The organism is Rhodococcus sp. PML026 (genome assembly GCF_000963615.1).
In the GTDB taxonomy this organism is placed as follows: domain Bacteria; phylum Actinomycetota; class Actinomycetes; order Mycobacteriales; family Mycobacteriaceae; genus Rhodococcoides; species Rhodococcoides fascians.
The window spans coordinates 757,952-815,622 of sequence record NZ_KQ031375.1; the positions used below are offsets into that span (position 1 = coordinate 757,952).

At 65.2% G+C, this 57,671-nt stretch carries 53 protein-coding genes, 2 tRNA genes and 1 other RNA gene (1 of these 56 cut by a window edge); 20 read left to right on the forward strand and 36 right to left on the reverse strand.

Annotated features, from left to right (window positions below):
* The first annotated feature begins 373 nt into the window (after positions 1-373).
* A complete protein-coding gene (locus tag VF34_RS19020) occupies positions 374-718 on the forward strand; it encodes a histone-like nucleoid-structuring protein Lsr2 (protein ID WP_027496587.1) in 345 nt (114 codons plus the stop codon).
* Between the two features lie 114 nt (positions 719-832).
* Here the strand turns inward: VF34_RS19020 and VF34_RS19025 are convergent.
* The 19 genes from VF34_RS19025 to prfB all read right to left on the reverse strand — a co-directional run bounded on the left by VF34_RS19025 (position 833) and on the right by prfB (position 18,577).
* Positions 833-905, reverse strand: a tRNA-Ala gene (locus VF34_RS19025).
* Between the two features lie 126 nt (positions 906-1,031).
* Positions 1,032-1,778 carry a DsbA family protein gene (locus VF34_RS19030; protein ID WP_032372668.1) on the reverse strand — a complete coding sequence of 249 codons (747 nt, stop codon included), beginning with the start codon at positions 1,776-1,778 and terminating at the stop codon, positions 1,032-1,034.
* 25 nt (positions 1,779-1,803) lie between these two features.
* Entirely contained in the window at positions 1,804-2,961 is a 1,158-nt protein-coding gene (locus tag VF34_RS19035) for an MFS transporter (RefSeq protein WP_045841964.1), read from the reverse strand.
* 77 nt (positions 2,962-3,038) lie between these two features.
* A complete protein-coding gene (pgm, locus tag VF34_RS19040; protein ID WP_027496584.1) occupies positions 3,039-4,679 on the reverse strand; it encodes a phosphoglucomutase (alpha-D-glucose-1,6-bisphosphate-dependent) in 1,641 nt (546 codons plus the stop codon).
* A gap of 89 nt (positions 4,680-4,768) precedes the next feature.
* Positions 4,769-5,500 carry a DUF1295 domain-containing protein gene (locus VF34_RS19045; protein ID WP_371828222.1) on the reverse strand — a complete coding sequence of 244 codons (732 nt, stop codon included), beginning with the start codon at positions 5,498-5,500 and terminating at the stop codon, positions 4,769-4,771.
* A 56-nt stretch (positions 5,501-5,556) separates the two neighbouring features.
* Positions 5,557-6,882, reverse strand: coding sequence for an SAM-dependent methyltransferase (locus tag VF34_RS19050; RefSeq protein WP_045841883.1), 1,326 nt, complete (start codon positions 6,880-6,882; stop codon positions 5,557-5,559).
* Entirely contained in the window at positions 6,879-8,180 is a 1,302-nt protein-coding gene (locus VF34_RS19055) for an SAM-dependent methyltransferase (protein ID WP_032372672.1), read from the reverse strand. Before VF34_RS19055 ends, VF34_RS19050 begins: the two co-directional genes overlap by 4 nt.
* Positions 8,177-8,956, reverse strand: a complete 780-nt coding sequence (locus VF34_RS19060) for a DUF1365 domain-containing protein (protein ID WP_045841884.1) — start codon at positions 8,954-8,956, stop codon at positions 8,177-8,179. Before VF34_RS19060 ends, VF34_RS19055 begins: the two co-directional genes overlap by 4 nt.
* Positions 8,947-10,233, reverse strand: coding sequence for an NAD(P)/FAD-dependent oxidoreductase (locus VF34_RS19065; protein ID WP_197077492.1), 1,287 nt, complete (start codon positions 10,231-10,233; stop codon positions 8,947-8,949). Before VF34_RS19065 ends, VF34_RS19060 begins: the two co-directional genes overlap by 10 nt.
* Positions 10,212-10,904 (reverse strand): alpha/beta hydrolase, encoded by a 693-nt coding sequence (locus VF34_RS19070; protein ID WP_045841885.1) that lies wholly within the window; start codon positions 10,902-10,904, stop codon positions 10,212-10,214. The genes VF34_RS19065 and VF34_RS19070 overlap by 22 nt, the downstream gene beginning before the upstream one ends.
* Before the next feature lie 115 nt (positions 10,905-11,019).
* Positions 11,020-11,390: a transfer-messenger RNA gene (gene ssrA, locus VF34_RS24760) on the reverse strand.
* A gap of 65 nt (positions 11,391-11,455) precedes the next feature.
* On the reverse strand, positions 11,456-12,916 hold the full coding sequence (locus VF34_RS19075; protein WP_045841886.1) for an SDR family NAD(P)-dependent oxidoreductase: 1,461 nt from the start codon (positions 12,914-12,916) through the stop codon (positions 11,456-11,458).
* Between the two features lie 31 nt (positions 12,917-12,947).
* Positions 12,948-13,802, reverse strand: a complete 855-nt coding sequence (locus VF34_RS19080) for a DMT family transporter (RefSeq protein ID WP_072692108.1) — start codon at positions 13,800-13,802, stop codon at positions 12,948-12,950.
* An 8-nt stretch (positions 13,803-13,810) separates the two neighbouring features.
* Positions 13,811-14,284 (reverse strand): SsrA-binding protein SmpB, encoded by a 474-nt coding sequence (gene smpB, locus VF34_RS19085; protein WP_027496576.1) that lies wholly within the window; start codon positions 14,282-14,284, stop codon positions 13,811-13,813.
* Between the two features lie 83 nt (positions 14,285-14,367).
* Entirely contained in the window at positions 14,368-15,273 is a 906-nt protein-coding gene (gene ftsX, locus VF34_RS19090; protein WP_032366335.1) for a permease-like cell division protein FtsX, read from the reverse strand.
* A gap of 66 nt (positions 15,274-15,339) precedes the next feature.
* Positions 15,340-16,029: a cell division ATP-binding protein FtsE gene (ftsE, locus tag VF34_RS19095; RefSeq protein WP_027496574.1), complete on the reverse strand. Its 690-nt coding sequence runs from the start codon at positions 16,027-16,029 to the stop codon at positions 15,340-15,342.
* A gap of 86 nt (positions 16,030-16,115) precedes the next feature.
* Positions 16,116-16,565 carry an Rv3103c transmembrane domain-containing protein gene (locus VF34_RS19100; protein ID WP_027496573.1) on the reverse strand — a complete coding sequence of 150 codons (450 nt, stop codon included), beginning with the start codon at positions 16,563-16,565 and terminating at the stop codon, positions 16,116-16,118.
* Positions 16,562-17,461, reverse strand: a complete 900-nt coding sequence (locus tag VF34_RS19105) for a mechanosensitive ion channel family protein (RefSeq protein WP_027496572.1) — start codon at positions 17,459-17,461, stop codon at positions 16,562-16,564. The genes VF34_RS19100 and VF34_RS19105 overlap by 4 nt, the downstream gene beginning before the upstream one ends.
* A 3-nt stretch (positions 17,462-17,464) precedes the next feature.
* A complete protein-coding gene (prfB, locus tag VF34_RS19110; protein ID WP_032372674.1) occupies positions 17,465-18,577 on the reverse strand; it encodes a peptide chain release factor 2 in 1,113 nt (370 codons plus the stop codon).
* Positions 18,578-18,779: 202 nt separating this feature from the next.
* On the opposite strand from prfB, the gene VF34_RS19115 reads away from it, so the two are divergent.
* Complete coding sequence (locus VF34_RS19115; RefSeq protein ID WP_027496570.1) at positions 18,780-19,271, forward strand: beta-class carbonic anhydrase; 492 nt, start codon at positions 18,780-18,782, stop codon at positions 19,269-19,271.
* 59 nt (positions 19,272-19,330) lie between these two features.
* Positions 19,331-20,122 (forward strand): histidinol-phosphatase, encoded by a 792-nt coding sequence (hisN, locus tag VF34_RS19120; RefSeq protein WP_032372675.1) that lies wholly within the window; start codon positions 19,331-19,333, stop codon positions 20,120-20,122.
* 45 nt (positions 20,123-20,167) lie between these two features.
* Here the strand turns inward: hisN and VF34_RS19125 are convergent, their stop codons facing one another.
* Positions 20,168-20,536, reverse strand: a complete 369-nt coding sequence (locus tag VF34_RS19125) for a DUF1304 domain-containing protein (RefSeq protein WP_027496568.1) — start codon at positions 20,534-20,536, stop codon at positions 20,168-20,170.
* 144 nt (positions 20,537-20,680) lie between these two features.
* Between VF34_RS19125 and VF34_RS19130 the strand changes: the two genes are divergently transcribed.
* From VF34_RS19130 to VF34_RS19145, 4 genes are all read left to right on the forward strand, one after another.
* Entirely contained in the window at positions 20,681-22,090 is a 1,410-nt protein-coding gene (locus VF34_RS19130) for an acyl-CoA dehydrogenase family protein (RefSeq protein ID WP_032366564.1), read from the forward strand.
* 44 nt (positions 22,091-22,134) lie between these two features.
* Entirely contained in the window at positions 22,135-23,355 is a 1,221-nt protein-coding gene (locus VF34_RS19135; RefSeq protein WP_032366333.1) for an acyl-CoA dehydrogenase family protein, read from the forward strand.
* Between the two features lie 192 nt (positions 23,356-23,547).
* Positions 23,548-23,892: a YciI family protein gene (locus VF34_RS19140; RefSeq protein ID WP_027496565.1), complete on the forward strand. Its 345-nt coding sequence runs from the start codon at positions 23,548-23,550 to the stop codon at positions 23,890-23,892.
* A gap of 16 nt (positions 23,893-23,908) precedes the next feature.
* Positions 23,909-25,189, forward strand: coding sequence for an RNA polymerase sigma factor (locus VF34_RS19145; protein ID WP_032372676.1), 1,281 nt, complete (start codon positions 23,909-23,911; stop codon positions 25,187-25,189).
* On the opposite strand, the gene VF34_RS19150 is transcribed toward VF34_RS19145, so the two are convergent.
* On the reverse strand, positions 25,162-25,701 hold the full coding sequence (locus VF34_RS19150) for a GNAT family N-acetyltransferase (RefSeq protein ID WP_032372869.1): 540 nt from the start codon (positions 25,699-25,701) through the stop codon (positions 25,162-25,164). The genes VF34_RS19145 and VF34_RS19150 overlap by 28 nt on opposite strands.
* 73 nt (positions 25,702-25,774) lie before the next feature.
* Between VF34_RS19150 and VF34_RS19155 the strand changes: the two genes are divergently transcribed.
* Together VF34_RS19155 and VF34_RS19160 are read left to right on the forward strand one after the other, a co-directional pair.
* A complete protein-coding gene (locus VF34_RS19155; protein WP_032366331.1) occupies positions 25,775-25,963 on the forward strand; it encodes a hypothetical protein in 189 nt (62 codons plus the stop codon).
* A 5-nt stretch (positions 25,964-25,968) separates the two neighbouring features.
* A complete protein-coding gene (locus VF34_RS19160; RefSeq protein ID WP_197077488.1) occupies positions 25,969-26,589 on the forward strand; it encodes a DNA topoisomerase subunit B in 621 nt (206 codons plus the stop codon).
* A gap of 2 nt (positions 26,590-26,591) precedes the next feature.
* Here the strand turns inward: VF34_RS19160 and VF34_RS19165 are convergent, their stop codons facing one another.
* A complete protein-coding gene (locus VF34_RS19165; protein ID WP_027496562.1) occupies positions 26,592-27,104 on the reverse strand; it encodes a putative immunity protein in 513 nt (170 codons plus the stop codon).
* A 105-nt stretch (positions 27,105-27,209) separates the two neighbouring features.
* A tRNA-Met gene (locus tag VF34_RS19170) sits at positions 27,210-27,286 on the reverse strand.
* Positions 27,287-27,787: 501 nt separating this feature from the next.
* On the opposite strand from VF34_RS19170, the gene VF34_RS19175 reads away from it, so the two are divergent.
* Entirely contained in the window at positions 27,788-28,357 is a 570-nt protein-coding gene (locus tag VF34_RS19175) for a transglycosylase family protein (RefSeq protein WP_032366329.1), read from the forward strand.
* Between the two features lie 142 nt (positions 28,358-28,499).
* Here the strand turns inward: VF34_RS19175 and VF34_RS19180 are convergent, their stop codons facing one another.
* On the reverse strand, positions 28,500-31,460 hold the full coding sequence (locus VF34_RS19180; protein ID WP_176457866.1) for a UPF0182 family protein: 2,961 nt from the start codon (positions 31,458-31,460) through the stop codon (positions 28,500-28,502).
* Between the two features lie 288 nt (positions 31,461-31,748).
* Here VF34_RS19180 and VF34_RS19185 point away from each other — a divergent pair, with 288 nt between their 5' ends.
* On the forward strand, positions 31,749-32,315 hold the full coding sequence (locus VF34_RS19185; protein WP_155289464.1) for a PPA1309 family protein: 567 nt from the start codon (positions 31,749-31,751) through the stop codon (positions 32,313-32,315).
* A 15-nt stretch (positions 32,316-32,330) separates the two neighbouring features.
* Here VF34_RS19185 and VF34_RS19190 read toward each other — a convergent pair whose 3' ends face one another.
* Positions 32,331-33,356, reverse strand: a complete 1,026-nt coding sequence (locus VF34_RS19190) for a YlbL family protein (RefSeq protein WP_032366559.1) — start codon at positions 33,354-33,356, stop codon at positions 32,331-32,333.
* A gap of 144 nt (positions 33,357-33,500) precedes the next feature.
* On the opposite strand from VF34_RS19190, the gene VF34_RS19195 reads away from it, so the two are divergent.
* The 3 genes from VF34_RS19195 to VF34_RS19205 all read left to right on the forward strand — a co-directional run bounded on the left by VF34_RS19195 (position 33,501) and on the right by VF34_RS19205 (position 37,321).
* Positions 33,501-34,904, forward strand: a complete 1,404-nt coding sequence (locus VF34_RS19195; protein WP_032372678.1) for a zinc-dependent metalloprotease — start codon at positions 33,501-33,503, stop codon at positions 34,902-34,904.
* A 123-nt stretch (positions 34,905-35,027) separates the two neighbouring features.
* Positions 35,028-35,915, forward strand: coding sequence for a hypothetical protein (locus VF34_RS19200; protein WP_032372873.1), 888 nt, complete (start codon positions 35,028-35,030; stop codon positions 35,913-35,915).
* A 95-nt stretch (positions 35,916-36,010) separates the two neighbouring features.
* Positions 36,011-37,321 (forward strand): ABC1 kinase family protein, encoded by a 1,311-nt coding sequence (locus tag VF34_RS19205; RefSeq protein WP_032372679.1) that lies wholly within the window; start codon positions 36,011-36,013, stop codon positions 37,319-37,321.
* A gap of 34 nt (positions 37,322-37,355) precedes the next feature.
* Here the strand turns inward: VF34_RS19205 and VF34_RS25360 are convergent, their stop codons facing one another.
* The 3 genes from VF34_RS25360 to VF34_RS19220 all read right to left on the reverse strand — a co-directional run bounded on the left by VF34_RS25360 (position 37,356) and on the right by VF34_RS19220 (position 40,399).
* Positions 37,356-37,676: a WhiB family transcriptional regulator gene (locus VF34_RS25360; RefSeq protein ID WP_027496555.1), complete on the reverse strand. Its 321-nt coding sequence runs from the start codon at positions 37,674-37,676 to the stop codon at positions 37,356-37,358.
* Between the two features lie 153 nt (positions 37,677-37,829).
* The gene (locus tag VF34_RS19215) at positions 37,830-38,141 is read right to left on the reverse strand and encodes a hypothetical protein (RefSeq protein ID WP_032366326.1); all 312 of its coding nucleotides are present in this window, start codon (positions 38,139-38,141) and stop codon (positions 37,830-37,832) included.
* Between the two features lie 143 nt (positions 38,142-38,284).
* Entirely contained in the window at positions 38,285-40,399 is a 2,115-nt protein-coding gene (locus VF34_RS19220) for an ATP-dependent DNA helicase UvrD2 (protein ID WP_032372680.1), read from the reverse strand.
* Between the two features lie 122 nt (positions 40,400-40,521).
* On the opposite strand from VF34_RS19220, the gene VF34_RS19225 reads away from it, so the two are divergent.
* The gene (locus tag VF34_RS19225) at positions 40,522-40,791 is read left to right on the forward strand and encodes a mycoredoxin (protein WP_032372681.1); all 270 of its coding nucleotides are present in this window, start codon (positions 40,522-40,524) and stop codon (positions 40,789-40,791) included.
* Between the two features lie 7 nt (positions 40,792-40,798).
* Here the strand turns inward: VF34_RS19225 and nudC are convergent, their stop codons facing one another.
* Together nudC and VF34_RS19235 are read right to left on the reverse strand one after the other, a co-directional pair.
* Positions 40,799-41,701 (reverse strand): NAD(+) diphosphatase, encoded by a 903-nt coding sequence (gene nudC / locus VF34_RS19230; protein WP_032372874.1) that lies wholly within the window; start codon positions 41,699-41,701, stop codon positions 40,799-40,801.
* A 23-nt stretch (positions 41,702-41,724) separates the two neighbouring features.
* Positions 41,725-42,792 carry a potassium channel family protein gene (locus tag VF34_RS19235; protein ID WP_027496550.1) on the reverse strand — a complete coding sequence of 356 codons (1,068 nt, stop codon included), beginning with the start codon at positions 42,790-42,792 and terminating at the stop codon, positions 41,725-41,727.
* A 139-nt stretch (positions 42,793-42,931) separates the two neighbouring features.
* On the opposite strand from VF34_RS19235, the gene VF34_RS19240 reads away from it, so the two are divergent.
* Positions 42,932-43,318 carry a DoxX family protein gene (locus VF34_RS19240; protein ID WP_032370928.1) on the forward strand — a complete coding sequence of 129 codons (387 nt, stop codon included), beginning with the start codon at positions 42,932-42,934 and terminating at the stop codon, positions 43,316-43,318.
* Here the strand turns inward: VF34_RS19240 and VF34_RS19245 are convergent.
* Together VF34_RS19245 and VF34_RS19250 are read right to left on the reverse strand one after the other, a co-directional pair.
* Positions 43,281-46,688 carry an ATP-dependent helicase gene (locus VF34_RS19245; protein ID WP_032372682.1) on the reverse strand — a complete coding sequence of 1,136 codons (3,408 nt, stop codon included), beginning with the start codon at positions 46,686-46,688 and terminating at the stop codon, positions 43,281-43,283. The two genes, VF34_RS19240 and VF34_RS19245, sit on opposite strands and share 38 nt — an antisense overlap.
* Complete coding sequence (locus VF34_RS19250) at positions 46,685-50,002, reverse strand: ATP-dependent helicase (RefSeq protein ID WP_045841888.1); 3,318 nt, start codon at positions 50,000-50,002, stop codon at positions 46,685-46,687. The genes VF34_RS19245 and VF34_RS19250 overlap by 4 nt, the downstream gene beginning before the upstream one ends.
* 120 nt (positions 50,003-50,122) lie before the next feature.
* On the opposite strand from VF34_RS19250, the gene VF34_RS19255 reads away from it, so the two are divergent.
* From VF34_RS19255 to VF34_RS19270, 4 genes are read left to right on the forward strand one after another with little or no spacing between them, the layout of a single operon-like run.
* Positions 50,123-50,899 carry an alpha/beta hydrolase gene (locus VF34_RS19255; protein WP_032372875.1) on the forward strand — a complete coding sequence of 259 codons (777 nt, stop codon included), beginning with the start codon at positions 50,123-50,125 and terminating at the stop codon, positions 50,897-50,899.
* A complete protein-coding gene (locus VF34_RS19260) occupies positions 50,900-51,241 on the forward strand; it encodes an MGMT family protein (RefSeq protein ID WP_027496546.1) in 342 nt (113 codons plus the stop codon). It begins immediately after the preceding gene.
* Complete coding sequence (locus VF34_RS19265; RefSeq protein ID WP_230595126.1) at positions 51,238-51,684, forward strand: PaaI family thioesterase; 447 nt, start codon at positions 51,238-51,240, stop codon at positions 51,682-51,684. Before VF34_RS19260 ends, VF34_RS19265 begins: the two co-directional genes overlap by 4 nt.
* Before the next feature lie 13 nt (positions 51,685-51,697).
* A complete protein-coding gene (locus tag VF34_RS19270; RefSeq protein WP_268987790.1) occupies positions 51,698-53,479 on the forward strand; it encodes an NTP transferase domain-containing protein in 1,782 nt (593 codons plus the stop codon).
* On the opposite strand, the gene VF34_RS19275 is transcribed toward VF34_RS19270, so the two are convergent.
* From VF34_RS19275 to nirB, 4 genes are all read right to left on the reverse strand, one after another.
* Positions 53,436-54,170, reverse strand: a complete 735-nt coding sequence (locus tag VF34_RS19275; RefSeq protein ID WP_080733166.1) for a sirohydrochlorin chelatase — start codon at positions 54,168-54,170, stop codon at positions 53,436-53,438. The genes VF34_RS19270 and VF34_RS19275 overlap by 44 nt on opposite strands.
* On the reverse strand, positions 54,167-55,348 hold the full coding sequence (locus VF34_RS19280) for a uroporphyrinogen-III synthase (RefSeq protein WP_045841967.1): 1,182 nt from the start codon (positions 55,346-55,348) through the stop codon (positions 54,167-54,169). Before VF34_RS19280 ends, VF34_RS19275 begins: the two co-directional genes overlap by 4 nt.
* Positions 55,349-55,368: 20 nt before the next feature.
* Positions 55,369-55,746 carry a nitrite reductase small subunit NirD gene (nirD, locus tag VF34_RS19285; RefSeq protein WP_027496542.1) on the reverse strand — a complete coding sequence of 126 codons (378 nt, stop codon included), beginning with the start codon at positions 55,744-55,746 and terminating at the stop codon, positions 55,369-55,371.
* Positions 55,747-55,874: 128 nt separating this feature from the next.
* On the reverse strand, positions 55,875-57,671 hold the 3' portion of the coding sequence (gene nirB / locus VF34_RS19290; protein WP_032366317.1) for a nitrite reductase large subunit NirB. It continues 699 nt past the right edge of the window; 1,797 of the gene's 2,496 nt are visible here — the last part of the coding sequence; the start codon falls outside the window, past its right edge — the gene reads right to left on this strand; it ends in the stop codon at positions 55,875-55,877.

Genomic DNA, 57,671 nt, shown 5'->3' on the forward strand with positions numbered 1-57,671 from the left:
CCAAAGGAGTGCATTTCGTGATCGATCCGTTGCGATCTGCCAGCCTTCTCATGTTTCCCACGACGGCGACACACGTCCCGCAAAACTCCGAAATCGGCCGCCGGCTCGAACCGACCCCGAGAACGAATTTCCTATCAATACCGGACAGTTTGTCTTTGTTCACCGCAACAGCGATCCCTCGCACTGCGCACACACTTAATGCCTGCGCCACGTCGGTTTCGACGAATACATCTGCAGATTCTGTGGCAATGCTGCGAAACCGGTAACAATCGATCGGCCAGCATGGATATACACATTGTTCGGCCGTATAGTCGACACAGTTCGATCTGGACATCCCCCCGCATCATTCCCTGCACCATTGGAGAGCTTCAGCATGGCCAGAAAAGTCTATGTGCAACTAGTCGATGACATCGACGAAAAACCGATCGAATCCGGTGGCGAACACATAACCTATTCGGTCAACGGAGTCAGCTACGAAATCGATCTGAGCGACAAGAACGCCAAAGAATTCCACCGCAAGCTCGACTATTACATCGAGCACTCGACGAAGGTGGGCGGAAAGCGACAGAAGAAGTCGACTTCCCCGGCCACCGGGGCGAAGCGCGACGCCAATCAGACGAAAGCCATCAGAGAATGGGCGAAGGCGAACGGCCACAACATTTCTGCGCGCGGAAGAATACCAGCCGAAGTGGAGCAGGCGTTCGACGCAGCTCACTGACTCCCGCCTTCCGAATCGGCGTCTCAGGACTCACGCTGCAGACGCCGATTCGGTGGCCGAAGCCATAGACACAACAAAAGCGCCGCCCGATGGGCGGCGCTTTTGCTTTCTCGGTGGAGCTAAGGGGACTCGAACCCCTGACCCCCACACTGCCAGTGTGGTGCGCTACCAGCTGCGCCATAGCCCCGAGTACTGCGTGCTCCCGCTCATGCGGTTGCTCGAACGAAGTTACACCATCGCTCGCGGCAGCAACAAATCAGCTGGTGCGGCCCGTACTCGATGCTCCGGTACGGGCCCCCGCGCTCGACCCCGATCAGCCGACCGTAGCCAGCCATTCCGAGTCGCCCAGCGCGTCGACCACCTGTCCGTCCACCAGAACACCCGGAGTTCCGCGTGCGCCCGATGCGGCCAAGGCGTCCCGACCGGTCGTCGCGTCCGCCACCGCTGCGTCACGCTGAGCGCCCGTGGTGATGCACTCCACCGCAAGATCGCTCGCTCCGTTCGACGTTGCCAGCTCCGCCAGCTCGGCATCGGTTCGGTCGGAGTCGCTTCCTTCCTCCGGCTGGAATTCCGGGTCGAACAGCGCGGCGTGGAAAGCCGAGTAGACCCGCGCATTCTCGGTGGCGGCCACGCAGTGCGACGCCGCAACGGCCCGCGTCGAATAGTCACCCGAGGCCGAGCTCGCATCGAGGAAATTGATCAGGTGGTAGTTGACCGAGACAATGCCGTCGTCGATCTTCTGAGCCAATTCCTGGCCGTGCTTCACCTCGAGATCACTGCAGAATGGGCACATCGGGTCCTCGTAGATATCGAGGACGCGCTGCGCGCCCGGACGAGCCAATACGACGACACCGTCTCCCGGCAACGACAATTCGACCTCGGGATTCTTGACCGATCCGTACCCGTCGTTCCGGGGCGCGTCGCTGCCTCGCTGCCACAGGATCGCTACCACGACGACCGCGACCACCACGAGGAATGCAATACCGCCCAGAACGTACGTCACGGTATTCGACGAGGCCTGCGGAGTGTGTTTCGTGCTGGATGTCTTCTTCTCGCTCACAGAGCGAATACTACGGACGTATCCGTCAGCTGCGCTCGCGCTCGAGGGTGTCCGGAACGCGCGACCACCACAATCCCGCCAGTAGAAGCAGTGCGCCCGTCACGGCGAAAGCCGGACCGAACGAGACCCGTTCCACGATCATTCCGGCCACGATCGGGCCGATCACAGCGCCTACGTCGGACGCCATCTGGAAGGCAGCCAGCACGGGTCCTCCACGCGCCTTGGAGCCGATCACGTCGGCGACCGAGGCCTGCTGGGCAGGACTCATCAGGCCCGATCCGATTCCGGCGATCAACGACACCGCGAGGAACAACACCGGATCGTGGACATAGCCCATCACGACCGTTCCCAGGCCGCACACCGCCAAACCGCCCAGCATGAACGGTTTGCGTCCGCGTACGTCGGACAGGCGACCGGCAGTGGTGAGAACCAGTGCGTTACCCACTGCGAACACCGTGAGAGCAATCCCGACGAACACCTCGGACCGCTGCATTGCCTCGACGACGAACAACGGCACCAGCGCCACCCGGACACCGAACACGGCCCATCCGTTTGCGAAATTCGACGCCAGGGCGGCCCGATAGGACGGGATTCGCAGAGCAGCGAGCAACGACATCGTCGGCGGCGCAGTTCCCTTCTCCGGCTTGACCAGATCGGAATTGCCGAGGGTGAAGTACACGACGGCAGCGGCGATCACCAGAGCCACGGCATAGATGACGAACGGCACCCGCAGACCGAAACCGACGAGCGCGCCGCCGACGAGCGGACCACCGATGGTTCCCAGCAAGAAAGCGGTCGCGTACAGCCCGGAGATGCGGCCTCTACTGGTAGGTGGACTGATTCTGATCAGCAGTCCGAGAGCAGACACCGAGAACATCGTCGACCCGATCCCGCCGAGTCCGCGAAACACCAGCAGCTGCCAGTACGTCTGAGCCAGAGCGCACGCACCGGTGGAGACCGCCACGATCAACAGTCCGATCAGGTAGACGGGTCGTTCGCCGAGCCGCTGAACCAGAGCGCCGCTCGCAGGCGCGAACAGCAACCGCATGAGAGCGAAGGCACTGATCACTGCCGACGCGGCCGTGTATCCGACGCCGAATTCTCGAGCGAACTGCGGCAGGGCAGGCGCGACGATGCCGAATCCGAGGGCGATGACGAACGCTGCCGAGACCAGTACCCAGATCTCCGGTGGGAGTTTGCCTCCGGGTTGGAATGCCGGCTCGGGGGCCGGGCTGTCGTGGTCGGGTGTCGGTGAGTCGGTCACGAGCTCTCGAGAGCGGACGAGACCAATTCACGTGCTGCAGCCTGGACCTCGGCGAGGTGTTCCTTGCCCTGGAACGACTCCGCGTAGATCTTGTAGACGTCCTCGGTTCCCGACGGACGAGCTGCGAACCAGGCGCTCTCCGTTGTCACCTTCAGCCCTCCCAGTGCGGCCCCGTTTCCGGGAGCCTCGGTCAGCGTCGCGGTGATCGGCTCCCCCGCCAATTCGGTGGCTGTGATCTGGTCGGGCGACAACTTGGCGAGCACAGCCTTCTGCTCCCTGGTTGCTGGAGCGTCGACTCGGGCGTACGACGGATCGCCGTACTCGGCTGTGAATTCTGCGTAGCGTTGCGACGGTGTCGATCCGGTGACCGCGGTGATCTCCGAGGCCAACAGCGCCAGAATGATTCCGTCCTTGTCTGTGGTCCACACTCGCCCGTCGTGCCGCAGGAACGAGGCACCGGCGCTCTCCTCGCCGCCGAAGCCGAGCTCGCCGTCCAGCAGGCCCGGCACGAACCACTTGAACCCGACCGGGACCTCGAGCAGCTTTCGTCCGAGACCGGCGACGACGCGATCGATCATGGAGGAACTCACCAGCGTCTTGCCGACTGCCGCGGTCGGTGACCACCCGGGTCGGTGGGTGAACAGATAGTCGATCGCGACCGCGAGGTAGTGATTGGGGTTCATCAGACCACTGTCGGGAGTGACGATGCCGTGTCGATCGGAGTCGGCGTCGTTGCCCGTGGCGATGTCGAATCGATCCCGGGCTGCGATCAGTGATGCCATCGCGTTCGGCGACGAGCAGTCCATTCTGATCTTGCCGTCCGTGTCCAACGTCATGAAGCGGAACGTGCCGTCGACCAACGGATTGACGACGGTCAGATCGAGGTTGTGTCGTTCGGCGATCGCATCCCAGTAGTCGACACTGGCACCGCCGAGCGGATCCGCACCGATGCGAACTCCGGCGGCGCGGATCGCATCGAGATCGAGCACATTCGGGAGGTCGTCCACGTAGGTGCCGAGGAAGTCGTACCGCGAGACGCTTCCCGCGAACGCCTGCGCGAGAGTCACACGCTTGATACCGGTAATGCCCTCGCGGAGAAGCTCGTTGGCGCGGGCAGCGATCACCGACGTCGCATCGCTGTCGGCCGGTCCACCGTGCGGAGGGTTGTACTTGAACCCGCCGTCACGCGGCGGATTGTGGGACGGTGTGACCACGATGCCGTCGGCTTTCGCGGTCGGCCCCGACTCGTTGTACCGGAGAATGGCATGACTGACGGCGGGCGTCGGGGTGTAGCGATCCCCCGAGTCCACCAGAACGTCGACGTCGTTGGCTGCCAACACCTCCAGAGCCGTCGTCCACGCGGGCTCGGACAATGCATGGGTGTCTCGACCGATGAACAGTGGCCCGGTGATGCCTTGCGCGGAACGATATTCCACGATGGCCTGCGTGGTCGCGACGATGTGCGCCTCGTTGAACGCCGAATCCAGGCTCGAACCTCGATGACCCGAGGTCCCGAACACGACCTGCTGACTCGGCTCCGACACGTCCGGAATGCGCGAGTAGTACGCCGTGACGAGTTGCGAGAGATCGACCAGATCCTCCGGCAGTGCAGTGGTTCCAGCTCTCTCGTGCGCCACGATGCGCCTCCTCAATCCTCGAACGAACCGAATCCGGTCGACGAACCGAATTTCTCGTTCAACCCTAACGCCGCTGCCCCACCCGCGAGCTACTTGCTCTGCCGTTTCGGTGGCCGCGGCAGAAAATAGCTGGTTCGCTGCTGATATTCGCGATACCCCGGACGCTTCTCCATGCTCCGTTCCAACAGCCGAGCCCCGGTGGCGAACACCAAGAAGTACGTCATCGCGACAGGCGACAGAATCGTGAACACCCCAGGCCACGCCGAGGCCGAGACGAGGAACAGTCCCCACCACACTGCCGAGTCGCCGAAGTAATTGGGATGCCGCGTCCAGGACCACAGACCTCGGTCCATGATCTTGCCCTTGTTCGACGCGTCGGCCTTGAACGCCTTCAATTGCTCGTCGCCCACTGCCTCGAACGTCCATCCGAGTAGCCAGACCACTACGCCGAGTACGACGACGGGTAGAACCGATCCGTGTGAGACGGCGGATACCTGCAGTGGAAGGGACACGAACCACAGCGCAACCGCCTGCGTCAGATAGATCTTCCGCAGGGCGTACCAGGTTCTGTTGCCGGTGGCCTTGGACAGCAGCTCGGTGTACCGCGGATCCTCACCGTGTCCGCGTGAGCGCTGCACCATGTGCAGCACAAGACGAAGCCCCCACACTCCGACGAGCACGACCAGCAGGAGTCGTCGCCACAGATCACCGGTTCCGGTCGCAGCCGAGATAAGCGCGATCAGAACGAAGCCGCCACCCCACGTCACATCCACGACATTGTGGCGTCCGATCCGCGCACCGATGAGGGCGGTGATGATCATCAGGACAGCGGTGCCGCCGAGACTCGCCAGCGATACGGTCAGGAAGTCGGACCAGTTCACCGCGCGGACACCCACACCGGGCGGACCGGTTCCATCCCGGACGACCCGTCGACCGGGCGAACGGACAAGATCTGGTCGACGCCCATCCTGTTGTCCCGGAAAGCCATTCCGCCGCCGATCAGGTACAGCCGCCACACGCGAGCGACTTCTTCCCCGACCATGGCCACCACGTCGTTGTAGCGCGACTCGAAGCGCTCGGTCCAGACATCGACGGTCCGCACGTAATGCTCCCGCAGAGCATGGACGTCGCGAACCTCGAGTCCGGCCTCCTCGATCATGGCCACGGTCCGCCCGACCGGACGCATGAACATGTCGGGCGCGATGAACGATTCGATGAATGCCCCGCCGCCGGGGTTGTCGCCCTCTCTTCGCGACATCTGCTGGATCAGCACTCGCCCACCCGGCTTGACGTTGGTATGCAGTGCGGCGGTGTAGGTCGGGTAATTGGCCTCCCCCACATGCTCACCCATCTCGATCGACGCCACCGCGTCGAAGGGCCCGTCCGGAATTTCGCGGTAATCCTGGATTCGGATCTCGACGTTGTCCTGGAGTCCTCGGTCGGCGATTCGCTTGTCGATGAAGGCCTTCTGTTCGCGCGAGATGGTCACTCCGACGACCTGCGCTCCGTATTCCTGTGCCGCATGCAGGCTGAGAGACCCCCAGCCGCAGCCGACGTCGAGGAACCGTTGCCCGGATCGTTTGTCGAGCCCGATCTTTCGGCACACGAGGTCGAGCTTGTCGCGCTGGGCATCATCGAGGGTGTAATCCGACGAATCCGAGGTCCAGTACGCCGACGAGTACGCCATGTGCGAATCGAGGACCAGTTCGTAGAAGTCGTTCGACAGGTCGTAATGGTGGCTGATCGCAGCGCGGTCGCGGAGCAACGAGTGCAGCCGCCCTTTCACCGAGGCCTGCGACGCGGGTGGCGGTAGTGGGCGGCCGAACACGCCGAGATCCTTGGCCAGCCGCGCCAATCGTAGTAACGATCCCGGCCCCGGTCGTACCGCCGAGAGCCGGCGCTCACGGACCACACCCCAGACATGATCGAGAGCCGCGGCAAGATCGCCGTCGACGTCCAACTCCCCGGTGACGTACGCCTGCGCAGCACCGAGTTCACCAGGGCTCCACAGCAATCGACGAAGTGCGCTGGGGCTCCGCACCATCACTTTCGGTGCCAGGGCGTCGCCGGCAACGGATCCGTCCCACGCCTGCAGCCGGACGGGAAGCGGGCCACCCACCAGGGGTTCCATCAACTCGGCAATTCGGTGTGCAACACCGACGCCGCGATCGGTCCGGTCCACGGTACTTGTCGAGGTGGTCATCGGTCGTCCCTTCGATCGAGCACGATCTGCTGAACATCGAGGTACCCGGATCGGAATCCGGCCTCCGAATAGCAGAGGTAGAAGTGCCACATTCGCGCGAATACATCGTCGAACCCGAGACCCTCTGCCTCGCTGCGGTATTCACGGAAGCGACTGTCCCACAGGGCCAGGGTTCGCGCGTAGTGATCACCCATGGACAGGCGTTCGCGAACCCGAAGCGAGGTGTGCTGCTCGGTCACCTCCTCGATGGCCCGCACCGACGGCAGGAACCCGCCGGGAAAGATGTACTTGTGCACCCACGTGTACGTATTGCGGGTGGCCAGCATCCGGTCGTGCGGCATGGTGATGGCCTGGATCGCCACGCGTCCGCCCGGTGCCAGATGTGCATCGATCGTCTCGAAATAGGTTGCCCAGTACTGATGACCGACGGCCTCGATCATCTCGACCGACACGATGGCGTCGTATTGACCGTCCACCAACCGGTAGTCGAGGAGATCGATCTGTACTCGATCGCTGTATCCCGCTGCCGCGCAACGCTTACGCGCGAGCTCCTGCTGCTCCACCGACAGTGTCACCGACCGGACCGTCGCACCGCGAGCGGCCGCGCGAATGGCCAGCTCGCCCCATCCGGTGCCGATCTCGAGGACCCTGGTTCCTTCGCCGACGCCTGCGCGATCGAGTAGCCGGTCGATCTTTCGGCGCTGGGCGTCGGCGAGCTCCACGCTGTCGTCGGGTCCCGATCCGGCGAACAACGCACTCGAGTAGGTCATGGTCTCGTCGAGGAAGAGCTCGAACAGGTCGTTCGACAGATCGTAGTGACGTGAGATGTTGGATCGAGTGTTCTTCGTCGTATTCCGCTCACTCCGTGGAGGTTTCGGGATGTAGAGCCCACGGAGTCGCTGCAAGGGCTCGGGAATCAGCGACGCCATTCGACGGGCGAAGACCTCGAGCACAGCGGTGAGATCCTCGGCATCCCAGTCTCCGGCCATGTATGCCTCACCGAATCCGATGAGGCCGCTGTCGCCGACGCGCGCGGCGAAGTCGTGTGGCCGATAGACCGTCATCAACGGTGCGTCGGACGATCCGGCCCCGAGCACTGTGCCGTCCGGCATCGCGACTCGGACCGGCAATCCCGCGACCGCACGACGGAAGAGAAAGTCGGCAACGGGCGCGGCGACCGCAACTTTCGCGCCACCGGGAACGTGGGCGATCTGGGGCCAGACCCGAGGATCGACGAGCGGGCGCGGCCCGGCACCGGACGGGTGCGACACGGAATCGGTTCGAGACACCGTTGTCATCTGTGAGCTCCTTCCTTCTGAACTCTCCGCGCCCCCGGAGGGGCAGGTTTCTGCACGATCTTCAGACCCCGCGCCCAGAGCCGAATGCCCTGCCAGCGAATCTGTATCACCACTCGCAGCGGTGCCATCGGTATCTCGAGTGCGGTACGAAGAATCGATCGCGTCGTCACCTGGCGGCGACGGCCGACGACGGTCGCCACGAACGGAGGGTGACCGAGACGTTCGAGGACGATCGACAGCCGGAGTGTGGCGTCCGGCTCGGGCAGCTGCATGGAGTACTCGCCGTCGACGTCGTTGAACGGTGAGACGTAGAACTCTTTGGTAGTCCGTGCCTCACCGTGACGACCGGTGTCCAACAGGTACCGGTATCGCTCCCCGTAGGTGTTGTGCACCTCGGCCACCACGCAGCGGAGGTCTCCGTCGCGGTCGTGACACCAGTACACAGTCAATGGGTTGAACGTGTGCCCGAACACCCGCGCGCTGGCCAACATCGTGATGCGACCGCCGCCGAGATCGATTCCGCTCTCTGCCAAGAAGGCATCGACGTTCTGGCGAATGGTGGCACCGGGGTCACCCATGTGGTCGCGGGAATCGAATGATGCGAGTGGCCGCAGGATCCGCGGCAGTTCGGGAAGTGCGTCGAGGTCGACGAACCAGCTGTAGCTCTTGTACGAGAACGTATTTCGTATCGGTGCTCGTCGGACGTGATCGATCCGAGTGAGATACAGCGCCGCCCCGTGCGCCCGGGTGTTCGGCAGAACCGACGTCAGAGCCACGAGGCCCCCACCCGTTGCGCGGCGCGCGCTCCGGACAACGCACCGTCCTCATGGAATCCCCACCCGTGGTACGCCCCGGCGAACGACACCGTATCGGTGTCCAATTCGGGCAGCCGACGCTGCGCTGCGACGGATTCGGGGGTGTACTGCGGGTGCTCGTAGGTCATCTCGTCGAGCACCGTGTTCGGGTCGATGCGATCTGCTCCCCCGAGGGTGACCAGCATCCTTCGATCGCTGTCACCCAATCGCTGCAACCTCGTCAGGTCGTAGCTGACCAGAACTCGATCGGGTTTGGCGCTACAGGACGGGAGGTGGTAGTTCCACGACGCTCTCGCTCTGATGTTTCGTGGCAGCACCGACGAGTCGGTGTGCAGTGCAGTGTGATTGACCGAATACGGCATAGCTCCGAGAACGCTGTGTTCGAGCGCAGTCGGCTCCGCGAGCATCTTCAGCGCGGCACCGGGATGGACTGCGATCACGGCGGCGTCGAACGTGCGCAGGTCGTCGTGGCCGTCCCGGATCTGCACCGAATCCCCGGACCGGTAGACAGCATGTACCGGATTGTCGAGCAACACCTCGTCGATGTGCTCCGCAACCCGACGAACGTACTCGATCGACCCGCCGGTGACGGTACGCCAGATGGGAGATCCTGTGACGGTGAGCATTCCGTGATGCCGAAGGAATGTGAACAGGTAGCGAGCCGGGTAGGCGAGCGCGGTGGCCGGATCACACGACCACACTGCAGACACCAACGGTGTCATGAAGTGGGATTCGAAGTATGCGGAGAACGAGTGCCGCTCCAAGAATTGCGCGAGCGTCGTCTCGGTGTCCGCCGCGCCCTCGCGCTCGAGTAGCTCGGTCGCCAGACGATGGAAACGCTTGACATCGAGCAACATCGACACGAATCGTGGCTTGAACACCGCGGTCCGTTGCGCGAGAATGCCCCGCATTCCCTGTCCGCCCGAGTATTCGAGCCCGCAGCCGTCGCACCGAACGGACATGCTCATATCCGAATCCTGCGTCGGCACGTCGAGCTCGTCGAACAGACGGAGCAGCGTCGGATACGTGCGGTCGTTGTGCACGATGAACCCGGTGTCGACGCCCACCGGACCACCGGGGCCGTCCACGAAGTGGGTGTCCGCATGGCCGCCGAGCCGAGAGTCGGCCTCGTACAACGTCACCGACGAGTTCTTGGACAGCGCGTATGCCGCCGTGAGGCCGGCCACCCCGCTGCCCACGACGGCGACACGGCGGGTCACGACGATTCTCCCCTGCAGCCCGTCGACGCACCGGATTCGCTCGAATCGGTTCGCACTCTTGACTCGTCGGCGATACGGAGAACGAAGTCACGAGTGACGCGCGACCACACGCGCGGATCACGCAGCATGAAATGGCCTCCAGGCACCGAGAGATATTCGGCGTCGGCACCGTTCGCCATCGCGCGTTCGGTCGCGCGACGGGAGGTTCGCGGGTCGGTCCACCGGTCGGCAGTTCCGTGCACCACGAGCAGCGTGCGCTTCTCGTCGAATCCGTCGGCCTCCGTACCCTGCGGCCACCACGGAGCAAGCGCAACGACACCCGCGATCGACGGGTCGTCGATCAGCGCAGCAGCTGTGCGCCCACCCATCGAGTGACCCACCACGACCACAGGAACTTCGGGATTGCGGTCACGAATGCGGCGCAGCGCCCACCGCGCGTCCTCTACCGGCGTCCGTTCGGGGGCGTTCCAGCCGCGGAACCGATATCGCAGTTGTTGGACCGAAATATCGCGGCTACGTCCGGCCCGCCGAAGCGTCCAGGTGAAGGGCCACATTCTCAACCCCGCCAGGTGCCACGGCCTGCTGCGCGCGCGACTCACGTCCTTGCCACCGCTCAGAACCAATACCACCATCGACGGCGACGACAGCCGCTTCCCCGTGTAGAGAACTGGGGTCCGCTGGTTGCTCATGCCCTCTATTCGGCACCGAGCCCCCTCCGGGTGGGACCGGGTCGACAGCAGTGTTTGTGAGGTGTCCGACACAAAAAAGACCGGGCCGAGAGAAAGTCTCTCGGCCCGGCCTTCACAGTGGAGCTGCCGGGAATCGAACCCGGGTCCTCTGCTGCATTGCCAGGGCTTCTCCGTGTGCAGTCCGCTATGCCTCTACTTGGATCTCCCGATCTCGCGAACAAGTCAGGATGACGATCCCAGCCACTGTTTGATGTTCCTCATCATCCCGCGGCCGGATGAATCGGTGAGCCCTCTAGCTGATGCCAGTACCCGGGCCGAGGGCAAGCCCGGACTGACAGACACGCAGTCGCTACTTAGGCAGCGAGTGCGTAGTCGCGCTGATTGGAATCGGCGCTTATAAGGTTGCGATGACGCTTACGGTGGTCTCTCGCCTGCACCGACACGCTTCCCCTGACTCAACATACAAAGTCGAAACCGTTCAGCCCCGTATGTTCCCGGACACCGTGTCCGGGCTGTTCAGTGTAACGCGTCGATCGGCCATATTCATCCCGTTAACGGCCGGCAGGTCCATGCGCCGCGGTTGCACCGGCGTCGGACTCGACTCGATCCACTACTGTCCGCAGCATTCGACGAGCAACGGCCCTGCGTACGGGCAACGACGCGTACCACACGGCTCGCCCGGCCAGTCCGCGAGGAAAGAACACGAGTCGCTGTTCGATCGTCGGCTGCTTGGCGGTGCCACCGACAGTGAGATCCAACCACGCCTCTCCCGGTAGCCGTCGCGACGACTTCAGCCGGGTGGTGTGTTCGGTTCCCGAGGCGGAGGCATCCGGCCCCGTGGCGTCACGGTGCCAACCGGCGAGCACCTCGGCGTCGGCCAATCGTTCGAGCGCGGGCCGAATGGTGCTCGAACGCGCGCCGCTTCGGGCCACCCGGGTATCGGTGTAGACGACCTCTCCAGCCCAATCAGGGTCGGAGGGAAGCGGATCCGACGGGGCCGCAGTTCCGGTGGCGTCGGTCCACCGTGTCTCGACTTCGCCGTCGTCGATCTTGCGTAGAGCCAGCCGCACCGAATCTCGGTAGCCCGTCAAGCCGTCGGCCGGACGTGGAACGACGGCGTCGATATCCATTTCGTGACCGACGGCGTCGTACTGCAACGATTCGATGAGCGGCATCGCCAATCCGCGCGGAATCGGCGTCACCAACCCGATCCAGTGACCGGCCAGACGAGGCGTCAACACCGGCAGCACGATGATGCGACGCTGCCGCAGACCGGCGACGTCGGCGTAGATGTTCATCATCTCGCCGTACTGCATGACGTCCGGCCCGCCGATGTCGTACGTGCGGGACTCGGTGACCGGAGCACTCGCGGCCCCGATGAGATAGTGCAGCACGTCGCGTACGGCAATCGGCTGAATACGGTTGTGCACCCACCGTGGGGTGGTCATCACCGGCAACCGATTGGTCAGGTGGCGAATCATCTCGAACGAGGCCGAACCGGAACCGATGACGACGCCCGCCTGCAGCACGATCGTCGGGACACCCGACTCGATCAGAATACGACCGACCTCGGCGCGTGACTTCAGGTGTGGCGACAGCTCTCCCGTCGGCGGATGCAGGCCCCCGAGGTACACGATGCGGCCGACGCCGCAATCCGCAGCGACGGTGGCTACGTTCTCTGCGCTGTCGCGTTCGGTGTCGGCAAAATCGGAATGGCCCGCGGTGCCCATCGAGTGCACCAGGTAGTACATGACGTCGACGTCGCTGAGCGCCTCCTTCAGTGACTCCCGATCACTCAGGTCGCCCTGGACGATCTCGACGTCCGCCGCCCACGGAACGTTGTCGAGCTTGCTCGGGGTCCGGGCCAATACGCGAACCCGGTAGCCCTCTTCCAGCAGACGCGGTGCCAGACGACCGCCCAGATATCCCGTGGCACCGGTGACCAGCACACGCGGCCGAGACGACGCGTTCTCGGACGTGGGGACATCGGGGGTAGAACCGGAAGCAGTCATAAACGGGTTCATTACCCGTGCGCGGGCAAGTTCAACCCGCGAGCGCGATCATCGCGATTGCCCCGAGCGCCAACGCCATTCCCACCTTCTGCAGTGCGCCGACCCGTTCGCCGAGCATCACCATCGCCAGCAACACCGTCGCAGCCGGATACAGCGAGGCGATGACGCTCACCAACGACAGCAGACCGCCCTCGTACGCGTAGATCATCGCGGCGTTGGCGACCACGTCGAGCACGCTGACGAACGCGGCAAGTTTGAGCACGCTGCCGTGTGGCGGTGCGAAATGCCCCGATGCCAACGCGACTGCCCAGACCACCGCGGTGGCCGATGCGCGGGACGCCGCGAGGGGCCACAGCCCACTGCCGTCACCGATCTGATGCAGGAAGATGAAGGCGAAGGCGAACGTCACACCCGACCCGACCGTCAGCCAGGCCACGGTGCGGGTGAACTTCATGTCGCGGCCGCCCGCGACCTCGCCGGTCACCTCGTCCGGTGACTCCTTGCTGACCAGCACGACGGCCACCAGGGCAACGGCGATGCCCACGAAGGCGATGACGCCGGGACGCTCACCCATCGACAACCCGACCAGAACGGGGATTCCGGCGACCAGCACTGCCGTCACCGGGGACACCACTGCCATCGGCCCAGCCGCGAGCGCGAGATAGAACCACCACACGGCGACGCCGCCCGCCACACCCGACGCCAGGCCCCACAGCATCGCGGGAAGTTCGATGGTGCCGCCGACGAACGGAGCGACCAGTAGAACGATGACCAGCGACAGCGGGTAGGACACGATGACCACCCGCAGGGCTGCGACTCGACGGGACGCGACACCGCCGACGAAATCGCTCACCCCGTAGCCCACGGCAGCTACCAGAGCGAGCAGAACAGCGGTCAGCGCATGCCCTTCACTCGACGCCCGAGCTCACGAGTGACTTCTCGTTCGGCGGTGCGCTTGGCCAACGACTGTCTCTTGTCGTAATCCTGCTTGCCCTTGGCCAACGCCAGTTCGACCTTGACCTTGCCGTCCGAGAAGTACATCGACAGCGGCACCAACGTCAGGTTTCCCTCTTTGACCTTCCCGGCCAGGCGGTCGATCTCGCGACGATGGAGAAGAAGTTTGCGGTTTCGACGCGGCGCATGGTTGGTCCAACTTCCGAGCGTGTATTCCGCGATGTGCAGCCCGCGCAGCCAGATCTCGCCGTCGTCGACGGTCGCGAAGGCGTCGACGAGGGAGGCCTTGCCGTCGCGCAGGCTCTTGACCTCGGTGCCGACGAGCGCGACTCCGGCCTCGACGACGTCGAGTATGGAGTAGTTGTGCCGTGCCTTGCGATTGGTCGCAATGGCCTTGCGGCCCTTCTCTCTCACTGCAGGGCCCTTTCTCGAGCGTTCGATGCGTGACGCCGCCTCATCGGCAACCGCTCCAGCATAGAACCGATCGGCAACCGAATTTATTCGCGCACGTAGAGGCGCAATGTGATGTAGGCGGTGACCGCCGCCATTCCCACTCCGACGAGTGCAAGGAACGGCGAGACCAACAGCACGTCACTGTTCGATATCCGGGCCAGAATATTGGCTTGATAGACGTCGGAGAGGACGTCGTCGATGAACATGTTCTTCGCGGTGAACAGCCCGGCAATCGCCAGCGCCGAACCGACCAGAGCTGCGACCACGGCTTCGAGGAGGAACGGCAGCTGGGTGTACCACCGGGTGGCACCGACCAGCCGCATGATTCCGACCTCGGTTCGTCTGGTGAACGCAGCGATCTGGACCATGTTGGCGATCAGGAGGATCGCAGCGATCGCCTGCACGGTGGCAATCGCGAACGCTGCGTTGCGTACTCCGTTCAGGACGCTGAACAACCGCTCCACCAGGTCTCGCTGGTTGAGCACGCTCTGCACACCCGGACGGTTCTCGAAGTTGTCGTTGATCACTCCGAATCGCTCCGGGTCGCTCAGACGCACCTTGAACGAGGCCGGGAAACTGTCGGCACTGACCAACTCGGCCAGTTCGGGTTGGTCCTTGAACACTCGCTCGGTCGCATCCTTCACCGCGTCCTCGCGGTTGAGGTACTGCACCGAGACCACGGAGGGTGTGTTCTCGAGATCCGAGCGCAACGTAGCGCACGTCTCCTGGGCACAGTCTGCGTCGGTGGCAGAGATGTCGTCGGTGAGGAAGATCTGCACCTCCACCCGGTCGAGGAAGATCTGCTGGGTCTTTCCTGCCATCTGCACCACGAGCAATCCGCCGCCGAACAGACCGAGGGAAATAGCGGTCGTCAAGATCATGGCGATCGTCATGGTGATGTTGCGGCGAAGCCCGGTGAAGACCTCACTGAAGATGAAACTTGCGCGCATCGCGGAATCCGAGCCCTTCGATTCGTTCGGTCGAGAAGTCTGAGCGGTCGAGTTCGGTGGTCGGCGTCAGCGGCCGACGCCGTAGACCCCTCGGGCCTCGTCACGAACGACTCGTCCGTTGTCCAGTTCCACGACGCGTCGACGCATGGAATCGACGATGTGGTTGTCGTGGGTCGCCATCAGCACGGTGGTTCCGGTGCGATTGATGCGCTCGAGCAGCAGCATGATGTCCTGGCTGGTGTCCGGATCGAGGTTTCCGGTCGGCTCGTCGGCGAGCAGCACCAGCGGTCGATTGACGAACGCCCTGGCGATCGCCACACGCTGCTGCTCACCACCGGACAACTCGTTGGGCAGACGGTCGGACTTGCCGCCGAGTCCCACCAGATCCAGCACCTCGGGAACAGTGCGCTTGATCATCGATCGAGGCTTGCCGATCACCTCGAGCGCGAACGCGACGTTTTCCACCACGGTCTTCTGCTGCAGCAGTCGGAAGTCCTGGAACACGCACCCCATGCTCTGTCGTAGCCGCGGGACGCGACGAGCAGCGAGCCGGTTGACGTGAAAATCCGCTACGTGGATATCGCCGGACGTCGGCGTCTCTTCCTTGAGCAGTAAGCGCATGAATGTCGACTTACCCGAACCCGAGGGCCCGATCAGAAACACGAACTCGCCTTTGTCGATGGAGACCGTCACCTTGTCCAGAGCGGGCCTGGTCGAGGTCTTGTAGGACTTGGACACATTCGAGGTGCTGATCACGGGTCGCCAGTGTAGTCCTTACCCGCCGGTAACCGCCGGAAGCGAGCGGGTGCCGCGGCGAGTCCCGAGAGCCGGTAAAGAGTGCGTCAGCGCGACGACGTCGGTGCAGGCCGGGACGGGATGAGCGACTGAATCGCCGGCGGGATGGGCACGCCGAACGGGGCAGTCGTCGTGGTCGGCGGGGCGGTGGTCGTCGTCGACTGGGTACCGGTGTCGTCGGCGCTCGTCGACGACTCCGGGTCGGTGGTCGTGCTGGGTGTAGTAGTGGTCGACAGACGGGAAGGGGTCGGTACGTACGTCTGCGATTCGCTCGGTTGCGTGAGCTCGTCCGGGCTCACCGCAACCGGCCCCTGAACCGCTTCCCCGTTCCTCTCGGCGATATCTGCGCTGACCTGCCCGTACAGCAGAGCGGTGAGCACGAAGCAGATTCCGAACGCCACGGTGGAGGTTCGGACGCGGCCGTAGATCTTGGCCGGAATGCGCCACTGCCGCCAGTTTCGTTGCGAGCGTTCGGTTCCGGTATCGGGTGTACTCACTGGTCTTCCGTTCGATCTCGTCCCGATGATTCCGGTGCAACTCCGGCCGTGCTGACGTCGGGGGCAACGTTGATGCCCTCGGGCTGCAGCGCAGCGGCAACTCTCACACGCAGCTCTCGTCCCACCTGGAATTGCTTGCCCGGCAACGTCCGCGCGACCAAGCGCACGTTGACCTGCCCCACCTCGATGCTCTCCACGCCCATCACGGTCGGTTCGTCGAGTAGGAGCGGACGCAAGTGTGAATCTGCGAACGCATCGCGGCCGACCGCGCGCAGCAGCGCATTCACCTGAGTCAGATCGGCGGTACTGGGGACCGGAACGTCGACGACGGCGCGAGCCCAATCCTTGGACAGGTTGATCGCCTTGACGATCTGCCCGTTCGGCACGGTGATGACCTCGCCGTCGACGCTACGGACCCGTGTCACTCGGAGCGTGACGTCCTCGACGGTGCCCTCGGCATCCTCGGCGGAGCCGTTGACGGCGATCTGCACCACGTCACCGAAGCCGTACTGGCGCTCGGTGATGATGAAGAAGCCGGCCAGGATGTCTTGCACCACGCGCTGAGCACCGAAGCCGAGGGCTGCACCGATGACAGTTGCGGGTGCCACGAGTCCACCGACCCCGAAGCCGAACCGGCGCAGCACCTCGATGGTGACCAGGATGTAGATGAGCGTGACCAGCACCCAGGTGATGACCTGAGCCAGGGCATGACGGTGTTTGGCGGCCTCCGACCGGACGAGCGCGTCGCTGTGCTGGTAGTTCTGGTCGATGCGGGCAGTGATTCGAGATCCGGTCCACGTGACGAACCGCGCGGCCAGTAGCCCGCCGAGGATGTACAGCACGATTCCGAGGCCGTTGAGCTTGACCTCGGGCGTCACGTTGAGCCAGGCCGTCATCGGTTACTGCTCCCCTCGCATTCGCCAGCGAATTCCCGATTCCAGGAAGCCGTCGATGTCTCCATCGAGAACAGTAGACGGATTGTTGACCTCGTACTCGGTACGCAAATCTTTGACCATCTGGTACGGGTGCAGCACGTACGAGCGCATCTGATTACCCCAGGAGCTGCCGCCGTCACCCTTGAGCGCGTCCATCTCGGCCCGCTCTTCCTTGCGCTTGACCTCGAGCAGCTTGGCCTGCAGCACGCGCATGGCCGACACCTTGTTCTGCAGCTGCGACTTCTCGTTCTGGCAGGTCACGACGATTCCGGTTGGAATATGCGTCAACCGGACGGCGGAGTCGGTGGTGTTGACCGACTGCCCACCTGGCCCGGACGAGCGATAGACGTCGACCCGAATGTCGTTCTCGGGGATTTCGATGTGGTCGGTGGTCTCGACGACCGGAAGCACCTCGACCTCGGCGAACGACGTCTGGCGTCGACCCTGGTTGTCGAACGGGCTGATCCGGACGAGCCGGTGCGTGCCTTGCTCGACCGACAGCGTTCCGTAGGTGTACGGGGCCTTGACGGCGAACGTCGCGCTCTTGATTCCGGCTTCTTCGGCGTAGGACGTGTCGTAGACCTCGACGCCGTACCCGTGCTTCTCGGCCCAGCGGATGTACATGCGCATGAGCATTTCCGCCCAGTCGGCGGCGTCGATTCCGCCGGCACCGGAGCGAATGTTCACGAGGGCGTCGCGGGCGTCGTACTCACCGGCCAGCAGCGTTCGAACTTCCATGGCAGCGATGTCCTCTCGAAGCGAGGCGCGTTCGGCGTCGGCGTCAGCGGTGGCGGACGCGGCGGCCTCGCCCTCTTCGCCCTCGGCCAACTCGTACAGAACCGGCATGTCCTCGAGGCGCTGCCGGAGCTCCTCGACGCGGCGCAGTTCGGCCTGCGCATGGGAGAGCTGGCTGGTCACCTGCTGAGCGTGTTCCTGGTCGTTCCACAGGTCGGGTGAGGCGGCCTGATGTTCCAGCTCGTCGATGCGTCGCCGCAGCTCCTCGACGTCGAGAACGGACTCGACTGTGGACAGAGTGGTGTCGAGCTCGGCGAGGTCTGCAGAAACGTCGGGATGCACGAGAGTCAAGGTTACCGGCACACGAACCCGTCCCCGACCGCCCCCGAAGACGCATGGTCATCCAGGGGTTCGAACCGTGCTGATTCGAACCCTGTTCGGGCACATCGTCCGCTGTTAGCTTTCGACGCGTCGACATATGCGCACGTCGACATCACTGCCGCCGCACGATGCCAGCGACATTCGATGGACACAGGAGTCTCGTATGACCGTCACCGACCAGTACCTCGAGAACAACAAGGCATACGCCGCCCAGTTCGACGGCCCTCTACCGCTGCCGCCGTCGAAGCACGTCGCGGTGGTCGCGTGCATGGACGCCCGGCTCGACGTCTACCGGATTCTCGGCCTGGCCGACGGGGAAGCACACGTGATCCGCAATGCGGGTGGGGTGATCACCGACGACGAGATTCGTTCGCTGGCCATCAGCCAGCGGCTGCTCGGCACCAAGGAGATCATCCTGATCCACCACACCGATTGCGGCATGCTCACGTTCACCGACGACGAGTTCAAGAACGACCTCCAGGAAGAGACGGGTCTGAAGCCCAACTGGGCTGCCGAATCGTTCCCCGATCTGAACCGCGACGTTCGGCAGTCCTTGGCGCGCATCGAGCTCAGCCCGTTCGTCACGAAGCACGAGTCGCTTCGCGGGTTCGTCTTCGATGTTGCCACCGGAAAGTTGAACGAAGTCACCGGATAGGCCCGGCCACCCGTATTGCCGCGTACGAGCAGGCCCGTGCGCGGCGATAGTCTTCTGCGGTGACCGACTACTCTGCCGATCTGCATCTCGCCCTCCGGCTCGCCGACGAAGCCGACGTCATCACCCGTGGACGATTCCTCGCCATGGACCTGACGGTGGACTCGAAGCCGGATCTCACACCGGTCAGCGACGCAGACCTGGCCGTGGAAACGATGATTCGGGCGGAGCTCGGTTCGGAGCGTCCCGACGATGCTCTGCTCGGCGAGGAGTTCGGTGGCACGGCTACGTTCAGCGGCCGCCAATGGGTCGTCGATCCGATCGACGGCACCAAGAACTTCGTGCGCGGCGTACCCGTGTGGGCAACGCTGATCGCGCTGCTCGAGGACGGCGTCCCCGCAGTCGGAGTGGTCAGCGCCCCGGCGCTGCATCGCCGATGGTGGGCCGCCGAGCAGCTGGGATCGTGGACGAGCGTCGGCGACGAAGCCGCCCGTCGAATCAACGTGTCGAAAGTCGATTCACTTTCCGCGTCCAGTCTGAGTTTCTCCAGCCTGTCCGGCTGGGCCGACCTCGGAACCAGAGACCGCTTCGTCGGACTGACCGATGACGTGTGGCGAGTCCGCGCCTACGGCGATTTCTTCTCCTACTGCCTGCTCGCCGAAGGAGCCCTCGACATCGCCGCCGAGCCGGAGGTCTCCTTGTGGGATCTGGCGGCACTCGATGTTCTGGTGCGCGAGGCGGGCGGGACCTTCACCTCGCTCGATGGACGCGTCGGGCCGCACGGCGGGAGCGCGGTAGCCACGAACGGGCTGCTGCACCAGGACGTCCTCGGCCGCCTCTCCCCCGCTGCGTGAATCGGTCGGCACTCACCGGAGACGGACGGTGAGAACAGCGAGGCGTCAGAGGACTGCGGCCAGAACCAGGGCCAGGAGCGGAGTGATTCCCTGCACGAACGCGGGCCGGAAGTACTTCGCTCCGCCGGTGGCGAGCACCAGAGCCGCGCCGACGATGCTGGCGCATGCGAAGTAGACGATCGCGTCGCCGGCCGAACCGCCCACGATGAGGCCGACCACGATGCCGATGCCGAGAAACAGGTTGTAGAACCCCTGATTGAAGGCCATCGGTTTGGTGATGTCTGCGTCGTTCTGACTGGCGACACCGAACTTCGCCCACACGGCCGGCTTGGACCAGAGCACGCTTTCCATGACGAAGATGGCGACATGGAGTACCGCGGCGAGGGCGGCGAAGACCTGAGCTATCGGATGCACGGGAAACAGCCTGTCACATCGGTACGACGCAGGATACGAAAGACCCGCCACGGTGTCGTGCGCCACCAGTACTTACTCGACAGTAGACAGCTAACTTACTCGGGAGTAAGATCTGTGAAGTCCGTGCCCGACGCCGAGGAACTGGTGATCATGAGCAAGCAAGACAGTGTGGTCGACGCGAAGGCCCCCAAGGTGCCCCGCGATACTTCTGCGGTTGGCCTCAACCCGTTCAAGAGAGATGCGATCGGAACCGCCATGCGCGTTCTGACGGCCATCACCGGGTCCGAACTGGCGGAGAAGTACAACCTCCGACAGACGATCGACCGCGTCACGTACGAGAGCACCAAAACCGGTTTCAAGACTCTCGGCGCTGCCAACCGTACGTTCGCCAAGGTCACCGGAGGCGGCAAGCCCAAGCGTCTCGACGACGGTGCCGCGAAGAACCTGAGCTACTTCGACCTGACCCCCGACGACGAGCAGCGCATGATCGTCGAAACGGTCAAGGAGTTCGCCGAGGAGATCCTCCGGCCGGCCGCCTTCGAGGCCGATCACAACGCCTCCTCGCCCGAGGACCTGGTCCGCCGATCCGCCGAACTCGGCATCACGCTGATCAACGTCCCCGAGGAGCTCGACGGTGCCGCCAGCGAGCGCGGTGCGGTCACCAACTCCCTCGTCGCCGAGGCTCTCGCCCACGGCGATATGGGCCTGGCCCTGCCTATCCTCGCGCCCAGCGGTGTCGCTGTCGCCCTCACTCAGTGGGGAACGGATGCGCAGCAGAAGACGTACCTTCCGGCATTCGTCGGCGAGAAGGTGCCGAACGCAGCAGTGGTCGTCAACGAGCCCCGCGCACTGTTCGATCCGTACGCGCTGCAGACCAAGGCGGTGCGCTCGCCCAGCGGATACAAGCTCAACGGAGTCAAGAGCCTCGTACCCGCGGCCGGCAGCTCGGAGCTGTTCGTCATCGCGGCGGAACTCGAAGGTCGCCCGACTTTCTTCATCGTCGAGTCCGACTCCAAGGGCCTCGTCGTCGAAGCGGATCCGAGCATGGGTCTGCGCGCCGCGGGCCTGGGTCGCCTGATCCTCACCGACGTGGCAGTGCCCGAGTCGGCTCTGCTCGGTGATGGTGACGCCGACCAGCGCGCCGCCGAGTACAGCGCCGCCATCGGTTTGGCCCGTCTGGGCTGGGCCTCCTTGGCCGTCGGTACGAGCCAGGCCGTACTCGACTACGTCGTTCCGTACGTCAACGAGCGCGTTGCGTTCGGCGAGCCGATCAGTAACCGCCAGGCCGTGGCCTTCATGGTCGCCAACATCGCCATCGAGCTCGACGGCATGCGGTTGGTCACGCTGCGTGGCGCGTCTCGCGCCGAGCAGGGACTGTCGTTCACTCGTGAATCGGCCCTCGCACGCCGCCTGGCGTCCGAGAAGGGAATGCAGATCGGCTCCGACGGTGTGCAGTTGCTCGGTGGACACGGCTTCACCAAGGAACACCCGGTCGAGCGCTGGTACCGCGATCTACGGTCCGTCGGCGTCGCCGAAGGCATCGTTCTCATCTAGCTCGCCGCCCCGAATTCCATGGCACTCACCCAAGGACACACACGATGATCAATCTTGAACTTCCCAAGAAGCTTCGGGCGCAGGCGAATCAGGCTCACCAGGTCGCTGCCGAGATCTTCCGCCCCATCTCCCGCAAGTACGACCTCGCCGAGCACGAGTACCCGGTGGAGCTCGACACCATGGCGTCCATGGTCGAAGGCATGTCCGACGCCGGTGGCGAAATCGGCGGAGCGGCCGGTGGCCGTGAGAAGGACAGCGAGTCGGCCAAGCCCAGCAAGACAGCCAACTCCAACGGCGGCAACATGTCCGCTCTGGTGAACGTGATCGAGACCTGCTGGGGCGACGTCGGACTCACGCTGTCGATCCCGTACCAGGGACTCGGCAACTCCGCTATCGCCGCGGTCTCCACCGACGAGCAGCTCGAGCGCTTCGGCAAGGTGTGGGCTTCGATGGCCATCACCGAGCCCAGCTTCGGCTCGGACTCCGCAGCAGTTACCACCACCGCTGTCCTCGACGGCGACGAGTGGGTGCTCAACGGCGAGAAGATCTACGTCACGGCCGGTGAGCGTTCCACCCACATCGTGGTGTGGGCAACGGTCGACAAGTCTCTCGGCCGCGCGGCCATCAAGTCGTTCGTCGTCCCGCGTGACGCTCCGGGCCTGTCGGTTGCCCGCCTCGAGCACAAGCTGGGCATCAAGGCGTCCGACACCGCAGCCCTGCTGCTCGAGGATTGCCGCATCCCGAAGGACAACCTGCTCGGCACCGCCGAGGTCAACGTCGAAAAGGGCTTCGCGGGCGTCATGCAGACGTTCGACAACACTCGCCCTCTGGTTGCTGGAATGGCGATCGGCGTCGCCCGTGCCGCACTCGAGGAGTTGCGGTCCATCCTGGTCGATGCCGGAGTCGACATCTCGTACGAGACTCCCGCCTACAACCAGCACGCGGCGGCCGCAGAATTCCTGCGACTCGAAGCAGACTGGGAAGCCGCGCACCTGCTCGCACTGCGCGCGGCATGGATGGCAGACAACAAGGAGCCCAACTCGCTGCAGGCGTCGATGTCGAAGGCGAAGGCCGGACGCTCCGCAGTCGACATCACCCTCAAAGCAGTCGAGTTGGCCGGTACCTACGGCTACTCCGAGCGCCCGCTGCTCGAGAAGTGGAGCCGTGACTCCAAGATTCTCGACATCTTCGAGGGCACGCAGCAGATCCAGCAGCTGATCGTTGCCCGTCGCGTACTCGGAAAGTCCTCGGCCGAGCTGAAGTAAACAGTGGCTCGTCATCGAGTCGGCACGTGATCGACAAGCGGCACCGGACTGTGCGTCCGGTGCCGCTTTCGTGCGCTTGGAAGAAATGTCGAGGGTCGGTGTCGATATCGTGATGTCTCGATCGTCGTCTTCGTGTACGGCGAATCGCGCCGCGACACCGAGGTACCGAGGTACCGAGCCAAGGAGCGCACCATGAAGTACATCCTGTTGATCAACGCCGACACCTCCCCCGGTGCTGCACCCGGCTGCAGCAGTGTGGAGGACTGGATGACGTACGAGAAGGAACTGAAGGAGGCCGGGGTCTACGTTGCCGGGCACGCGCTGGCCGACTTGACCACTGCTACCGCGGTACGCGTCGATCCGAGCACGGGCGAACGTACCGTTACGGACGGCCCGTATGCCGAGTCGCACGAGGTACTCGGGGGTTACGACGTCATCGACGTTCCCGACCTCGATGCAGCGCTCGAGTGGGCGGCCCGCTGCCCCGGCTCCAAGGACGGCGGCACCGTCGTCGTGCGCCCGCTCGCAGAATTCTGACGCGCGGGATCGTTGGGTGAGCGAGGTCGAGGTCAGTCGAACGATCGCATCGGTCTTCCGTGCCGAGCGCTCGATGCTGCTCGCGTCGTTGGTGCAGCGCTACCGTGACCTCGACCTCGCCGAGGAGGTGACGTCGGATGCCATCGAGGCCGCTCTGAAGCATTGGCCGATCGATGGCATACCGACCAAGCCAGGGGCCTGGTTGCTCACCACAGCCCGGCGCAAGGCAGTCGACCGCCTCCGACGCGATGAGACACTGGCTGCGAAAATGGCCGTACTGCAGATCGACTCGGACCGCGACAACCCGTCCGGCTCGAATGCGCTCGACGATCGTGTGCCCGACGATCGCCTCCAGTTGTTCTTCACGTGCTCCCACCCGGCTCTTGCTGCCCAGGACCGACTCGCCCTGACGCTGAGGTGTCTCGCGGGTCTGTCCACAGCAGAGGTGGCGCGCGCACTGCTCATCCCTCCTGCCACGGCTGCACAGCGAATAGTGCGGGCCAAGAACAAGATTCGCACTGGTCGCATTCCGTTTCGTGTTCCAGGACCGGACGAGCTGGCGGAAAGAGTGCCGATGGTGCTCGAGGTCGTCTACTCCATCTTCACCGAGGGGTACTCGGCGACATCCGGCGATGGAGTCGGACGCGTCGATCTCTCGGACGAAGCGATCGGTATGGGCAGAGTTCTGCACGCGGCTCTGCCGGGCACGTCCGAGGTGACCGGCTTGCTGGCGCTGATGTTGCTGACCGACGCCAGACGCCGCGCCCGGATCGACGAACACGGCGAGATCGTGCTGTTGGCCGATCAGGACCGGCGCGTATGGAATGCCGCGTTCGTCTCTGAGGGAACGGAACTCGTGAGCGAGGCCCTGACCCGTGGGCCGGCCGGCCCGTACTCCGTTCAGGCCGCCATCGCGGCATTACACGACGAGGCTGCTGACGCCGCGGGCACGGACTGGCCTCAGATCGTGGCCCTGTACGACGTGTTGATGGCACTCACACCATCACCGGTGGTCGCGCTCAACCGGGCCGTCGGCGTCGCAATGACCGAAGGGCCCGAGGCCGGGCTCGAGTTGTTGGACGCCATCGCCGCTGAGCCGGTCCTGCGCCGGTACCACCCGTTCGCGATGGCGAAGGCCGATCTGCTGCACCGACTGGGCCGGATGGACGAGGCCGCCGTGCACTACCGGAGAGCACTGGATCTCGCGCGAACGGCACCGGAGAAGCGTTTGCTGAGAAGACGACTGGCCGAGGTTGCCGACGCACGGGATCAGGCGGACAGCACAGCATCCACCTGATCGGCCGTCAGCGGTCGCTCTGCGTACACCAGTCGGATGGCCTCGGGATCGGGGTTGCCGATATCGGGTCCACGGGATACCAGCTTCAGGCCGGCGCGCTCTGCCACGCGAGCGGAGGAGAGGTTGTGTTCGAGAAGATATGCCACGACCGGCATTTCGGGCCGAGTTCGGTACGCGCACTCGACTGCGGTTCGACACATTTCTGCGGCGTACCCCTTGCCCTGCGCGTCGGGATGGAGACGGTAGCCGAGATTCCAGAAGGCATTCTGTCGGATGGAACACCCGCCGTAGCCGCTGATCATGTCGCTGCCGTGCTCACGAACGATCCATGTGCTCAATCCATCTCGACGCCACTGCGCAGTCCAGTTCTGCACCATACGTTGGGTCGTACCGATGTCGTTGTGCCGCAAGCTCGGAAAGTGTGTCCACGACTGCGGATCACTGCAGATCTCGTACAACGCGTCGAGATCCGCATCTGCAGGCTCGTCGAGAACCAGTCGTGGGGTCTTCATTCGCACACCGATGATCCTAGAGGGCTCGAGTCTGGTAGACCGGTGGTAGACGATCGAGCGAAGGGTGACAGTCATGGCCGAGTGGATCAAGAAGGTCGAAGAGAATGCAAAGGGCCTCATCGCAGAGGCAGAACAGGAACTGACGGCTCTCGAGGGCGCGGACACCGTCGACCTCACCGCAGACGAGCCGGAGGATGCTGCGACCACCGACGACGATGACATCGTCACCAGCGACGATGCACGGGAGCAGGTCTCGGACTGACGTCGGTGCCCGACCCCTCCGTGTCCGGCCGAAGCACTTGGTCCACCACGACGCACGACTGGTCGATGGACGTCGATCGAGATCACCTCTCGCACATCAGAAGCCGCCCCGGTGAGTACGCGCCGGGTGGAGTGCTGCACCTGGTTCTCGAAGTCCTCGCGTATGCGGTGGACGAAGCCGAGGATCAGGGAGGCGGTCACGCGACCATCACGTTCGACTCGGACGGCACGATCGATGTAACGGACCTCGGACGAGGTACCGACACACGGTTCGACCGCGGACTCGCAATTCGCAAGCCCGTTGTGAGCACTGCAGATGTTCGATTCTTCGACCGGCTGGAGCCAGTGCTGTTGGCGGACGGACATGCCCGCCGCGGAATGTCGACTGTTGCAGCGCAGTCGGACGTGCTCGAGCACACCAACCGTCGCAGTGAGGGCTCGTGGACCCGTCGATACCAGCACGGGTTGCCCGCCACCGAATTGGTGTCGACTGCCCCTACGGATCGGACCGGTACCACGATCCGGTTTCGTCCCGATACGTCACTGCTTGCCGCAGATCAGCTGAGGCCGCACGATCTTCGCGCTCTGGTCGTCGACACCCAGTCCTTCACGGTCACGGTTCTGTAGATCTACTCGAACACGTACCAGCAGATGCTGTTTCTCCTGTGCTGGTCCTCCAACACCAGAGCCCGCACGCTGTCCGGCAGCTGTTCCCTCTGCCACTCATTTTCCGCATACGCCGCGGCGGCTGCGCTCGACGACGGTGCCGCAGCTCGAACTGCCTTGATGGCGTATGCCGCTGCTCCGAGGTCGTGTTCGGCCACGTGCGCCACGCATGCGGCCTGACCTGCGGCGTAGGCGGCGAATCGAGCCGCTCCGCGAAGGGGACGCGCTGCGCCCATCGCGTGTCCGCCGAGGGCGCGGGTCTCCATCATCGGCAGCTCACCGCGTACCCACGCGCCGATCCCGTCGATGGCTTCCCGCGGTCTGGCGTCCGACGGAACCGAGCTCTCGAACAGGGGCAGCACGTGTTCGGCACAGGCAGCAGCCCAGAGCGCCAGGGCCCGATGATCGTCATCGGACAGCAGTCCCCCGCGCCGGGCCGTGACGAGCCGGGGATCTCGAACAGCGGGCAGGATCATCCTCGGTCGCCCTCTTCGCACGGGCATCGGGCAGTCCAACGTGATTGCACGGTGGCTATCAGAGCACAAAAAAGCCCGAGACCGTATGGTCTCGGGCTTTTCGAGTGGTAGCGGGGACAGGATTTGAACCTGCGACCTCTGGGTTATGAGCCCAGCGAGCTACCGAGCTGCTCCACCCCGCGTTGCATCTACGAAGTTACCCCTGCGTGTACGACGAATGCAAATCACGTGACCACGGGGTGCTCGGTCCAGTCGATCATGCTCGACGCGCGGCCGAGCCGACCCGAACAGCACGTTCGCAGCCCCTCTAAATAGTGCTCCGGGTCTCTTTTCTTGCGTGTTTCGAGTCACATAACGGTCGGGTCACGAAGGTGAAACATTCCCGCCACAATGCGGCTCGAGCTGCACGAACAGGGGGGCCGATCCCACTATGTGGACGGGTCGCATCCCATATCCGCTCAGTGACGGTGAGTGAATCCTCGACTACCTTCACGGACGGCCCTAAACCGCTGGGCTTGCACCACCCCGCCGCTTCTTTCGCTCTGCCCCGCGGGTGTGGTCCCCAATACGTACGGGGGCAGAGCCGCGACGATACGAAGTGCCTGGTCGTCATCGCCATCACCACCGGCGTAACGATTCGCAGGCCAGTCGCGCCAGTCGAGCGCGGAGAGGATTCACCCCGCATGACCACTCAGAACAACTTCGGTAAGCGCGCACTCGGATTGGCCGCCATCGCCGGCGCAGCCGTCGCCATTCCGCTCGGCGTTTCTGCCGGAACCGCCAACGCAGCCCCCCACAACTGGGACGGCGTCGCACAGTGCGAGAGCGGTGGCAACTGGAGCATCAACACCGGAAACGGCTACTACGGCGGCCTGCAGTTCTCGCAGAGCACCTGGACGGCCAACGGCGGAACCGGATCCCCGGCCAACGCCTCCAAGGCCGAGCAGATCCGCGTCGCGGAGAACACCCTGCAGAGCCAGGGACCGGGCGCATGGCCCGTCTGCGGTCAGCAGCTGACCACCGGTACATCGGCAGCCGAGCCCGAAGCGGCACCGGCACCGGCTCCCCAGGCAGCTCCGGCTCCGGCACCTGCCCCCGCGCCTGCCGTCGCACCCGAGGCCGCAGCAGCCGCACAGGCCGCTCAGGGCGCATTCGATGCAGCATCCAAGCTCGCCGACCAGTACGGCCTGAGCACCCAGTTCCAGCACTTCGTTGCTGCGAACGCTCCTGTGCTCGCGCCCATCGGACGCTGATTCACCGGCAGTTCGCTAGAACTGCCTCGTTCCGCTCGCCGCGATGCCCAGCGCATCCGGTGTAGCGAACAACGACAGAGCCGCCTCACCGATTCGGTGAGGCGGCTCTGTCGTTTCTGTCAGCCCGGTGAAACCGTGCCGATCAGCTACCGGCCCGGTTGTACGCGTCGACAGCCGTCTGCAGGTTCTCCAGCGCGGTGCCGAGCTGCGCCAGGTTGCCGCTCTGCTGTGCAGTGCGCACGGCGGAGAGTGCGTCGTTCAACCCGGTGACAGCGGCGTCCCTGGTGGTCGACCCACCGGTGGACGGAGCCGGATTCGCCGGCGTCGAACCGCCCTCGGACGGGGTCGTCTCGGGTACGGCACCCGGCTGGGTACTGCCGTCGGTCTCCCCCGGCGCCGTGACGGTCCGTCCGGCACCGGCCCCGAATACCTGCTCGATGGCCTCGGGCAGCGTGGCGGCGTAACCGACACGACCCTCGTACGAGACCAACACCCGGATCAACTGCGGGTACGCCGACGCCTCGTTGGTGCGCGAGGCGTACACCGGCTCCACATAGATCAGACCGCCGTTGCCCACGGGCAGGGTCAGAAGATTGCCGAACTCGACAGTGTTCTCCCGGCGCACGATGCCGAGGCTTTCGGAGACGTCCGTCGTGGTCGTCATCTGGTTCTGTACCTGATTCGGGCCCTGAGTGGACGTATCGGTCGGCAGCCTCAGCACGGTGATCTTGCCGTAGTTCTCCGGATCCGAATCCGCGCTGACATACGCGCCCAGCACTTCTCGGCGATACCCCACCAGCGCACTGGTCAGCTGGAACGAGGCCTGGTTCTCCTCGTTGGAGATATCGGACGCGACGACGTAGTACGGAGGCTGCTTGGCGGCAGTGTTCTCCGCGGTCGGGTCGGTCGGAACCTCCCAGAACGCGTTGTTGGTGAAGAACTCTCGCGGATCGTTGACGTGGTATTTCGTCAGCAGTTCACGCTGAACCTTGAACAGGTCCTCCGGGTACCGGAAGTGATCCCGCAATTCCGGAGACACCTCGCTCTTGGGGATGACCGTTCCGGGGAACACGCCTTCCCATGCCTTGAGCACCGGGTCGTTCTCGTCCTGCTCGTACAGCTTGACAGTGCCGTCGTAGGCGTCGACGGTGGCCTTGACCGAGTTCCGGATGTACGAGACTTCCCGGCTCGGCAGTGCGCGCGTCGTCGTCGACTCGATGCTGTCGGCAGTGGCATCCTCGAGCGACATCCGCTGGGCATACGGGAAGTTGTCCAGCGTTGTGTAGCCGTCGATGATCCAGACGAGCTTGCCGTCGACGATCGCCGGGTACGTCGAACCGTCGGTGGTAAGCCAGGGCGCGACCTTCTGCACACGGTCCCGGGGATCACGGTTGAACAGAATCTTCGATTCGTCACCGATCACACTCGAGAACAGGATGTTGCGCTCGGCGTACTTGCTCGCGAACACGAGTCGGTTGAAGAAGTTGCCGACGTCGACACCCGCTGCACCGGTGTAGGAGTAGCTCTTGCTGTCCGTGTCGTACTCACGGGGTTCGCCGGCCGAGCCGACGATGGAGTAGTCGGCGTCGGAATTCGCGATGACCGGGCCGAAGTAGATGCGCGGCTGATCGAGGTCACCTGGGCCGTCCTTACGCACGGTTCCCTCGGCGTTGTTCTCGATCCAGTTCACCTGGTAGTTGGGATAACCACCACGCCCGCCGCTGGACTCGTCGGCGACAGCCTCGTCGACGGAGTTGGCAGGAGCAGCAACGAAGCCGTTTCCGTGCGTGAACACGGTGTGGCGGTTGATCCAGTCACGCTGGTTCGCGTCGAGAGTCTGCGGTGAGATCTCACGCGCGGCGACGACGTAGTCGCGGAGGTTGCCGTCCGCGTCCGGGTAGCGGTCGACGGCCAGTGTGTCGGGGAATCCGTAGAAGTTACGGATCTGACGCTGCTGAGTGAATGTCGGCGCAAGGATGTTCGGATCGAGCAACCGGATGTTCGACATCGTGGCCGACTCCGATGCCACTTCGCTCGGGCTCAACGACGCTTCACCCGAATAGTCGCGGTACGAGACCACGTCATCGGTCAAGCCGTACGCAGACCTCGTTGCCGCGATGTTGCGCTCGATGTACGTGCTCTCCTTGTCGGCCGCGTTCGGACGAACCGAGAACTGTTCCATCACCAACGGCCAGACGGCACCGATGAGGATCGACGACAACACCAACAGGGCTGTGGCCAAGGCGGGGATTCTGAGGTCACGAAGGAAGATGGCCGCAAAGAAGGCAATCGCGCAGATGACCGCGATGGCCAACAGAATCAGCTTCGCCGGCAGCACCGCATTGATGTCGGTGAAGCTGGCACCGGTGAACGTCGGCTCCTTACGACTGCTCGACAACAACGTGTATCGGTCGAACCAGTAGGCGATGGCCTTGAGCAGGACGAAGGTGCCGGCCAGCACAGCGAGCTGAATCCGCGCCGCACGGGTGAGCGCTCCTTCTCGGCCGGCGAGACGAATGCCGCCGAAGACGTACTGCGTCACCAGATTTGCGAAGAATGCGACCAGGATGGCAACGAACAGCCAGTTCAGGATGAAGCGGTAGAACGGCAGATCGAACGAGTAGAACCCGACGTCCAGGCCGAACTGCGGGTCGGTCTGGCCGAAGTCGCCGCCATGCAGGAACAGCTGCACGGTGACCCAGTTCGTCTGCGCGATCATGCCGGACAGGAAACCGAACACGACCGGGATTCCGATGCCGAACAACCGCAATCGGCTCATCACCGTGGTGCGGTATCGAGCGATCGGATCGTTGGGTCCGGCCACCGGAACGAACACCGGGCGATTGCGATACGCGACGACCAGCGCGCCGAAGACGATGAGCCCGACGACGACCGAGACGACGAGGAAGATCACCAACCGGGTCAACAGAGTGGTGGTGTAGACGCCGCGGAAGTCGACTTCTCCGAACCACAACCAGTTCGTGTAGATATCGATCAACCGCGGACCGATGAGCAGCAAAGCTGCTACTACCAAGGCCAATACGAGCAAGATCCGGCTTCGCCGCGACAACGACGGCATACCGGTGGGGGGCCTCATGCCCACGTGCCACACTCCAACTTCGGGCGACGCCGATGGCGCCGCAGATGACTGTCACGGCGCACCTCGCGTGCGCCGCATGTCCGTTTCGCCCTACTGTACGTACGTTGATCCTACGGCTGTGACGCCCGTACTGCGGCCCCGCCGGATCGCAGGTCAGGAGCATCGACATTCGTGGAACCATTCGGATGCGAGGATAGTGCGGTGAGCAACGACAGTGACGGACTGCCCGGCCAGGAACATTTCGGAGACGACTTCGACCCCGAGTCGGGCGGACCCGGCGTCGCCGAGGCATTGGCTCGGTGCGCGCGTGAGGTGGCGGACTTCGTCGACGCGGGCGGGTGGGGCCAATCGCCCCAGATGTTCGCGCTGGTGCCCACCGCTGCCCTCGCCGCGGCAGAACCCGGCCTGCTCGACGATCTGGCCGACGGTGCTGCACTCACACCGATCCAGCAGCATTCGTTGCCCGAGGACATCACCGGCGGCTCCCCCGCCCTCGACGAATTCCTCGCCACGTCGACGTGGCCCGAGGGCGTCGTGGGATGCGCACTCGTCCAAGAGATCGTCGTACTCCCCCCGGCGGCGGAGTCGGCACTCGACGATGCGCTGATGCCGCTTCTCGCAGATCCCGACGCGGCCGACAACGCGGCGCGATCGGCCGCCGAGAACCATCCCGAGAAGCGTGACGCGCGGCTGATCGTGGCAGTGCTCAAGGACGGGCCGTCGTTGACGTTGTTGCAACTGCATCCGGACGAGGACGCCGATCCGTTCGCTCCCGTCGACCTTCGCATCGCCGAGGACCTGGCACCCAACGTCGTCCACGGTCTGTACGCGACGTTCGATGTGGTCGACGACGAGTAAGCACGACCGAGCGGGTCAGCTACACGTCGGAGCGTCTTCGCCCGACCCGATCGCTCGGAGCGAGTCGATCGCGTTGTCCAGCGATTCGACTCGCACCAAGCGCAGACCGTCGGGCACATTCTGTTGCGCCTCACCACAATTGGCGTCGGGCACCAGGAACGTGGTGGCCCCTGCCTCACGAGCTGCTATCAGCTTGTACGGAATACCGCCGATGGGGCCGACCGTTCCCGCTGCGTCGATCGTGCCGGTTCCCGCCACGAATTCGCCGTTGCTCAGCTCGCCGGGACTCAGTTTGTCCACCACCGCGAGGCTGAACATCAAGCCGGCGGACGGACCACCGACGTCGGCGAGATTGAACTTCACGTCGAACGGAACGTCCGGCTGCTCCTCGGGCGTCACACCGAGATATCCCTTGGAGGGATCGTCCGGCCTGGCCCCGAGCACAACGGAACCCGTACGAGGGGCACCATCACGCACGTAGTCGATGTCGAGCGAATCGCCGGGTGCCTTGGCGCTGACGGCCTCGCGAACCGCGCCTGCCGTCGAGACGGGGGTGCCGCCCACCGCAACCAGAGTGTCTCCGATGTTCAGCACGCCTGCGGCGGGGCCGTCCTGGGCCACGCTCGTCACCGACAGTGACACAGGGAGGTCGAGGTGATGCAGAGCGGCGAGTTCGGCACTGGATTCCGATTGCTCGAAATCGGCCTGATTACCTTCCTGCACTTCCTCTTTCGACTTGTCCGGTGGGTATACCTCCTCACGAGGGACCAGTCCCTGACGCCCACTGGCCCAGAACCCGAGAGCCTCGAAAAGATTGAGCTGATCCCGCACGGCCACCGTCGTCATGTTCAGATGGCCTGCGGTGGGGTCGACGTCGGTGCCATCGATCTGGACTACGGGCACGCCGTCGACGTCACCGAGAGTGTTGTAGGTCGGCCCGGGGCCGAGTGCCGCGAACGGAACGGTGACGACCGAGCCGGTGACGCCCAGCACCACGACCGGTACCAGCGCTGCGACGAGTGTGGCGATCCTTCGGTTCACTCGGTAGACACTAGATCCGAACGTGCGGCGGCGTGGATACCGCCCCTGCCGGAGCCCGACGCACGATGCGACGAAGCCGTTCTGTTCGCCGTCAGCGTGACGATCTTTCGCGCTCCGAGTGCTCATGGCTTGTACCGTTGAGCCATGAGCAATTTTGGTTTCGGTGCTTCCGACGACGACCCGGACAAGAAGAAGGATCCGGACGGGTCGGGTAACCCCGCCGGTTTCGGGTTCGGGGCCGAGGGCTTCGACCCTGCACAACTGGGCCAGATGCTCACCCAGTTCGGCCAGATGCTCAGCGGCATGGGTGCCGCGGGGTCGGGCGGATCGTCGGCCGGACCGGTCAATTACGACCTCGCCAAGCAATTGGCCCGACAGCAGATGGGCGATTTCAGCCCGGTGTCGGCCGGGGAGCGTGAGGCCATCACCGAGGCCGCCCACCTCGCCGAGCTCTGGCTGGACGGTGCCACCACATTGCCTGCCGGTGCCACCAAGACTGCAGCGTGGACGCCGGTCGACTGGCTCGACAACACCATCGACACCTGGAAGCGGCTGTGCGATCCGGTCGCCGAGCAGATTTCGGGCATGTGGACCTCCGGGTTACCGCCGGAGGCTCAGCAGATGGCCGGACCGATGATGGGCATGCTGACCCAGATGGGCGGAATGGCGTTCGGCTCGCAACTCGGTCAGGCACTGGGCCAACTGTCGAAGGAAGTTCTCACCTCCACCGACATCGGTCTCCCGCTCGGCCCGTCGGGCACCGCCGCGTTGCTACCGTCGGCGATCGCGTCGTTCAGCGAAGGTCTCGAACAGCCCGAGCGTGAGGTGCTGGTGTTCCTGGCCGCCCGCGAGGCTGCACACCAGCGGCTGTACAGCCACGTCCCGTGGCTGCGCCAGCGGGTTCTCGCCACTGTCGAGGAATATGCTCGCGGCATCCGCATGGATTTCTCGGCAATCGAGGAAGCCGCTGCCGGGCTCGACCCGTCGGCGCTGACGGATCCGTCGAAGATCGAAGCGCTGCTGCAGCAGGGTTCGTTCGAGCCGCAGACCACACCCGAGCAGAAGCACGCTCTCGAACGTCTCGAAACGTTGCTGGCACTGGTGGAGGGCTGGGTGGAGACCGTGGTCACGGCCGCACTCGGCGACCGTCTCCCCGGCGCGGTTGCCCTCGCCGAGACCATTCGCCGTCGCCGCGCCTCCGGCGGCCCGGCAGAGCAGACGTTCGCGACGTTGGTCGGTCTCGAGTTGCGTCCCCGCAAGGTGCGCGAGGCCGCCGATCTGTGGCGCCAACTACTGGCCGCCGCGGACGTGGAGGGCCGCGACGGGGTGTGGGCACACCCGGATCTCCTGCCCGACGCATCCGACCTGGACAATCCGGCGGCATTCATCGACCGAGTCGTGGGCGGCGGCACCTCCAGCTTCGACGACCCCATCGCGCAACTCGAGGCGATGGAGGCAAAAGAGGCCGCCGAACGAGCGGAACACGGCACGGACGACGTCTCGGAGGACGGCGACGACCATCCGGACAAAGGCTCTTCCACACCCTGAACCCGGACGGCGCACACCAATGCCGTCGGCCCCGTCGAACGCCTGCTCGAAGCCCATTTTCCCCTGTGGATAACGTGCTTCGAGCGGGCGTTTGCCGTCGGACCGAGTGTCACAGTGTGGTTCATGATCACATCGACCGTTCGACTCGATCCCGCGGTGGCCATCCTGCCGCGACGGGACGGAACCGTTCAACTGGGGTGGAGCCCCGAGACCAGCGTCGTCGTCACTCCCCCTCCCGGTGCGGAACCGGGCTCGATACTCGAGATCCTGCGGCTTCTCGCGGCAGGACGTTCCAGGCCTCACATCGTCTGTCACGCAATGACGTTGGGTTTGTCCGCGAACCGAGTGTCGTCGATGCTCGCCGAATTGGACGATTCCGGCCTGCTCGTGCACGGCACGAGTGGCCCGGCGTCGAGCAACGCGGACGCTCCGTCGAGTGAACTGCGCGACATTCGTTCCGTGCATCTCGTGGGCCGTGGGCCGCTCTCGGATGCGCTGACCGCTGGGTTGCGGCGCACCAGTGTCGCGGTGACCAGAACGAGCCTGACCCCGACACGCTATCCGCACCTCGCCGTGAACTCGTGGCAGTACGACGTGGTCGTGCTCACCGACGACCTCGTCGCCGAGCCCCGCCTGGTGACCGATCTGGTGCGGAAAAGGATCCCGCACCTGCAGGTGCGACTGCGGGACGGGAAAGGAATCGTCGGCCCGTTCGTGGTGCCCGGACAGACGAGTTGCCTGCGCTGCGCCGATCTCACCCGCTGTGATCTCGATCCGGAGTGGCCGCACCTGTCCGCACATCTGCTCGGCACGGTGGGCCAGGCGAGTACCGCCACGGTGTTGGCCACGGCGGCGTTCGCGTTCGCGCAACTCGAGACCCTCATCGATCGCACGGACGGAACGATGCCCGAAACCACCGACTGCACGATGGAGCTGAGTTTCGCGGCAACCGGTACGTCCGTGCACAAAAGACAGTGGACGCGACATCCGCACTGCGATTGCTGGTACTGACGACACGGTCACTCGACCACCCGCCCACCTCGGCAGTCGAGGCCACGGTTTCACCGGTCCGAGCATTTGTCGGAAGGTTCAGCCATGATGGAGCTGTGTCAGACATACCGCGCCGTGGATCCACTCGTACCGCGAAACTAGCCAGCATTCCCCTGGGAATGGCCGGACGTGCCGCGATGGGCTTCGGAAAGAAGCTCGCCGGCGGAAACCGCGACGAGATCGACGCGGACATGGCCGCCAAAGCAGCCGAGCAACTCTTCTCCGTCCTCGGAGAGCTCAAAGGCGGGGCCATGAAGCTCGGTCAGATGCTGTCGGTGATGGAAGCCGCCGTCCCCGAGGAGTATTCGGAGCCCTACCGTGAGGCACTGACGAAGCTGCAGGCTCAGGGCCCGCCCATGCCGGCCAAGACAGTGCATCGCGTACTCGATCAACAACTGGGTACGGCGTGGCGATCACGGTTCGAGAGTTTCGACGACACCGCAATCGCCTCGGCCAGCATCGGCCAGGTCCACCGAGCCACATGGGCGGACGGGCGCGACGTCGCGGTCAAGATCCAGTATCCGGGTGCGGACGACGCCTTGCGGTCGGACCTCAAGACTCTGTCTCGTTTCGCGAATCTGTTCAGCACGGTGCTCGCCGGTACGGACGTCAAGCCCGTGCTCGAAGAGCTGACGGCGCGCACCGAGGACGAGCTCGACTACCGCATCGAGGCAGCCAATCAGCGCGCCTTCAGCAAGGAATTCGCGGGCGATCCTCGGTTCGCGGTATCCAAGATCGTCGCCAGCGCCCCGAAAGTGGTTGTAAGCGAATGGATGACGGGCAGGCCCCTGGCCGATGTGATCGCGCACGGAACTGCGGACGAGCGTAATCGAGCCGGCGAACTACTCGCGCGGTTCGCGTTCGAGTCTCCTGCGCGCGCGAAGTTGTTGCACGCAGACCCACATCCGGGGAACTTCATGATGCTCGACGACGGCCGAATGGGCGTCATCGATTTCGGGGCATGTGCTCCGATGCCCGACGGCCTGCCTCCGGTCCTCGGCCGGATGGTCGCACTCGCTCGTGACGACAAGTTCGACGAGCTGGTCGAACTGTGCACCGAGAGTGGCTTCGTGGTGCCGGGTCGCACGGTGACAGAGAAGGAAATTGCCGATTACCTTCGCCCGTTCACAGACCCGATTCACACCGAGTCTTTTCACTTCACTCGGGCGTGGCTGCAGAAAGCGGCAGGCACCGCAGCCGATTTCAACAGCGCACAGTTCCGCACCGTTCGCTCGCTGAACATGCCGCCGGAGTACGTGATGATCTTCCGGGTACTGGGCGGCCTGGTGGGAATCTGCGCGCAGCTCGACGCCTATGCGCCGTACATGGCAATTCTGACGGAATGGTTGCCCGGCTTCACCGAGTGAATCACTCGGTGAAGCCGGACCTCCGGATCGAGCTTCATGCCGCGTTCTTACGTGGCCGTCCGCGAGGACGCTTGCGTGCGATGACAACACCCTGTTCCAGGATCTCGCCACCCCATACGCCCCATGGCTCGGCGCGATCCAATGCGGCGCTGAGACAGGTTCGGCGGATGGGGCATTCGGCGCACAGCGCCTTGGCCTGCTCCAATTCGGCAGGGGTGTCGGCGAACCACATGTCGGGGTTCGCCGCTCGGCAAGGCACCGACAGCTCGAGCTCCGCCGATTCGGCGAAACTTGTTGCTGCGTAGGTGCTTTCGGACTCTGGTCGGCATGTCGTCCGGATCGTGGCGGTTGACACGTCGGTCTCCTCTACTTTTCGTGCGGCGTCGTTATCGGTTCGAGGGGTGATGCGAACCATGTCGGCCTCACGCTCGGGTAGAGGATCTACCTGAACGACAAAGGCCACGGTCCGCGAGTGCGGGTCCGTGGCCTGGTGGGCAAATCGAAGCGTCTACCTACAGTGAAGTCGGTATCTGCTGTCGAACACGGACGCGCGTGGTGCGCGGTGACGTCGATGGGTGTACACAGCGGGTGCTGCCAACGCCAGGACGCCGGGGGCGGAATTCGACCCGAGGGCTTCCGATGCGGACTGGTGCATCGGGCCGAAAGCGGTGGGACGAATCCACGTCTGCGCAACCGAGCCGGCGGCTACGGCCGCAGCAGCGGGCGTACCGACCAGCGCATCGCCGAAGGGCGTTGCACCGCAGACAGGGCTGAGCACGACGGTTGCTCTTGCACCGGCGATGTCGAATGTGTCGATCATGTTCTTCAGCTCCTGTTCTGGTCTCGTGGGCGGACTGGGCAGTGTGCGGTCTCCCGCGACACGAGAAACAGACTAAGCCCCCCGCCGAGATCTGCACAAGTTATTTTTGACCAGCAGTTTTACGGCAGCTGTTCGACGGACGGTTACCGGTCGGAGGACCGCACCACCGTGAGCACGTCCTCGCCGAAGCGCTCGAGCTTCTTGGCCCCGATTCCCGGTATCGCAACGAGTCCACGCTCGTCCTGCGGTTGCTGTTCCGCGATAGCAGTCAACGTGTTGTCACTGAACACGACGTATGCGGGCACCTTGAGTTCACGAGACTTGTCCAGGCGCCACGACTTCAACGCGTCGAGCAGGGCGATGTCCACGTTGGACGGGCAGCTATCGCATCGTCCGAGCATCGTGGCCGACGTCCCGATCAGCGGCTTACCGCAGATTCTGCACTTGGGCCCGGACCTCTTGGCCGCGGGTGCCGCGATGCGCGACGCGGGCGAATCCTCGGGCACCAATCCGACGAGGAATCGGGAGCGGCGACGCGACTTGCGCCCACCCTCGTTACGGGCCAGGGCCCACGACAGGTGCAGGTGGACCCGCGCCCGGGTGACACCCACGTAGAGAAGGCGACGCTCCTCCTCGACGGCGGCCTCGTTGTTCGCACTGGGATCGTTGCCGATCGCGTGAGATATCGGCAGCGTTCCGTCGGCAAGCCCGACGATGAACACTGCATCCCACTCGAGCCCCTTCGCCGCATGCAGCGAGGCCAGCGTCACGCCCTGCACCGTCGGTGGATGTCGCGCCTCGGCGCGAGCCGCGAGTTCACCGAGAAGTGAGTCGAGGGTCAGTTCGGGGTCGTGCAACAACAATTCCTCGGTGAGTTGCACGAGACCTCCCAGGGAGGCCCACTTCTCCCGCGCCTGCGCACCGGTCGGCTCGGTAGCGGTCAACCCCAGTGGAGCCAGCACGGCCCGAACCAGACCGGTCAGGCCGTCCCCGGAACGAGAGCCGTCGGGTAGATCGTCTCGGCCAGCAGCCTGGCGCAGTGCATTGACTCCCTGCCGCACTTCGGGTCGAGTGAAGAAACCCTCGCCGCCGCGAACCTGATAGGGAATCTTCAGCTCGGTCAGGGCCTGCTCGTGCGCCTCGGACTGCGCATTGATGCGGTACAGAATTGCGATCTCGGCAGGCTCGACGCCTTTCGAGATCAACCTCTTCACCGCGCGTGCCACTCCGTCCGCTTCGGCGGGCTCGTCGTCGTATTCGAAGAACTCCGGCTCCGGACCGGAATCACGCTGACCGATCAGCTGCAGCCGAGTGCCCGCAATGCGACCCCGCGCGGCACCGATCACGCGATTGGCCAACGACACGACCTCCGGTGTCGATCGGTAGTCACGTTCGAGACGGACAACCGTGGCCTCGGGATACTTGCGAGAGAAGTCGAGCAGGTAGCGAGGGGATGCTCCGGTGAACGAGTAGATCGTCTGATTCGCATCCCCGACGACGGTGAGGTCGTCACGATCGCCCACCCAGGCGTCGAGAACCCGCTGTTGGAGCGGCGTCACGTCCTGATACTCGTCGACGACGAAGCAGCGATAGCGTTCTCGGAATTCGTCGGCCACCGAGGAGTGCTCTTCGAGCGCCGCGGCGGTGTGCAACAGCAGATCGTCGAAGTCGAGCAACATGCCGTCGCCGCCGCGAGATTTGAGTTCTTCGTATCCCGCGTACACCGCAGCGACCTTGGCTGCGTCCATGGGCACGTCGCGTCGGTTGCTCGCCGCTATGCGCGGGTAGTCCTCGGGGGCGATCAACGAGCCTTTCGCCCACTCGATCTCGCCCGCGAGGTCGCGGATGGCGTCGGTGGAGGTGGACACGCCGGCCCGGTTAGCCGCCTGCGAGACGACGGTGAACTTACGGTCGAGCAGCTGCCACCCGGTGTCGCCGACGACCTGTGGCCAGAAATATTTGAGCTGGCGCATCGCGGCAGCGTGGAAGGTACGGGCCTGCACCGGAGGACCCTCTCCCCCGACGCCGAGTTCTCGAAGACGGCCGCGCATCTCACCGGCCGCCCGCGCGGTGAAGGTGACCGCCAACACCTGGCCGGAGGACACGTGCCCCGCGGACACGAGATGCGCGATGCGTCGAGTGATCGTGCGGGTCTTGCCCGTTCCTGCCCCGGCGAGCACACAGACCGGACCGCGAGGGGCCAGCACTGCCGCGGATTGCTCCGGATCGAGCCCGGCAGTCATCGCGTCGTCAGCCATGGGTCCATTGTGTCAGTGCCTACCGACAGCGATGTCCGGGCCCGACGCCGCCGAGACTCGCCGAGACTCGCCGAGGCGGCCGTCACGGAACAATCACCTGCGCCCTGCTGTTGACTGTCTCCGTGACCACTACCGAGAACACCCCACAGACCCCGGCCGTTCTGACCGTCTACTCCACCACCTGGTGCGGGTACTGCCGCCGGCTCAAGACTCAGCTCGACGAGGCGGGAATCGCCTACTCCGAGATCGACATCGAGCAGAACCCCGAGTCCGCCGAGTTCGTCGGCAGCGTCAACAACGGAAACCACATCGTGCCCACCGTGCAGTTCGCGGACGGATCGACGGCAACCAATCCCAGCCTCGCCGAGGTCAAGCGCGCTCTCTCGCTCTGATCGGGCGTCAGGTCGTCGCTGCCCACGCCTCCAGCATTCCGCGGGCGATAGAGATGGACCCGGGAAGCAGCAATCGAGACGTCGAGTCCGATCCCCAGTCGCCCAGTTCGAGGGCGGCGACGACCTCGGTCCGCTCGAACCAGTGCGCCTCGGCGATCTCGCCGTCCTGGAACGCGAGCGGCTGATCCGGGTCGGCGACGGCCGAGAAGCCGATCATCACCGAACGCGGAAACGGCCACGGCTGACTGCCCAGGTATTCGATGCCGGAGACGTCCAGCCCCACTTCTTCCTTGATCTCTCGCGCGACGCAGGTCTCCAGCGATTCGCCGGCCTCGACGAATCCCGCCAGCACCGAGAATCGACGTTCGGGCCACATCGGCGCGCGCGCCAACAGCACTCGATTCGCGCCGTCGTGAACCAGGCAGATCACCGCAGGATCGGTGCGCGGAAACTCTTCGTGACCCGAGGACGTGCTGGTCCGCGACCAGCCTGCAGCCGACGGAACGGACGGAGCGCCATCGAGCGAGCTGAACCGCGCACTGGCGTGCCAATTGAGGATGGCCAGAGCCCCGGTGACCATCGACAGCGACACACTGTCGAGGCGCTCACCGTCGGTGCGCAGATCTCCCAACGTGCCCTGGACGAGTTCCACGCGCCGGGTCCACAGGTGACGATCTCCATGAATTCCGAGGAAGACCGCGTCCTCGGTCGGTTCCGTGGCCAGGTCTGCGGCGTCGACGAAGACCAGACCACCGTCGTCCACTGCGAATCTGCCGCGACCGTCCACGTCGAGTATGCGAGCCGTGGACCAACCGGCGGCCAGTGCCGCTGTGTCGCGGCGCAATTCCTCGGCCCGGTCGAGCGGTGATCGAGACAGTCGAGGTGGATGGACGAGCTGAAAATTCGGCACGCTCACGACCCTACTGGGCCTGCTCAGTCGGCCACGCGACGGATGTACAGCAGTCGGTCGGTTGCCTCGATCGCGTCGACCTCGGGTGATCCGACCCGGAACAGCTTGCCGCCCCGAACCACTCCCAACACGATGTCGGCCAGGTGACGCGGTGAACCGCCCACCTCGTCCCGCTCCACCTCTCGCTCTGCGACGGCGAAGCCTGCCTCCGGGGTGAGAAGATCCTCGATCATCTCCACGACGGACGGTGTGGACGTGGCAATTCCGAGCAGCCGACCCGCAGTTTCGGACGAGACGACCACCGAGTCCGCGCCGGATTGGCGCACCAGGTGCGTGTTCTCGGCCTCTCGGATCGCCGCGACGATCTTGGCCTTCGGAGCGATTTCTCTGGCCGTCAGCGTCACCAGGACCGCCGTGTCGTCGCGATTGGTCGCGACGATGATGGCCGCGGCATGTTGAGCGCCCGTGAGCCGAAGCACATCGGACTTGGTGGCCGAGCCGTGGACGGTGACCAGACCCATCGCCGAGGCCGCGTCGAGCACGGTCTGGTCGGTGTCGACCACGACGATGTCCGAGGCCGACACTCCGTCGCCGAGCATCGCGTCGACTGCGGTTCGGCCCTTGGTACCGAAACCGATGACCACGGTGTGATTGCGCACGCTGCGTCTCCATCGCTGAATTTTGAATGCCTGTCGAGACCGCTCGGTGAGAACCGACAGCGTGGTGCCGACCAACAGAATGAGGAACAGGACTCGCAAGGGGGTGATGACCAGAATGTTGACCAGCCGCGCAGACGGACTCATCGGCGCGATGTCACCGTATCCGGTGGTCGACAACGACACCGTCGCGTAATAGAACGCGTCGAGGAACGACAGCTCGCCGTTCTGATTGTCGCTGTAGCCGTCGCGATCGAGGTAGACGACGAACGCCGCGAGAAAGAGAATTCCCAGCGCCATCAGAACCCGCTTGTAGATCGCGCTCCACGGGCTGGATTCGATTTCCGGAACCCTCAGCACACCTACCAGCGCGAAATCGGGCTTGTCGGTCAACGCGCCGCTGTCCCCCAGGCGCGTGCGCAACCTACCTCCCACGTCGCCCACCGAGGTGCTCACCGAAGTCGAGATCATTCACGGCACGCAGCGTAACCCCATGCCGCGCTTCTGCGTCGACAACCGACCGCTTCGAGCGGACCGGATGGGCGGATGCAGCACTGTGTGGCACGGTGTGTGCATGACACAGAGACCGAGTCAGGCCGCAGCGCTGCGTCTCGCGGGATTGCTCGCCGGCGCCGGAGTACTCCATTTCGTCACTCCCCAATTCTTCGATGCGCAGGTACCGACCGCCCTGCCAGGTTCGGCGCGGACGTACACCCAGGTATCGGGAGTAGCCGAGCTCGCTGTGGCTGCCACGTTGGCCGCACCCCGCACCCGTCGAGTGGGCGGTGCGTTGGCAGCGGGCCTGTTCGTCGCGGTCTTCCCCGCCAACATCAACCTCGCATGGAAGTACGTACGCAGCTCCAAGACGTCACCGGCCTTGAAGGCCGCCATGATCGCTCGTCTCCCCCTGCAGATCCCACTGGTCACCGAGGCCCTGAAAGCTCGTCGACTGGCACCGTAGTGTCGATGTCGTCCACGACGGATCGACCTTCGAGTAGCGCCGCCAAAGCTGTTGCGTCAGGCAGCTTTTCGGGCGAGATGGTACGACCGCTTCGGACGTAGTGGAACGCCGCACGGACGCGATCGAGCGGTACCGGCTCGGCACGGCCGACGGACATCAACTCCGCCCACGCCAGCCGGTACGCCGCCAGCTGCATCGCCACCGCCTGCTGCTCGGACGCAGACGGTTCGGCTCCGGTCTTCCAGTCGACGACGGTCCAGCCGCCGTCCGGGTCGGCGAACACCGCGTCGATCCGACCGCGCAGCACCGTTCCTGCCACCGATGTCTCGAACGGCACCTCCACCTCCACCGGGCTGCGCAGAGCCCAATCGGAGGCCTCGAATGCCCGCTGAAGAGTGTCCAGGTCCACATCGGCAGAAGCACCGGTATCGGCGGAGCCCGGTAGTTCGTCGAGATCGAGCAGTCGGGTCGCGCCGAACCGGCGCTCGATCCACGCGTGAAACGCTGTTCCACGGCGCGCCAACGGATTCGGGGGAAACGGAAGTGGCCGGCGCATTCGCGAGGCGAGCGCATCCGGATCTGCTGCCAAGTCGACCAGCTGAGTCACCGACAGGTTCTCGGGTAGTGCGACATCGACCCCGGCAACGGCCCGCGCCGAGCGCTCGGCCAGCAAGGTCCGGACGTCGAAGCCCCACTTCTCCGGGTCGTCCTCGTCCTCGTCTTCGTCCGAATCATGGTGGGAGCCGGCCCTGTCGGCCAGGGCCCGCAGAACCTCGGCCGCACCACTCTCGATCGCGCCTCGCCGCGGCCCGAGCGGATCTCGCGGCCAGGATGCCGTATGCGGCTCGGCCCCCAACGGGTTGACGGCTCCGGCTTCGGGGGCCGGTGCCCACTGCTCGACCACCGCGACGGCGTCCTCTGCCGTCGAGGTGTACCGGTGGAGCTCGTCGAGAAACTCGGACGGGCCACGAGGCTTCGTGGACGTCTCGTCCCACTGATGCGCCGAGACCAGCAGCACCCGTTCGGTTCTGGTGAGTGCAACGTAGAACAGTCGACGATCCTCGGCGAGCCGACGCCGAGCGAGCGCATCCTTGTGCCGCTTGACGGCGTCCTCGAGGTCCTTTCGGTTGTAGAGGTCCTCGAGCTCGAGTACCGGTACCCCCTCGGAACCCTCACCGTCGAGAGCGCGGTCGCCGCGCAGGGACGGCGGCAGTTCGGCCATCGCCCCGAGCCAGGTCGACGAGGCGTTCGAGGACGGGAACACTCCGGTCGCCACGTGCGGTACGGCCACGACCTCCCATTCGAGGCCCTTCGCCGAATGCACCGTCAGCACCTGTACTCGATGCGGGGCGACATCGACCTCCCCCGGAGCCAACCCGTCCTCGACAGTCTCGGCCGCCGCGAGGAACGACAGGAATCCGGTGACCGTGGCCGTTGGATTGTCGGCGTAATCGGCCACCACATGGGCGAATTCGTCGAGATGCTCGCGCCCGACTGCCCCATCCACACCGAACGGTGTCCGCGCCTGCGCTTCGACGCCGATGCCCATGATGCGTTCGATGTCGGCGACCAGTTCCGTCAGCGGCTGCCCGATACGGTCGCGCAACAGATGTAGTTCTCCGGCGAGCGCAGTGATGCGTCGGTGCCCGGCCTCCGAATATCGTTCGGCCGAACCTGGATCGGCGATGGCGTCGGCCAGACCGGCCTGCTCCGACTGTTCCCCCGGCAGGGCACTTCCGAGCGCGGCGTCGAGCGCCTGTGGGTCGTCGACACGGCCCGCGGTGCCGTAGCCGCCCCGAATCTCGAGCTCCTTGGCGCGCTGAGCGAGCGCCCGCAGATCGGCGGCCCCGATCTGCCATCGGGAGCCCGTGAGGATACGCATGGCCGAGCTGCCCGCAGTCGGATCGGCCACCAGACGCAGCATCGCGGTGATGTCGGCGACCTCCGGCACATGCAGCAATCCGCCGAGCCCGACCACCTCGACGGGTAGGCCACGGCTACGCAGCACCTCGGCGATCGGCTCGGCATCGGCGTTGCGCCGCACGAGTACCGCGGCACTGGGCGGAGGCCGGTCCAGTTCGAGGGCGTCGCGGTAGTGCTCGGCTATTCGGTCGGCGATCCATTCCCGTTCGTCGAGGACGGTGTCGGTGACGGCCAGCCGTACATCGCCGGGCACCGCGCCCGGCCGGGCCCGCAGGGTCGGCACCGGTACACCGACGCGGCGCAGGGGGTCGGTGATCAGATTGGCGAGAGCGAGTGCCTCGGGCGGGTTGCGCCAGCTGGTGAGGAGTTCGAGCCGCGGTGCGGGACTGCCGTCCGCCTGCGGGAAATCGGTGGCGAACCGCGGCAGGTTCGCCGCTGACGCCCCTCGCCACCCGTAGATCGACTGCATCGGATCGCCCACGGCTGTCAGCGCCAGGGTGGCATCGCTACCGGATCCGAACAGTGAGGACAGCAGCACCCGCTGGGCATGACCGGTGTCCTGGTATTCGTCGAGCAGAACGAGCCGAAAGCGTTGCCGCTCTGCGATTCCCACTTCGCGATGTTCGGCCGCGACCCGCGCCGCCATCGACATCTGCGAACCGAAATCCAGTGCCCCTTCGTGCCGAAGCGTCTGCGCGAGTCGTTCCACCAACGGCAGCAACGTGATTCGTTGATGTTGGGCATCGAGGATGTTGAGCAGCTCCTTGGTCGGCCCACCACGTTGACGCGGACCGGGGCCGAGTGTGTGCACCAATTTCTCGAGTTCCACGTGCGCCTCGCGCAGCTGGTCGGGGTCCACCAGATGCTCGGCCAGCTGACCGGAGAGGGCGAGTACCGCCTCGGTCACCGACGTGGGATTTCGGTCGGTGTCGAGATCGCCGTCCCACGTGCTGACCACACGATGCGCGAGCTGCCACAGTTCGGTCTCCGACAGCAGCGTCGCGGAGGGCTCGATGGGCAGCAACAGGCCGTGCTCGGTGAGCAGTCGCCCGGCATACGAGTGGTAGGTGCTCACCTCCGGCTCGGCGGCGAGAATCCGTTCGCGCAGTGCCAGACTCGGATCCAGCGCGCGCACCAGATCCGACCCGGCGAGCCGCGCCAGCCGAGCGCGGATTCGGGACGTCAGTTGCTGCGCAGCCTTGCGGGTGAAGGTCAGTCCGAGTACCTGATCCGGATCGACGAACCCGTTGGCCACCATCCACACCACTCGCGCGGCCATCGTCTCGGTCTTCCCAGCCCCTGCGCCTGCCACGACGAGCGTCGGACCGGGTGGGGCGGCGATCACCGCCGCCTGCTCGTCGGTGGGTGGGTGCTTCTGCCCGAGGGCGCGGGACAGTTCGACGGGTGAGACCCGCACGGTTGCGCTGCGCGTCGCCGAGGCGGTCACTGCTCGGTCACCTGCCGTCCTGTCTCGTGGGCCGGGCAACTGGATTTGACGGGGCAATGTCTGCACCCGTCGTTGACTCTGGCTTCGAAGACGGGACCCTGCGTCGCCGAGGCCGCCCGGTGGACGGTGTCTCGCCATTCCTCGAGTTTCTCCGGTGTCGGCACCTCCTGGATCCGCTGCGTTGCGCCGTCCTTGTTGTGCGGTTTGGCCACGAACACCAACCGGGCACCCCCGGGTTCGCCCGCGGGCTCTCCCTCGATTGCGCCCGCGGCAGCGGCGACCTGATACGTAGCCAATTGATGGTGATTGCGCGCGTCTTCCTTGGACATCACCGTTTTGGCCGTCTTGACGTCGATGACGACCGGGCGGCCGTCCGGATCGTGTTCGAGCCGATCGATCCGGCCGCGCAGGGCGACCGCAGGCTCGTCCTCGGATCGGGCGGCCAGAATGCCGTCGACCTGTACCTCGACGCCCGCCTCGGTGAGCTCGCCTCGGGTGCCCTGCAGCCAATTCTCGAACGTGTCGAGCATCGCCCCGGTTCGATCGAGCTCGTGACGCGAGAACCACTGTGATCCGAGATCGACTGCATCCCAGGCCGTCTCGAGTGCCCGCCTGAGCTGGTCCGGTGGAATCCGGCCTGCCACTGCCTGCACCAGAGTGTGCACGAGGGTTCCGGTGACGGCGTGAGTGTTGGTGCCGTCGTTTCCTCCGTGACGTTCGAGCATCCAGCGCAGCGGGCAGGTGGTGAGCTGTTCCACCGTCGATGGCGAGAGCGGGACCGGCCCGTCGCCGAGGTGCCACAGGGGCTCGCTGGTGCTGAGCCCCGCAATCCCGAACCACTCGTCGGGATGTGCGCCTCGGACGCCGGCCTCGGCGAGTGTGGCCAGGTGCCGCGCGGCGCGTGCTCGCTTGTCCGGATCATGTTCGGCAACAACGGGATCGCAGACGACCCCGCGAAGCTCGGCGACCAACATCGGTAATGCCAACACCCGGTGCGGGGTCGGCGGCTCGGAAACTTCGGGCAGCGGGACGGGATCTGCGTCGCCGTCGACTCCTCGGAGTTCGTCGACGAATCGGGAGCGAACCAGATCGGTATCGCCGGTGCTCGAGTCCACGGCAGTGACGAGCAGAGTGGAGCGCGCGCGACTGCACGCCACGAGGAAGAGCTTGCGTTCCTCGGCGAGTAGCGGTGCAGCTTTCGACAGTCGTCCGTCGAGGGCCGCAGCCGCGTCGACCTTGCCGGACACCAGATCGACGAGGGTGTCGGTTCCGAGGAGGCTGCCGCGCGCTCGCAGACCCGGCCACAGCCCCTCCTGAACCCCGGCGACCGCCACCAGTTCCCATTCGCGACCGGCTGCCGAGTGCGCGCTGAGCAGCGTCACCGCATCGGCCGGCGCGGTCGAACGATTCGAGCTCGAGGTAGGAATCTGTTGCTGCGCAATGTAATCGAGAAATCCGCCCAACTGGGCGCGCGGCAACCTGTCGACGTAGGCCGCCGCGGCGTCGAAGAGTGCGACCACCGCGTCGAGGTCTCGATCGGCTTGAGCACCCGCGGATCCACCCCACGCGGATGCGGCGGACCAACGCCGCTCGAGTCCTGACGCCTGCCACGCAGCCCACAGCACATCCTCGACTCCGCGGCCTTCCCGAGCCACCGCTCGCGCCTTACGAACGACGCTCAGTGCTCGTCGCAGCGGTGCCGCTTCCACGTCCGACAGACCAGTGATCCACCCGAACTTCTCTCGCGTCTCGCCGGTGAGAACGACTCTGAGCAGTTCGGCCGAATCGCGCTCGCCACCCGAGGCCAGTTCGAGTCTGCGGACACCTCGGCGCAGCCGCCGCAGACCTACCGGATCGGCACCCCCGATGGGGCCGGAAAGTAGAGCCAGCGCATCTTCTCCGTCGAACGACGGGTCGGAGATCGCCCGCAGCACCAGCAGCAAGCCCACCGCTCCGTGCTGGCGATGCAACGGCAACTCCGAAGCCGGGGTGATCATGGGGACACCGGCCGCGTGCAGAGCGCGACGCAGCGGCGCGACGGTGCGCGGGACCGACCGCACGACGATCGCCATCTCGGACCAGGGCATTCCGTCGATCAGGTGCGCGCGTCGCACGGCGTCGGAGATGATCGCGGCTTCCTTGGCAGGCGACGACACGACGTGCACCCGGGCCTCCGGCTCGCCGAACCGAGCCGTGGCCACCGGCTCGGGACTGCGGTGCCGACCGAGCCCGGGCAGTCGCCCCGCCACGATGTCGGTCAGTTCCGCCACTGCAGGCACCGATCGAAAGTTCCGCGTCAGGACCACCCGTCGAGGCGAGTCCGCATCGAGCAGATCGGCCACGAACGTGGGATCCGCTCCACGGAACGTGAAGACGGATTGATCGGGGTCCCCGGCGATCACGGTCGATTCGGTATCGGTGCCGATCAGCCGAATCAGCTGCGCAGCTTGCGGATCGAGGTGCTGTGCATCGTCGACGACGAGGTGCCGGATGCGGGCGCGCTCACTGCGCAGCAGATCCGGGTCGGTGGCGAACGCCATCAGTGCGCTGCCGATGAGCTCGGCCGCGTCGAGGCCCGGTGCCGTGGCCCCTGCGGCTTCGACGCCGACTGCGCCGCGCAGCAACATGGCTTGTTCGTATCGAGCCGCGAACTTGCCGACGGCGATCCATTCGGGTCTGCCGTGCGTGCGGCCGAGCTTGACCAGATCCTCGGGTCCGATTCCGCGCTCGGCGGATCGGAGCATCATGTCTCGCACCGCGGTGACGAATCCTGCGGTACCGAGAGCCGGGCGCAATCGATCCGGCCAGTCGGTCGCTCCGTCCTCGATGTCGCCCCGCAGCATCTCGCGGACCACCGCGTCCTGCTCGGCACCGGTCAGCAGTCGAGGAGGCGGATTGCCGTAGAGGGAGGCCTGCAACCTGAGTACCGCGAACGCATACGAGTGCACCGTGCGTACCAGCGGTTCGCGCGTGGCGCGCAGCGCGTGATCGCCGCTGAACAGACCGGCGGTGATCTGCTCGCGGAGCGTGATGGACGCGCGCTTCGACTGAGTGAGCACCAGGACCGATTCCGGATCGCCGGACACGATTCGGGAGACTGCGTAGTCGGCCACGAGCGCTGTCTTTCCCGAGCCGGGCCCGCCGAGCACCTGCCAGGGGTTCCATCGAGGAGCGCCCTGAGCCGCCTCCGCCGCCGAATCGGGGGTCCACGCCAGCAACCGGGCAGCGGAATCGGTCCACCGGCGGGCCGGCTGCGCCACCCTGGGTGCACGGACGAGGGTGACCGTCGCGCCGTGTCTGCCGTCCGTGCTCATGCGGGACATGCAATCACGACCCACCGACACGAAGGGCCGTGCCCCGATCCGGCGGCCCGGGGGCGGCAGCCGACCCGTCCCTTTCGAAACCGGGGCCTTCGATGCGGCATAGTGGTTCACGTGCCCGAGTTGAATCTGCATACGTTCGGACCCGCAGACGGTCCCGAAATCCTCGCCGTTCACGGTGTGACCGGCCACGGTGCCCGTTGGTGGGACCTCGCCGAGAATCACCTGCCCGAGGCCCGCGTTCTGGCTCCCGATCTGATCGGCCACGGCCGTTCTCCGTCCGTTCCACCGTGGGACATCGACGCTCAGGTCACCGCACTGAAGGCCGTGCTCGACGCCCATGCGCGCGGTCCGGTCGTGGTGCTCGGACATTCGTACGGCGGCGCGTTGGCCGTGCATCTCGCACAGCGGTTCCCGGAGGTGGTGCGCGCGCTGGTGCTGCTCGATCCTGCGATTGCCTTGCCGCCGGAGGAGCTGCTCGAGGTCGCCGAGGCCACTGCGAAGTCCCCCGATTACACCGACGCCGACGAGGCGCGTTCGGAGAAGATCCACGGGGCTTGGGCGGACGTGCCCACCGAGTTGCTCGACCGCGAGGTCGCCGATCACCTGGTCCCTGCCGACGGCGGGAAGGTCGCGTGGCGAATGTCGATTCCGGCCATCGTTGCGACTTGGGGCGAGCTCGCTCGTCCGATCGTGGTGCCCGCCGAGAGCGTCCCGACCATCGTGGTGCGGGCCATGCGCGTCGAACCTCCTTATGTGACCGAAGAATTCGTGTCCGCGCTAAGAGACAAGCTCGGCGAGAACCTGCGCACCGTCGAACTCGACTGCGATCACATGGTCGGCCAGGCCAAGCCGGCCGACGTGGCCGAGCTGGTGCGATCCCTGCTGTAGATGGCTCCGATCACCGAGGCGCAGGTGGAACGGGTGCGCGCGTTGGTCGCGTCAATTCCCGTCGGTTCCGTTGCCACCTACGGGGACATCGCAGCGGCGGCCGACCTGTCCAGCCCCCGCATCGTCGGGTGGATCATGCGGACCGACTCCGCCGATCTGCCGTGGCATCGTGTCCTGGGTGCTAGCGGAAAGCCTGCGGCGCATCTGGCGACGAGACAACTCGAGACGCTGCGCGGTGAAGGTGTCGAGATCCGCGACGGGCGAGTGTCGCTGAAGTCCGTTCGCTTCGACTTCGGGGCGCTCCCCCAGCCTCCGACGTCGACCACTAATCTCGAAGGATGAACATCGGAGATCGGCTCGGGCAGTTCGATCCACGCCCTACGGCGAAGTTCGCCCTGTCCAAGGCGAGCACTTTCGTCGCCGCGGCCGGCCTGGTGATCGACGAGGTCTCGGGCACGCGGGTAGCGGGGCACATCGAGTTGACCGAGGAACATTTCACGCCCTGGGGCGTCGTGCACGGTGGGGTCTATACCAGCGCTGTGGAAAGCGCCGCGAGCATCGGTGCGAGTGAGGCGGTCAAGGATCGCGGCGAGTTCGCGGTCGGAGTGCACAACGGAACCGATTTACTGCGCGCCAGCAAAGGCGGACGGGTGGATGTTCTCGCGGAACCGTTGCAGCAGGGCCGCGTTCAGCAACTCTGGCTGGTCACGATCACCGCGACCGACAGCGGTAAGACCATCGCGCGCGGCCAGGTTCGACTGCAGAACGTGCCGCTGCCGACGTGATGGGATCGCACCGGTGAGCGGCTCGTCGACCGAGCCGATCTGCGACGCCATCGTGCTCGCGGGTGGTCGCGGATCGCGAATGGCAGGCCTTGCCGGCTCGCCATCTGCAGAAGTCGACAAGCCCGCGCTCACCGTCGGCGGACGACGACTGGTCGACATTGCAGTGTCGGCCGTCTCGGACTGTCGCCGAACGGTACTGGTGGGCCCCACACGCGACGCAGTACCGGGTTCGGTCGTGCAGACCCGAGAGTCCCCCGCCGGCGGCGGCCCGGTGGCAGCTCTGGCCGCCGGGCTCGAAACACTGGACGGCACAGCCGATCTGGTGGCAGTCGTCGCGTCGGACATACCGCTGCTGAATGCTTCTGCGGTGCAGTCTCTGATCGATCACTTCGACCGAGTCGAGACCGACGCAGTGTTCGCGGCCGACGCCACCGGTCGCATCCAGTTCCTGCTCGGAGTCTGGCGCTACAGCGCGCTGCGCTCGGCGGTGGCGGCGCTCGATACCGTCGAGGGCGCCCCGATGCGCGCACTCGTACCGAACGAGCACCGCGTCGTCACGGTTGCCGATATCGAGGACTGCGATACCCCTGCCGATCTGGTAGCCGCGCGCGCCGCAGCCGCGTCGAGATCGGAGGACGTACTCGACATCGACGCCGCGCACGAACGAATTCGACAGCGAGTAGCCGCCCTCCCTGTTCATCGAATTCCGTTGCAGGACACGGCGGGGACCGTGCTCGCGCAACCGTTGGTGGCGGCAACGGCACTGCCTGCGGTCGATATCTCCGCGATGGACGGATTTGCCGTGAGCGGACCCCCTCCGTGGACGCTGCGGCCCGATATCGCCTACGCCGGGACGTCCGGCATCGCGCGACTCGCCGACGGCAGCGCGGTACGCATCGCGACCGGCGCAGCGCTTCCTCCCGGTGCCACTGCGGTCGTTCGCGACGAACACGCGGTCACGACACCGGCCGGCGTCGTAGAACGCGCACCGACGGCGACGTCGGGAGACGACACGCGTCGCCGCGGCGAGGACTGGCTTCCCGGAACGGAGTTGGTTGCCTCGGGTACCGCGATCGACACTGCTGTTCGGTCACTCGCCGCGAGCGCGGAGGTGACCGAACTCGACGTGCGGGGGCCGGTTCGCGCACGAATTGTGATCAGCGGAAACGAGATTCGGGTATCGGGTCCACTGGCACCCGGGGAGACCAGGGATGTACTCGGATCGGCGCTGCCGGAGTATCTGGCGCACTGTGGAATCGCCGTCGTGGACGCACTGCTGCTCGACGACACGGCGACCGCGTTCGCCGACCTCTTGGGAAGTACCGAGAACATCGACCTCGTGGTCGTGGTCGGAGCCACCGGAGGAGGTGCCGCCGATCAGCTACGCTCCACGCTCGCCGCCCTCGGTGCCGAAACCGTCGTCGGGCGAGTGCGCGTGCGACCCGGCGGATCCCAGATCACCGCGACCCTGCCCGACGGTACGGTTGTCCTCGGCCTCCCCGGAAATCCGCTCGCGGCAGTGAGCACGGCGCTGCTGACCGCACCGGCGATCGTCGACGCGCTCACCGCTCGCATTCCGCGTTCACCGCGAACGGGGTTGTTGTCCAATGCATCCGAGGTTCGAGCCCCGATCCCTCGAATCGTTCCCGTGGTGGCCGACGGTACCCGCTGGCGAGCCGACGTCAAGGTCCGGACAGCTCATCTGGCGCACCTCGTCGGCCGTGATGCTCTCGCCGTGATACCCGCCGACGTCAGCGACGACGAGCCGGTGACAATTCTTCCGTTACCGTACTGAATTCCGAACCGGCCAGCAGCCGAACACCCTCGTGGTACCGCTCGACGACGAGATCGACGATGGCCGGATGCACCCCGAGCGGCGCACCGACGCCGTCGGCTCCCACGTCGGCCAGCCGATTGTGGAAGAGCCCACGAGCCAGCAGATAGCTCGCCACGAACACTCGATCGTGCGCGGCTTCCCGCAGTCCGGACACCGCCTGCGCGACGGTCGGCGTACTGGTGGCCACGTATCCGATCTTCACCGGTGCCCGAGCGGCGTCCGCGAGCATGGCCGCCGCGATCCGATGTTCCTGCAACGCACGAGGATCGGACGATCCTGCGGCCGCGAGCACGATGCTCTGGCCGGCTCGCCAGCCGGCGTCCCGGAGCCGATCGACCATCACTCGCGCGAGCACCGGGTCCGGCCCGAGGGCACGGGTGACGGCGACCGACGAGTGCGCACTGTCCGTGATCTCGCGCGGCACGTCGGTGTGGACGTGATAACCCGATGCCAGAAATGCCGGAACGACGACCGCCGATTCCGGAGTGTCGCGCAGCACCTCGGACGGGGACGGTCCCAGCACGTCGACGAAGGCGACACGCGTAGTACCGATCTGCTTCGAGACGGCGTCGGCAAGCGCGGCGACCATCTCCACACCGCGCGGGTTTCGAGTGCCGTGTGCGACCAACACCAAGGTGGGTTCCATCAGTACTTACTCCCCTCGCTCACGGCAACAGCCCCCGCGGGTTCGTGTGCATCACAGTCGGATTCGGTCTCGATATAGTCCAACGCGATACGGTAGCCGCGTTTGACCACGGTCTGGATCGCCTTGGGTGCCCCCAGTGAGGAACGGAGTCGGGTCATGGCGGTCTCCACCGCGTGGGTATCGCCACCCCCTCCGGGCAACGAGGCCAACAGGTCTTCACGGGAGACCACGCGCCCCGGATTACGACTCAGCGTCTTCATCAGCGCCATCCCGGCCGGGGACACGGGCCGCACCTCCCCGTCGACCACCACACACCGTCCCCGAACACTGACCACATGCCCGCCTGCGTGCAGGCGACCGGTTCTCCTGGGCAGCTCCTCGGCGATGTGACGGGCGAGCGCGCCGAGCCGCGCACGCGCAGGCGCAGTGGTGGCAACCGACAGCTGTTCGAGCGGGGCTGCGGTGACCGGCCCCACGCACACCGGAAGCACTCGCGTACGCATCGACTGCAGCAGAGGCTCGAGTACGCCGTTCTCGTCGGCACGCATCAGCATCGACGCGACCGCCGGTGCCGAGGTGAAGCTGATGGCGTCGAGATCACCGACGACGACCGATTCGATCATGCGATCCATCGGACTCTGATCGTCGGGTGCCGTCCAACGGTAGACGGGCACCGGCACCACTTCGGCTCCGGCGCAACGCAGTACCTCGCAGAAATCCGGAACCGGCTCCCACTCGGTGGTCGCGCCGTGAAGTTGTACCGCTATGCGTTTGCCCTCGACGCCCTCGGCGAGCAGATGTTCGAGCACTTCGGCGGACGACTCGGAGGCAGGCGACCATTCTTCACGTAGATCCGCCGCGCGAATGGCACCGGTAGCCTTCGGACCGCGCGCCAACAGTCGCGACGCACCCAGAGCACGACCGAGTTCTTCGGCTCGCCCCCAACCGTCGGCGGCCTCGATCCAGCCACGAAAACCGATTCCCGTGGTGGCGACGGTGATCTCGGGTGGTGCAGCGATGATCGCCGCGGTGACGCGTTCCAACTCTGCGTCGTCGGCGAGCGGGATTATTCTGATCGCAGGCGCGTGCATCACGCTGGCCCCACGCCGCTCGAGCAAAGTCGCGAACTCCTCGGCGCGACGCGACGCCGTCACCCCGACGGTGAACCCGGCCAGAGGCATGTCCGCCCCGGCATTTTCGGTCACGTAGATCCGCCGCGGACGAGCACGACACCCTCGACCGTGGCGACCTCGAACGAGCCGAGCGAGACCTCCGCATCGTCGAGGCAACGTCCGTCGACGAGAGAGAACACCTGCTTGAGCAGCGGAGACGCGACGGTGGGCTCGCCGCCGCGGTCGCCGACCAGACCACGTGACATCACTGCAGCGCGGCCGTAGGGATCGATGTTGCCGACCGCGAACAGCCGTCCGTCGTCGAGTAAGAACAGTGCCGCCTGGGTGCCGCCGCGCAGCAGCACCGCCACCCCGCGACCCGGGATGAGAGCATCGAGGGTGCAGGCCGGGGTCCAGTCTCGCGAAAGATCGTTCGGTACCGAAGTATGTGAATCGATGACAGTCATGGCGTACCTCCTGGTCAGCTATTTGACGCTGCCCGTGTTTCTTGGCCGTTAAGCGGCGATTACCCACCTGTGCACATGCGCTCAGGTTCGTGACCTGTCGGTTGTCAGGAACCCGTCACTCGAGCACGTCACGCGCCGATGCGCGGCATCCCCATCAGCACGGGCACCTTGCGTGCGCCGGACTCGTCGAACGCGATGGTCGGATCGGCCTCGGCCGGAGCGTTGACGAAGGACACGAACCGTCCGAGCTTCTCCTCGTCCTCGAGCACCCCTGCCCATTCGTCCTTGTAGCCGGCGACGTGGCGTGCCATGTCTGCCTCGAGTTCTGCGCCGATGCCCAGGCTGTCCTCGCAGACGACGGCTTTGAGGTGGTCCAATCCCCCATCGAGCGATTCCAGCCACGGTGCGGTGCGTTGCAGGCGGTCCGCGGTGCGGACGTAGAACATCAGATAGCGGTCGATGTAGCTGACGAGTGTGGCGTCGTCGAGGTTGGACGCGAGCAACTGGGCGTGCTTGGGCGACTGGCCACCGTTGCCGCCCACGTAGAGATTCCAGCCACCTTCGGTGGCAATGATGCCGACGTCCTTGCCGCGGGCTTCGGCGCACTCACGTGCGCAGCCCGACACTCCGAACTTGATCTTGTGCGGCGAGCGCAGTCCGCGGTACCGGTTCTCGAGGTCGACGGCCATTCCCACCGAGTCCTGAACACCGTAGCGGCACCAGCTGGACCCGACGCAGCTCTTGACCGTACGCAGCGACTTTCCGTACGCCTGACCCGATTCCATGCCTGCGTCGACGAGCCGCTTCCAGATTTCGGGAAGCTGTTCGACGCGGGCACCGAACATGTCGATGCGTTGCCCGCCGGTCACCTTGGTGTACAGCCCGAAGTCGCGGGCGACCTCACCGATGACGATCAACTGCTCGGGCGTGCACTCCCCTCCCGGCATCCGAGGCACCACCGAATAGGTGCCGTTCTTCTGGATGTTGGCCAGGAAGTGGTCGTTGGTGTCCTGCAACGACGCCAGTTCACCGTCGAGAATGTGATCCGACGAGGTGGACGCGAGAATCGAGGCCACGACGGGCTTGCAGATGTCGCAGCCGGCACCCGATCCGTACTTGGCGATCAACGACGAGAAAGTTCGGGTGTTCGTCGCCCGCACGATCTCGAACAACTCGGCCCTCGACTGAGAGAAGTGCTCGCACAACGACTTCGACAGCACCACTCCCGATGCCGCCAGCAGCGATTTGATCGACGGCAAGCATCCTCCACAGGTGGTGCCTGCCGTGGTGCAGCTCTTCACCGCGGCCAGATCGCACGCACCGTCGGAGATAGCCGAGCAGATCGCACCCTTCGTCACACCGTTGCACGAGCAGATCTCGGCGTCGTCGGGAAGCGCTCCGATGCCGACCTGCTCGGCCGCCGGAGAGATCAGCGAACCCGGATCGCCCGGCAATTCGCGTCCGACGAGCGGCCGGAGCAACGAGTACGCCGATGCGTCGCCGACGAGGATGCCGCCGAGCAACGTCTTGGCGTCGTCGGTGACGACGAGCTTGGCGTAGGTGCCCTTGGGTGCGTCGCTGAAGACCACCTCGAGCGCACCCGGAGTTGCGGCCATCGCGTCACCGAAGCTCGCCACATCGACGCCCATGAGCTTGAGCTTGGTCGACATGTCCGCTCCGGGGAATTCCGCTGCGCCGCCGAGCAATCGGTCGGCCACCACCTCGGCCGTCGAATATCCGGGCGCGACGAGTCCGTAGCATCGGCCTTCGACCGCAGCACATTCGCCGATGGCGTAGACGTCGGGATCGGATGTGGTGCAGCCGATGTCGACCAGAATACCGCCGCGCTCGCCGACGTCGAGGCCGCTTTCGCGAGCCAGCCGGTCCTGCGGTCGTACCCCCGCGGAGAACACCAGCAGCGCCGC

Excerpts from the sequence above, each read along its gene's own strand:
- VF34_RS19020 (WP_027496587.1), top strand. The coding sequence starts at position 374 with ATGGCCAGAAAAGTCTATGTGCAACTAGTCGATGACATCGACGAAAAA.
- VF34_RS19045 (WP_371828222.1), bottom strand. The coding sequence starts at position 5,500 with ATGATCATCACCGCCCTCATCGGTGCGCGGATCGGACGCCACAATGTC.
- VF34_RS19050 (WP_045841883.1), bottom strand. The coding sequence starts at position 6,882 with ATGACCACCTCGACAAGTACCGTGGACCGGACCGATCGCGGCGTCGGT.
- VF34_RS19055 (WP_032372672.1), bottom strand. The coding sequence starts at position 8,180 with ATGACAACGGTGTCTCGAACCGATTCCGTGTCGCACCCGTCCGGTGCC.
- VF34_RS19070 (WP_045841885.1), bottom strand. The coding sequence starts at position 10,904 with ATGAGCAACCAGCGGACCCCAGTTCTCTACACGGGGAAGCGGCTGTCG.
- VF34_RS19075 (WP_045841886.1), bottom strand. The coding sequence starts at position 12,916 with ATGACTGCTTCCGGTTCTACCCCCGATGTCCCCACGTCCGAGAACGCG.
- ftsX (WP_032366335.1), bottom strand. The coding sequence starts at position 15,273 with ATGCGCGCAAGTTTCATCTTCAGTGAGGTCTTCACCGGGCTTCGCCGC.
- VF34_RS19105 (WP_027496572.1), bottom strand. The coding sequence starts at position 17,461 with ATGACGGCCTGGCTCAACGTGACGCCCGAGGTCAAGCTCAACGGCCTC.
- VF34_RS19115 (WP_027496570.1), top strand. The coding sequence starts at position 18,780 with ATGACCGTCACCGACCAGTACCTCGAGAACAACAAGGCATACGCCGCC.
- VF34_RS19135 (WP_032366333.1), top strand. The coding sequence starts at position 22,135 with ATGATCAATCTTGAACTTCCCAAGAAGCTTCGGGCGCAGGCGAATCAG.
- VF34_RS19140 (WP_027496565.1), top strand. The coding sequence starts at position 23,548 with ATGAAGTACATCCTGTTGATCAACGCCGACACCTCCCCCGGTGCTGCA.
- VF34_RS19150 (WP_032372869.1), bottom strand. The coding sequence starts at position 25,701 with ATGAAGACCCCACGACTGGTTCTCGACGAGCCTGCAGATGCGGATCTC.
- VF34_RS19155 (WP_032366331.1), top strand. The coding sequence starts at position 25,775 with ATGGCCGAGTGGATCAAGAAGGTCGAAGAGAATGCAAAGGGCCTCATC.
- VF34_RS19165 (WP_027496562.1), bottom strand. The coding sequence starts at position 27,104 with ATGATCCTGCCCGCTGTTCGAGATCCCCGGCTCGTCACGGCCCGGCGC.
- VF34_RS19175 (WP_032366329.1), top strand. The coding sequence starts at position 27,788 with ATGACCACTCAGAACAACTTCGGTAAGCGCGCACTCGGATTGGCCGCC.
- VF34_RS19195 (WP_032372678.1), top strand. The coding sequence starts at position 33,501 with ATGAGCAATTTTGGTTTCGGTGCTTCCGACGACGACCCGGACAAGAAG.
- VF34_RS19200 (WP_032372873.1), top strand. The coding sequence starts at position 35,028 with ATGATCACATCGACCGTTCGACTCGATCCCGCGGTGGCCATCCTGCCG.
- VF34_RS19215 (WP_032366326.1), bottom strand. The coding sequence starts at position 38,141 with ATGATCGACACATTCGACATCGCCGGTGCAAGAGCAACCGTCGTGCTC.
- VF34_RS19220 (WP_032372680.1), bottom strand. The coding sequence starts at position 40,399 with ATGGCTGACGACGCGATGACTGCCGGGCTCGATCCGGAGCAATCCGCG.
- VF34_RS19240 (WP_032370928.1), top strand. The coding sequence starts at position 42,932 with ATGACACAGAGACCGAGTCAGGCCGCAGCGCTGCGTCTCGCGGGATTG.
- VF34_RS19250 (WP_045841888.1), bottom strand. The coding sequence starts at position 50,002 with ATGAGCACGGACGGCAGACACGGCGCGACGGTCACCCTCGTCCGTGCA.
- VF34_RS19260 (WP_027496546.1), top strand. The coding sequence starts at position 50,900 with ATGGCTCCGATCACCGAGGCGCAGGTGGAACGGGTGCGCGCGTTGGTC.
- VF34_RS19265 (WP_230595126.1), top strand. The coding sequence starts at position 51,238 with ATGAACATCGGAGATCGGCTCGGGCAGTTCGATCCACGCCCTACGGCG.
- VF34_RS19280 (WP_045841967.1), bottom strand. The coding sequence starts at position 55,348 with ATGCCTCTGGCCGGGTTCACCGTCGGGGTGACGGCGTCGCGTCGCGCC.
- nirD (WP_027496542.1), bottom strand. The coding sequence starts at position 55,746 with ATGACTGTCATCGATTCACATACTTCGGTACCGAACGATCTTTCGCGA.